At 59.4% G+C, this 49,760-nt stretch carries 38 protein-coding genes, 1 rRNA gene, 1 pseudogene and 1 riboswitch (1 of these 41 only partly in view); of the genes and pseudogenes, 8 read left to right on the top strand and 32 right to left on the bottom strand.

The genetic code is table 11. From position 1 onward, the window contains the following. Together ACFSR7_RS20070 and ligA are read right to left on the bottom strand one after the other, a co-directional pair. A 16S ribosomal RNA gene (locus ACFSR7_RS20070) occupies positions 1 to 63 on the bottom strand; the annotation flags it as partial. Between the two features lie 567 nt (positions 64 to 630). After that, on the bottom strand, positions 631 to 2,667 hold the full coding sequence (gene ligA, locus ACFSR7_RS20065; protein ID WP_378164596.1) for an NAD-dependent DNA ligase LigA: 2,037 nt from the start codon (positions 2,665 to 2,667) through the stop codon (positions 631 to 633). A 120-nt stretch (positions 2,668 to 2,787) separates the two neighbouring features. Here ligA and ACFSR7_RS20060 point away from each other — a divergent pair, with 120 nt between their 5' ends. Then, complete coding sequence (locus tag ACFSR7_RS20060; RefSeq protein WP_378164594.1) at positions 2,788 to 3,183, top strand: hypothetical protein; 396 nt, start codon at positions 2,788 to 2,790, stop codon at positions 3,181 to 3,183. Positions 3,184 to 3,252: 69 nt separating this feature from the next. On the opposite strand, the gene pcrA is transcribed toward ACFSR7_RS20060, so the two are convergent. The 8 genes from pcrA to ACFSR7_RS20020 all read right to left on the bottom strand — a co-directional run bounded on the left by pcrA (position 3,253) and on the right by ACFSR7_RS20020 (position 15,390). Next, a complete protein-coding gene (gene pcrA, locus ACFSR7_RS20055; protein ID WP_378164593.1) occupies positions 3,253 to 5,733 on the bottom strand; it encodes a DNA helicase PcrA in 2,481 nt (826 codons plus the stop codon). A gap of 65 nt (positions 5,734 to 5,798) precedes the next feature. Next, positions 5,799 to 6,521 (bottom strand): heptaprenylglyceryl phosphate synthase, encoded by a 723-nt coding sequence (gene pcrB, locus ACFSR7_RS20050; protein WP_378164667.1) that lies wholly within the window; start codon positions 6,519 to 6,521, stop codon positions 5,799 to 5,801. Between the two features lie 273 nt (positions 6,522 to 6,794). Next, positions 6,795 to 7,670 carry a UTP--glucose-1-phosphate uridylyltransferase GalU gene (galU, locus tag ACFSR7_RS20045; RefSeq protein WP_378164591.1) on the bottom strand — a complete coding sequence of 292 codons (876 nt, stop codon included), beginning with the start codon at positions 7,668 to 7,670 and terminating at the stop codon, positions 6,795 to 6,797. A 20-nt stretch (positions 7,671 to 7,690) separates the two neighbouring features. Beyond that, a complete protein-coding gene (locus ACFSR7_RS20040; protein WP_378164589.1) occupies positions 7,691 to 9,040 on the bottom strand; it encodes a UDP-glucose dehydrogenase family protein in 1,350 nt (449 codons plus the stop codon). Between the two features lie 237 nt (positions 9,041 to 9,277). Further along, entirely contained in the window at positions 9,278 to 11,797 is a 2,520-nt protein-coding gene (locus ACFSR7_RS20035; RefSeq protein WP_378164587.1) for a U32 family peptidase, read from the bottom strand. A 133-nt stretch (positions 11,798 to 11,930) separates the two neighbouring features. Further along, the gene (locus tag ACFSR7_RS20030; protein WP_378164585.1) at positions 11,931 to 13,868 is read right to left on the bottom strand and encodes a stalk domain-containing protein; all 1,938 of its coding nucleotides are present in this window, start codon (positions 13,866 to 13,868) and stop codon (positions 11,931 to 11,933) included. A gap of 18 nt (positions 13,869 to 13,886) precedes the next feature. Then, on the bottom strand, positions 13,887 to 15,008 hold the full coding sequence (locus ACFSR7_RS20025; protein WP_378164583.1) for a S1C family serine protease: 1,122 nt from the start codon (positions 15,006 to 15,008) through the stop codon (positions 13,887 to 13,889). 175 nt (positions 15,009 to 15,183) lie between these two features. Beyond that, complete coding sequence (locus ACFSR7_RS20020) at positions 15,184 to 15,390, bottom strand: hypothetical protein (protein WP_282913265.1); 207 nt, start codon at positions 15,388 to 15,390, stop codon at positions 15,184 to 15,186. A 350-nt stretch (positions 15,391 to 15,740) separates the two neighbouring features. Here ACFSR7_RS20020 and ACFSR7_RS20015 point away from each other — a divergent pair, with 350 nt between their 5' ends. Then, on the top strand, positions 15,741 to 16,262 hold the full coding sequence (locus tag ACFSR7_RS20015; RefSeq protein ID WP_378164581.1) for a DinB family protein: 522 nt from the start codon (positions 15,741 to 15,743) through the stop codon (positions 16,260 to 16,262). Positions 16,263 to 16,343: 81 nt separating this feature from the next. Here the strand turns inward: ACFSR7_RS20015 and ACFSR7_RS20010 are convergent, their stop codons facing one another. The 9 genes and pseudogenes from ACFSR7_RS20010 to uvrB form a co-directional block, all read right to left on the bottom strand. Continuing rightward, positions 16,344 to 16,598 (bottom strand): hypothetical protein, encoded by a 255-nt coding sequence (locus tag ACFSR7_RS20010; RefSeq protein ID WP_378164579.1) that lies wholly within the window; start codon positions 16,596 to 16,598, stop codon positions 16,344 to 16,346. Positions 16,599 to 16,628: 30 nt separating this feature from the next. Continuing rightward, positions 16,629 to 18,929, bottom strand: a complete 2,301-nt coding sequence (locus ACFSR7_RS20005) for a TMEM164-related integral membrane acyltransferase (protein WP_378164577.1) — start codon at positions 18,927 to 18,929, stop codon at positions 16,629 to 16,631. A 103-nt stretch (positions 18,930 to 19,032) separates the two neighbouring features. After that, complete coding sequence (locus ACFSR7_RS20000; protein WP_378164575.1) at positions 19,033 to 19,743, bottom strand: response regulator transcription factor; 711 nt, start codon at positions 19,741 to 19,743, stop codon at positions 19,033 to 19,035. After that, a complete protein-coding gene (locus ACFSR7_RS19995) occupies positions 19,730 to 21,157 on the bottom strand; it encodes an ATP-binding protein (RefSeq protein ID WP_378164573.1) in 1,428 nt (475 codons plus the stop codon). The genes ACFSR7_RS20000 and ACFSR7_RS19995 overlap by 14 nt, the downstream gene beginning before the upstream one ends. A gap of 32 nt (positions 21,158 to 21,189) precedes the next feature. After that, positions 21,190 to 21,876, bottom strand: coding sequence for a ribose-5-phosphate isomerase RpiA (rpiA, locus tag ACFSR7_RS19990; RefSeq protein WP_378164665.1), 687 nt, complete (start codon positions 21,874 to 21,876; stop codon positions 21,190 to 21,192). Positions 21,877 to 22,066: 190 nt separating this feature from the next. Further along, complete coding sequence (uvrA, locus tag ACFSR7_RS19985; RefSeq protein WP_378164571.1) at positions 22,067 to 24,931, bottom strand: excinuclease ABC subunit UvrA; 2,865 nt, start codon at positions 24,929 to 24,931, stop codon at positions 22,067 to 22,069. A gap of 461 nt (positions 24,932 to 25,392) precedes the next feature. After that, the gene (locus ACFSR7_RS19980; protein WP_378164673.1) at positions 25,393 to 26,124 is read right to left on the bottom strand and encodes a hypothetical protein; all 732 of its coding nucleotides are present in this window, start codon (positions 26,122 to 26,124) and stop codon (positions 25,393 to 25,395) included. Between the two features lie 36 nt (positions 26,125 to 26,160). Beyond that, a pseudogene (locus ACFSR7_RS19975) lies at positions 26,161 to 26,301 on the bottom strand (transposase); the annotation flags it as partial. Positions 26,302 to 26,638: 337 nt separating this feature from the next. After that, positions 26,639 to 28,627, bottom strand: a complete 1,989-nt coding sequence (gene uvrB / locus ACFSR7_RS19970; RefSeq protein WP_378164569.1) for an excinuclease ABC subunit UvrB — start codon at positions 28,625 to 28,627, stop codon at positions 26,639 to 26,641. A gap of 166 nt (positions 28,628 to 28,793) precedes the next feature. Between uvrB and ACFSR7_RS19965 the strand changes: the two genes are divergently transcribed. Together ACFSR7_RS19965 and ACFSR7_RS19960 are read left to right on the top strand one after the other, a co-directional pair. Beyond that, on the top strand, positions 28,794 to 29,615 hold the full coding sequence (locus tag ACFSR7_RS19965; RefSeq protein WP_378164663.1) for a flagellar motor protein: 822 nt from the start codon (positions 28,794 to 28,796) through the stop codon (positions 29,613 to 29,615). Beyond that, entirely contained in the window at positions 29,575 to 30,369 is a 795-nt protein-coding gene (locus tag ACFSR7_RS19960; RefSeq protein WP_378164567.1) for a flagellar motor protein MotB, read from the top strand. The genes ACFSR7_RS19965 and ACFSR7_RS19960 overlap by 41 nt, the downstream gene beginning before the upstream one ends. Before the next feature lie 30 nt (positions 30,370 to 30,399). Here the strand turns inward: ACFSR7_RS19960 and ACFSR7_RS19955 are convergent, their stop codons facing one another. Beyond that, a complete protein-coding gene (locus ACFSR7_RS19955; RefSeq protein ID WP_378164565.1) occupies positions 30,400 to 30,996 on the bottom strand; it encodes a YcxB family protein in 597 nt (198 codons plus the stop codon). Between the two features lie 174 nt (positions 30,997 to 31,170). Here ACFSR7_RS19955 and ACFSR7_RS19950 point away from each other — a divergent pair, with 174 nt between their 5' ends. Further along, positions 31,171 to 32,253 (top strand): SPFH domain-containing protein, encoded by a 1,083-nt coding sequence (locus ACFSR7_RS19950; protein WP_378164563.1) that lies wholly within the window; start codon positions 31,171 to 31,173, stop codon positions 32,251 to 32,253. Positions 32,254 to 32,259: 6 nt separating this feature from the next. Next, positions 32,260 to 33,381, top strand: a complete 1,122-nt coding sequence (locus tag ACFSR7_RS19945) for a TFIIB-type zinc ribbon-containing protein (protein WP_378164561.1) — start codon at positions 32,260 to 32,262, stop codon at positions 33,379 to 33,381. A gap of 49 nt (positions 33,382 to 33,430) precedes the next feature. On the opposite strand, the gene ACFSR7_RS19940 is transcribed toward ACFSR7_RS19945, so the two are convergent. The 6 genes from ACFSR7_RS19940 to ftsE all read right to left on the bottom strand — a co-directional run bounded on the left by ACFSR7_RS19940 (position 33,431) and on the right by ftsE (position 39,230). Then, complete coding sequence (locus tag ACFSR7_RS19940; RefSeq protein WP_378164559.1) at positions 33,431 to 33,748, bottom strand: DMT family transporter; 318 nt, start codon at positions 33,746 to 33,748, stop codon at positions 33,431 to 33,433. Further along, entirely contained in the window at positions 33,748 to 34,101 is a 354-nt protein-coding gene (locus ACFSR7_RS19935; protein ID WP_378164558.1) for a DMT family transporter, read from the bottom strand. The genes ACFSR7_RS19940 and ACFSR7_RS19935 overlap by 1 nt, the downstream gene beginning before the upstream one ends. A 98-nt stretch (positions 34,102 to 34,199) precedes the next feature. Then, positions 34,200 to 34,309: riboswitch (guanidine-I (ykkC/yxkD leader) on the bottom strand. A gap of 77 nt (positions 34,310 to 34,386) precedes the next feature. Next, positions 34,387 to 35,901 (bottom strand): serine protease, encoded by a 1,515-nt coding sequence (locus tag ACFSR7_RS19930; RefSeq protein ID WP_378164556.1) that lies wholly within the window; start codon positions 35,899 to 35,901, stop codon positions 34,387 to 34,389. Positions 35,902 to 36,421: 520 nt separating this feature from the next. Further along, positions 36,422 to 37,600 (bottom strand): murein hydrolase activator EnvC family protein, encoded by a 1,179-nt coding sequence (locus tag ACFSR7_RS19925; RefSeq protein ID WP_378164554.1) that lies wholly within the window; start codon positions 37,598 to 37,600, stop codon positions 36,422 to 36,424. A 39-nt stretch (positions 37,601 to 37,639) separates the two neighbouring features. After that, on the bottom strand, positions 37,640 to 38,554 hold the full coding sequence (gene ftsX, locus ACFSR7_RS19920) for a permease-like cell division protein FtsX (RefSeq protein ID WP_378164552.1): 915 nt from the start codon (positions 38,552 to 38,554) through the stop codon (positions 37,640 to 37,642). Further along, complete coding sequence (gene ftsE / locus ACFSR7_RS19915) at positions 38,544 to 39,230, bottom strand: cell division ATP-binding protein FtsE (protein ID WP_378118760.1); 687 nt, start codon at positions 39,228 to 39,230, stop codon at positions 38,544 to 38,546. Before ftsE ends, ftsX begins: the two co-directional genes overlap by 11 nt. Before the next feature lie 272 nt (positions 39,231 to 39,502). Here ftsE and ACFSR7_RS19910 point away from each other — a divergent pair, with 272 nt between their 5' ends. Further along, positions 39,503 to 41,041: a VanW family protein gene (locus ACFSR7_RS19910; protein WP_378164550.1), complete on the top strand. Its 1,539-nt coding sequence runs from the start codon at positions 39,503 to 39,505 to the stop codon at positions 41,039 to 41,041. A 62-nt stretch (positions 41,042 to 41,103) separates the two neighbouring features. Here the strand turns inward: ACFSR7_RS19910 and ACFSR7_RS19905 are convergent, their stop codons facing one another. From ACFSR7_RS19905 to ACFSR7_RS19890, 4 genes are read right to left on the bottom strand one after another with little or no spacing between them, the layout of a single operon-like run. After that, positions 41,104 to 41,739 carry a metallophosphoesterase gene (locus tag ACFSR7_RS19905; protein WP_378164548.1) on the bottom strand — a complete coding sequence of 212 codons (636 nt, stop codon included), beginning with the start codon at positions 41,737 to 41,739 and terminating at the stop codon, positions 41,104 to 41,106. A gap of 12 nt (positions 41,740 to 41,751) precedes the next feature. After that, the gene (locus tag ACFSR7_RS19900; RefSeq protein ID WP_378164546.1) at positions 41,752 to 42,915 is read right to left on the bottom strand and encodes an ABC transporter ATP-binding protein; all 1,164 of its coding nucleotides are present in this window, start codon (positions 42,913 to 42,915) and stop codon (positions 41,752 to 41,754) included. After that, positions 42,912 to 44,606, bottom strand: a complete 1,695-nt coding sequence (locus ACFSR7_RS19895) for an ABC transporter permease (protein ID WP_378164544.1) — start codon at positions 44,604 to 44,606, stop codon at positions 42,912 to 42,914. The genes ACFSR7_RS19900 and ACFSR7_RS19895 overlap by 4 nt, the downstream gene beginning before the upstream one ends. Positions 44,607 to 44,608: 2 nt before the next feature. Further along, positions 44,609 to 45,754 (bottom strand): ABC transporter substrate-binding protein, encoded by a 1,146-nt coding sequence (locus tag ACFSR7_RS19890; protein WP_378164542.1) that lies wholly within the window; start codon positions 45,752 to 45,754, stop codon positions 44,609 to 44,611. Positions 45,755 to 45,932: 178 nt separating this feature from the next. Between ACFSR7_RS19890 and ACFSR7_RS19885 the strand changes: the two genes are divergently transcribed. Further along, on the top strand, positions 45,933 to 46,820 hold the full coding sequence (locus ACFSR7_RS19885) for a LysR substrate-binding domain-containing protein (protein WP_378164540.1): 888 nt from the start codon (positions 45,933 to 45,935) through the stop codon (positions 46,818 to 46,820). Between the two features lie 217 nt (positions 46,821 to 47,037). Here ACFSR7_RS19885 and argH read toward each other — a convergent pair whose 3' ends face one another. Next, entirely contained in the window at positions 47,038 to 48,453 is a 1,416-nt protein-coding gene (argH, locus tag ACFSR7_RS19880) for an argininosuccinate lyase (RefSeq protein WP_378164538.1), read from the bottom strand. Between the two features lie 300 nt (positions 48,454 to 48,753). Further along, on the bottom strand, positions 48,754 to 49,760 hold the 3' portion of the coding sequence (locus ACFSR7_RS19875; RefSeq protein ID WP_378164536.1) for an argininosuccinate synthase. It continues 232 nt past the right edge of the window; the window shows 1,007 of its 1,239 coding nt (coding positions 233–1,239); its start codon lies beyond the right edge, outside the window; it ends in the stop codon at positions 48,754 to 48,756.

The following is a 49,760-nucleotide window of genomic DNA, read 5'->3' as shown; positions in this document are numbered from 1 at the left end:
GACTTGCATGTATTAGGCACGCCGCCAGCGTTCGTCCTGAGCCAGGATCAAACTCTCCATAAAGGGTAGTTCGACTTGCTCATGATAAAGCTGGTATAACTTTTGCTTCCGCCCCGAAAGGCTTCAGCGTCCGTTTGTTTTAACGCTCGATGTTCAGTTTTCAAGGAGCAATCTCGTTACTGTTCGCCGGCCTTCCTACTCGCAAGTTCTCCGAGCCGACAGCAGTTAACTTTATCAGGTTCGTTCAGGCTTGTCAACCTCTTTTTTTCGAAGTTGTTTTTCTCAAGCTCGCTTCGGCCTGTCCCCTCGAAGGGGCGAGTACTAATATACCAAGCCGCACCGAGAAAAGCAACTGTCAATACTTGTATTTTAAATTTAGCATCAGCTTTTCGGTTTCCGTTGGTCTAATGTCGCTCGTTATATCTTCCCGGCCGTGACTTTTCTCAGCTTCTCGTTGAGCTGGACAGCAGTTGGATCCGCGTTCGCCCTCATGTTCCGTACCGCTGCCAGGGCCGCCTGCTCGCCTAATTAGACGGCGCTTCCCGAACCGGGAAACCGCGAAGGCCGACGCCCTCCGAGACAACGGAAGACGCCGGCCTTTTTTTCGCACAGAGGACTTCATATCGGAGTTTATTCGCTTGGCGCCTCCATACCCAACAGCGTGAGCAACTCCCGCTCATCCTCCAATACGGGTACGCCTAGATCGCGCGCCTTGGTCAGCTTGCTGCCGGCGCTCTCGCCCGCGATGACGAAATCGGTCTTCTTGGACACGCTGCCGGACACCTTGGCGCCTAGCGCCTCCAGCCTCCGGGAAGCCTCGTCGCGCGTGAGCAGGCTGAGCGTGCCGGTGAGGACGACCGTCTTGCCGAACAACGGATGGCTCGTATCCGCCGCCTGCGCTGCCGGGCGGTCGGCCTCCGCCTTCACGCCCGCTGCGCGCATGCGGGCGATGCTTTGCTGCATAAGCGGGTCGCGGAAGAAACCCGCGATGCTCTCCGCCACGATGCCGCCGATATCGGGCAGCGTGACGAGTTCTTCGGCCTCGGCCGCCATCAGCCGGTCAAGGTCGCCATAGTAGTCGGCGAGCGTACGGGCGGTCGCCTTGCCTGTGTTCGGGATGCCGAGCGCATTGAGGAAAGCGGCCAGCTCGCGGGACTTGGACTTTTCGACGGAGGCCAGCAGGTTGTTCGCTTTCTTTTCCCCGAAGCGCTCCAGCTTGACCAGATCGTCAAACTGCAGCTCGTACAGGTCCGCAGGATCGCGAACGCCGAGCGCCGCGAGCAGCTGCCCGGCGGTCTTGCCGCTGAAGGTCTCAATATCCATGCAGTCGCGGGAGGCGAAGTGCGTAATGCGTCCCACGATCTGCGGCCTGCAGCCTAGACGGTTCGGGCAGAACAGATGCGCCCCGCGCAGCTCCAGCGGCGTACCGCAGGCCGGGCAGACCTCCGGTACGGCGATCTCGAGCCCCGGCTCCTCGTCGGCCTTGCCGAGAATCTCGGGAATGACGTCGTTGGAACGGCGGATGAAGACCCGCGTCCCGAGCGCATGCGTCAGGTTCTTGCGCGCGATGTCGCCGACATTGTTAAGCGTGCAGTTCTGCACCGTCACGCCGGCAAGCTCGACCGCTTCGACGCGCGCGAGCGGCGTAACCTTGCCCGTGCGGCCAACCTCCCAGGAGACGGACTCCAGCACGGTCGTCGTCTCCTCCGCCTCGAACTTGAACGCCACCGCCCAGCGCGGAAACTTGTCCGTATAGCCAAGCGCCTCGCGCGTGCGAAGATCCGTCACCTTGACGACCGCTCCATCGATGAGGTAGTCGAGCTCGTGCCGGAACACGACGATGGCATTCAGCTCCTCGGCGACCTCTTCGATATTATCGTAATAGCGCTCGAAGTTATTGACCGGCAGTCCGTTGTCCCGGAGGAAGGCCAATATCTCGCGATGGTTCGCGAACGAGATACCCGCGGCGTCGGAGAAGCCGACATTATAAAAGAAAGCATCCAGCTTGCGCGAGGCGGTGACGGCCGGATTCAAGTTGCGGAGCGCGCCGGCGGCGCCGTTGCGGGCGTTCTTGAGCGGCTCGGCCGCGATGCGGTTGTAGGCTTCGAGCACGGACAGCCGCATGATGCCCTCGCCCTGAACCTCGATCGGGCCGCCTTTATAAGGAATCGACAGCGGGATCGAGCGAATCGTTTTAACTTGCGCTAAAATGCCCTCGCCAACCGTACCGTTGCCGCGGGTAGCGGCTTGTACAAGCTCGCCGTTCGAGTAAGTCAAATTCAGCGTCAGGCCGTCGAACTTCTGCTCGATGACGTATTCGGGCGCCGGCAGAGGCGTGTCCGGATTACGCGTGTTATAATCCGCGACCAGCTTGTTTACGCGCTGCGCCCATGCATGGAGGTCATCCAAGTTCTGCGCCTTGTCCAGGCTCCACAGCCGCGCCATATGGCGATGAGGCTCGAAGCCCTTCAAAATCTCTCCGCCCACGCGGTGGGTCGGCGAATCGGTAAGCGCGGTCCCCGTCTCCTTTTCCAAGGAAACAAGCTCGTCGTACAGCAGGTCGTACTCCCGATCGCTGATGGAAGGATTGTCTTCGGTGTAGTAACGCCGGACATGGACGTTCAGTTTGTCGACCAGCTGTCTCATCCGCTGCAGCGGCTCCGTCATGGCTATTCGGCCTCTCTCGCGACCCCGGCGCGCCGGGTTGATGGTGGTGCGAATTTGATTCAAGCGCCCCGAATATCGTGTAAAAAGGTACAATCGATGCAAAACGGGGAGGGTTTAAACATGGATAATCAAGCGGACAAATATTACGATAGCCAGGAGAGGCACTCTCCTGAGCGCGAGACGTATTACGTCTCGGTATCGGCCGGGACGATCACGAAGGAAGAAAATCACACGACCGACCAGCTGAGCGTGTTCGCGACGGACAGAGAAATCGACCAACTGATGGCTTTGCTCGCCAAGCGTTCGCAGACGGACGACCTGACGTCCCTCCGGGGCGTCATTCCGTACAAGTCCGCGGATCACGATCCCGCCACGGACAAGTACAACGAGCAGATGCTGGACGTTTACCGCGCGATCTTCAGGATCGGCACGGAGGAGACGCGCAAGCATCTCATCCATATGGACATTCTCAACGTTCTGAAGGATCCCGATACCCATCTGCCGGGTTATCACTGAGATTTTATGTAAAGCGAGGCCGCTGCGCCATCGAGGCGCGGCGGCTTTTTTTGCTGCTTTCTTGCGAAATTAAATCTTGGTAACGGGCGCGAAGGCCGCGAGCAAACGCTTGAGACCTACGGGCGCGGGAAAAGCGATGTTAAGCTCCGTATCGCTGCCGCTCCCCTTGACGGCGACGACCGTGCCCACGCCCCACTTGGCATGCTGCACCTTGTCGCCGGCCGAGACGGACAGGCCTTGACCGCCGCCTGCAGCCGGTTGCGGGCTCGCAGCCGGACGAGCGCCTACACCGTAACTCGCCGGCGGCTGCCCGGGAGCCCTCGCCGCTCCGGGAGCGCCTCCGGCCTGCGGCCGGCTGCCGAAACCGCCGGCCGCCGCCCCGCCGAAGCCGCCGGCCTGCGGCCGCGCGCCAAAGCCCGTCTGCGCGCCTCCGCCGCCGTAGCCGCCGCCAGAGCTGCCGCCTGCGCCAGGCCCCCGCCCGCCGCCGAGCCGCGAGCCGAACCCGCCGAACGAGCCGCCGATGCGCCCGCCTCTCATTTCCACCGATTCCTTGAGACTGTCCGGAATCTCATCCAAAAAGCGCGACGGCGCGTTGGCCGCCGTGCGTCCATAGAGCAAGCGGCTCTGCGCGCAGGTGAGGTACAGCTTCTTCTCCGCCCGCGTGATGCCGACATAAGCGAGCCGCCGCTCCTCCTCCATCTCGTCGTTGTCCATGAACGCACGGCTTCCGGGGAAGATTCCTTCCTCCATGCCGACGATGAACACAACGGGGAACTCCAGCCCCTTGGCGCTGTGCATCGTCATGAGCACGACGGCGTCGCCCTTCTCCTTGTCGTCCTCGTCGTCGCCCATCGAATCGATGTCCGCGATCAGCGCCAGATCGGTCAGGAAGGCGACGAGCGACTTGTCCTCGTTGCGGTTCTCGAACTCCTGGGTAACGGACAGAAATTCCTCGATGTTCTCCAGGCGCGCCTGCGACTCGATCGTATTCTCCCGCTGCAGCTCCATGCGGTAGCCTGACATCTCAAGCATTTTCTCCGTCAATTCGGTCACGGACAAATACTCGACCATGGCGGTCAGATTCGCGATCAGCCCGCTAAATTCGGAGAGCGCCGCTTTCGCGCGCGCCTGAATGTCCAAGTGATACAGGCCGTCGCCAAGCAAGCCCTCGCCCTGGCTGATCAGCTTGTAAATGGAGATGCCCTGGCGCTGCGCCTCCTCCTGCACCTTCCCCATCGTCGTATCGCCAAGCGCGCGCTTAGGGACGTTGATGATGCGGTTAAGGCTGATATCGTCGTCCGGATTGGAGATCAGGCGCAGATATGCCAAGATATCCTTGATTTCCTTGCGGTCGTAGAACTTGGTGCCGCCCACGATCTGATACGGAATCTCGGATTTAATCAGGATTTCTTCCATCACCCGGGACATGGCGTTCGTACGATACAAAATCGCATGATGATCGTAGCGACGGCCATTCTGCCTGTTCTTGCGGATTTCTCCCGCGACGAAGTATCCTTCTCCATGCTCCGAATCGCCCTGGTAAACGGTGATCTTGTCCCCGCCCGCGCTATCGGTCCACAGATTCTTGGGCTTGCGCCCCATGTTGTTCTTGATAACTTGGTTGGCCGCTTCCAGGATGTTGGACGTCGAGCGATAATTCTGCTCCAGCAAAATCGTGCGCGCCTCGGGATAGTCGGCCTCGAAGTTGAGAATGTTCGTGATGTCCGCGCCCCGCCAGCGGTAAATCGACTGGTCGCTGTCGCCGACGACGCAGATGTTGTGGTGCTTGGCGGCGAGCATTTTGCAGATCATGTACTGCGCCTTGTTCGTATCCTGATACTCGTCCACATGAATGTAGCGGAACTTGTTCTGGTAAAACTCGAGCACTTCGGGCACTTCACGGAACAGCTGGATCGTAAGCAAAATGAGGTCGTCGAAGTCGAGCGAATTGTTCGCTTTTAGACGGCGCTGATACTGCGTGTACACCTTGGCTGCGATCGTCTGGAAGTAATCGCCGGCACGCGCCTCGTATTGCTCCGGCGACAGCAGCTCGTTTTTTGCGCCGCTGATCATCGCCTGCACCGCTTTGGGCTCGAACTTCTTGGTGTCGACGTTCTGCTCCTTCATGACGCCCCGGATGACGGACAGCTGGTCCGCCGAGTCGAGAATGCTGAAGTTGGAGCCGAAGCCGATGCGCTCGATATCCCGTCGCAGAATCCGTACGCTCATCGAGTGGAACGTGCTTACCCAAACGTCGCGTCCGCTTGCGCCGATGAGCTTGGAGACGCGGTCCTGCATCTCGCGCGCCGCCTTGTTGGTAAAGGTAATCGCGAGAATGCTCCACGGCGCCGAGATGCGCTTGGCGATCAGGTAAGCGATGCGGTGCGTGAGCACGCGCGTCTTGCCGCTGCCCGCGCCGGCCATGATGAGCAGCGGTCCGTCGGTGGCGACGGCCGCCTCGCGCTGCTTGGGATTCAGCCGGTTCACGGCTTCGTCGATATTAAACGTCGTTCCGAAGGAGGACGACGGTTGTGCCGGTTCAAAAAACATGATGATAACGCTCCTTTGCTTGTAGCTTATGGGAGGCGTCTATTCGCCTCGCCGCGCGTCCCTTCTCAGGACGTGCCTCCTGCACCGATCGCGCGCTTCACGGCGTCGACCGTCGCAATCGCAGCATGCAGGTCGCTGTAGATGATATTACCCACGACAACCGTATGCGCAGACTCCGCGGCCTCTCTTGCCTGCTCCGGCGTGGCGATGCCTCCGCCGTAGAACAGCCTCGCCTGCGTCAGATGATCTCGAACCTTGCGAACCAGCCCCATATCTCCGAATGCGCCGCTATACTCCAGGTATAGCACGGGAACGCGCCAGAGCCGGTCGGCCAACTGACTGTAAGCCAGCACCTCGTCCGTAGTGAGACCCGTGCGGGCCTCGGTTACTTTTGCAGCGGTACATTCGCCGTTCAGAATCAGGTAAGCCTGAGCTGCCGTAAGTTCCCATGGCATGAACGCGCCATACTCCGCAAGCGCCTCGACCTGCCTGCCGACCAGCCAATCCGTGCGCTTCGCGTTCAGCACCATCGGCACGAAGTAGCCGTCGAAGCCCGGCACGGCGCTCTCGGCGCCGGTCAGCTCCAGCGCGCAAGGCACCTCGAAGCGGCGGATCCTGGCCATGAGCTCCACCGTGTTGTCGTAAGTAATGCCGCTCGAACCGCCGACCAGGATGCCGTCCGTGCCGGACAAGCAGACCCGCTCGAGCGCCTCGTCGGAAATCTCGCGGTCCGGGTCCAGCTTGAATACGTGCCGCCACGCGGCATACATATCCGAAAATACGATCATGCGTTCCTCCACGGCGTTTACCCCTAGTCTACAGGAAATCGGGGCACGGGGGAAGGCGAACGGCGGGGATTTCCATACGCAAAATAATGGAGTCGTGCCTACCGCAGCTTCTATCGCGATTCCGACGCCTCAGGCCGCTGAATGATGCGATGCCGTCGCGTATCGCCATACGAATCCCTCCCGTAAGGTTGAAACGAAAACAAATACAAAAAGCCGCCATTCCCGAAGGAACAGCGGCGCGTGCATCACGCAGTCTTAACCCTGTTAATTAAATTATCCGCGCAGCTTGCTTTCCAGATAAGCCTTGAACGCATCGCCCAGATCCGGACGCTGGAGCGCGAAGTCGACGATTGTCTTTAAATACCCCAGCTTCTCGCCGGTATCGTAGCGATCGCCTTCGAAGGCGTAGGCGTAAACCTCTTCCTGCTGCAGCAGACGGAAGATAGCGTCCGTCAGCTGAATCTCGCCGCCCGCGCCGGTGTCCTGCGTCTCGAGCAGGCCGAAGATGGCCGGCGTCAATATGTACCGGCCCATAATCGCAATATTGGAAGGCGCGCGATCCTTGCCCGGCTTTTCCACGACGCCCCGCACAGGAACGATATCCTGGCTCAGATCGGCCCCTTCCGCCGGATCCACGACCCCGTAACGGGAGATTTCTTCGTCAGGCACGCGTTTGACGGCCAGCACGCTGCTCTGCACCTTGTCGTAGACGTCCATCATCTGCTTCAAGCACGGCGTCTCGGAGCGGACGATATCGTCCCCGAGCAGCACGGCGAACGGCTCGTCGCCGATGAAGTTGCGGGCGCACCAGATCGCATGGCCGAGACCTTTGGCTTCTTTTTGCCGAATGTAGTGAATATCGATCAGATCGGAAGCGTGCTGCACCTCGGAGAGCAATTCAAGCTTGCCCTTCTGGCGCAGATTCTCTTCAAGCTCGTAGTAGCTGTCAAAGTGGTCCTCGATGGCCCGCTTGCCTTTGCCGGTCACAATGATAATATCCTCGATGCCTGAGGCCACGGCTTCTTCAACGATATATTGAATGCCGGGCTTGTCGATGATCGGCAGCATCTCTTTGGGCATCGCCTTCGTCGCGGGGAGAAAGCGTGTGCCGAGTCCCGCTGCGGGGATAATGGCCTTGCGGACTTTCATGAGACAGGCATCCTCTCTGTTTATGCGTGCCGTCCTTGATACGCCGGTATTCCCTGCGGCGCGGCCGGCAGACGCCCGACCCCGATGCACACGACGCCTTGCGCGTTCAGCGCGTGTGCGTCCAGGCAGTTGCGTCCATCTAATATTATAGGCCTGCTCATCCAGCTTTTGTAGTCTTCTGCCGATATTTTGCGGATCTCGGGCCATTCCGTCACGACGATCGCGGCATCCGCGCTGCGCAGCGCCTCTTCGGCCGAACCGTACAGCCCGACGCCGGCGGGCAGCTGCCGCTTCATCGCAACGTCGACCGCCGGATCATAGGCCGCCAGGGCGATCCCCGGATATCGCTTCTTGAGCTCTGCGATCAGGCGCAGCGACGGGGCTTCGCGCAGATCGGCCGTGCCCGGCTTGAAGGCCAGTCCGAGCAGCGCGACGCGACGACGCGACAAGCCGCTGAGCGCCGCTTCAAGCTTGCGCGCCATGCGCTGCGGCAGAACGGCATTGGCGCGGATGGCGGCGGAAGCGACGGTCTGCGGCGCACCGGCCTCGCTGGCAAGCCTTACGAGCGCCCGCGTATCCTTGGGCAGGCAGGAGCCGCCGAAGCCTAGGCCTGCGCCCAGGAAGTGCGGGCCGATGCGCGGATCGAGCCCCAGAATGTGGGCAATGTCCGGGTAGTCGGCGCCGGTCTGCTCCGAAAGCGCCGCCATCTCGTTGGCGTAAGAAATTTTAATCGCCAGCGCGGCATTCGCTGCGAGCTTCGCGAGCTCTGCGCTCCGACGGTCCGTGTGAACGACGGTCGTGGACAATCTTCTGTACAAGCGGTCCATCAACTCGGCAGCTTCATGCGTTGCCGACCCGATGACGATACGCGAAGGCTCGAAGAAATCCCGAACCGCGAAGCCTTCACGCAAAAATTCGGGCACGGACACGACGTCGACGCCACTCTCCGCCGGCAGCTTCGCCCGAAGCCGCGCCTCCAGCCGTTCGGCCGTTCCCACGGGCACCGTGCTCTTCACGGCGATCAGCCTGCGCATGCCGCCAGCCCGCGGCCAGAGCATGTCGGCAGCTTCCCATAGCTGGGCCAGCAGGATCTCCCCGTCGTCCGTCGCAGGCGTTCCGACCGCGAGGAATACGATCTCGGCATCGCCGATCGCGGGCGACACGCCCAAACCGAAAGAAAGACGTCCCGACGCCAGTCCCCGATCGACCAATTCCACAAGTCCCGGCTCCAAATAAGGCAGACTCCCGTTTGCAATTCGCTCTATTTTATCGCCGTCCGAATCGCTGCAATACACCTGGTGTCCCAAATCCGCAAATCCGGCCGCCGTCGTCAATCCGACAATACCCGCTCCCACAACCGCGATTTTCATAAACGTTCCCTCCTACGATTCCGTTGTCGTCCGTTCATTGTATCAACGGGACCTCAAGCCTGAATGCGCTTCAGGTTAACGGAATGTAAAATTCATCCTCCGCTAACAGTTCTGGCGTCCAAGCCGACATGCCTGGCGATTCGTATCAGACTCCCAACTGCGCCGCATCGCAAAAAAGCCGCTTCATCCCGAAGGATAAAGCGGCTTGCCCATTTTCTCCAGCCGACGCTCGACTGCTTACTTCACCAGTTGCCCGCGCGTCACGCCGAGCTGGTTGATTGCCTTCAGCTTCTTCCACACCTCGGTGCCGCCGATGCGGCCCTGCATGGCCGCGCGGTAAAGCGCCAGCACCTCGCGAACCTTGTCCGCGTCTTCTTCGAGAAATTCGACCCGGTAGGACGGCACGCCCAGTTCCTGGAACGTCGTCAGATACTCCGCGCCAGACTGCTCGATGGCATTGTACACCGTGTTGCGGCAGCCTTCGTCGACCCGTACCGGATGCGAGAATCCGATCCGGTCGCGCAGCGAAGCACGAGACTCCTCGCAGGGACGTCCGCAGTTCGTGAAGTTCGTCCCTTCGCTCATGAACGTGCAGTAGACGCAGTGCTCCGTGTGGAACATCGGCAGATGCTGGTGGATGACGAGCTCGAGCCGCGATGTATCCGACAGCCGCAGCATGTCCACCATCTGCTGGACGTTCAGGTCGTACGACGGCGTCACCCAGTCGAGACCCGCTTCGCGAAACAGCTCGACCGTCTTGTGGTTCGCCACGTTCAGGGAGAAGTCCCCGATGAGCGTCGGATGCTTGGCGCCCGGATTTTCCATGCGTTCCTTCAGGTAAAAATAGAGCGCCCCCGTGTTGCGCACAAGCACCGCGTCCGGCGCGAGCTTCAGAATGTTGCGGTGATAGCCGTTCTCGCCGGGCATGTGGATGCGAGGCGTCGCCAGGCCGATCGGCTTGCCCGCCGCGCGGCAGACTGCGATCGCGTCCGGAAACTGCTTGATGAACTCGAAGTCCGCGTAAATCATCGCAGCATCCGTCTCCACAGCGGCCTGCACCTGTTCGAGCGTCCGGCACAGGACGGTAAGCCGGCCGCCGCCGGTGTCGAGCACGGACGGCGCCGGATGCGGCGCGTCGCCGTAGGCATCGACGTCGCGCTTGACGTAGACCGGCGGCCGGTCGCGCAGCGGCTCGAGCTGCAGCACCGCTTCGCGGCGGATGCGGTTCAGCTCGCTCTTGGGCACGATGACGTCGCCCTCGAGCGACACGGTCAGCTCGCCGAGATGATATAGCGAGCCGCCGAGGCGGCCGAGCTGCTCTTCCAGCACTTCGCGGCCGAGCGGCCGGTTCATCGCGCGCTCGAGCGGCATGTCGGACTGAACGACGACGGTCGTGTTTTTCTGCGCGTCGGTCCAGATCGTGCGCAGCGGCTCGCCCTCGCGCCCAGATACGGTGACGGACACCGGGAACGTGCGATACGGCTTGTCCGTCTCGAACGTCGTCCGCAGGCGGCGATCGAGCGCCGGGTCGCTCGTCTTCCAGATGCGGTCGCCGACGTGGAGCTTGGTCAGGTCGACGTCGTTGCGGCCCATCACGATCTCGATCTCGCCGCCTTGCGCGACCTCGCCTTCGATCTTGACTTTGCCGCGGCGCAGATCATAGACACGGCCGCCCTCTTCCTTCTTGGTCGGGTCTCCGGCATCGAAGACCAGACCGTCGCCGCGCTTGAGCGGCGCCTCGATCAGGCAGACGACGCTGTCGCGGGTCAGCCGCTCCACGCGTCCAAGATACACGCCCCGGCTCTTCGGGAACGTGCCCTCGACGAGCTGCTTGTTGTTCGTTCCGTCGAGGAAGCCGTGCGTAAAGCCGCGCGAGAAGCTCTGCTGCAGCTCGCGGACCTCCTCCGCCGAAGGCCTCGCGTCCTGGCCGGCGAAGTATTTGTCGATGGCGCTGCGGTATTTGCTCACGACATTGGCCACATACTCCGGGCTCTTGAGCCGGCCCTCAATTTTGAACGACGTGACGCCCGCCTCGATCAGCTCCGGCATGATGTCGATCGCCGCCAAGTCCTTGGGCGACAGCAAATAGGCGATGTTGCCCATCGGCTTGTGCTCGCCGTCGACCATCAGATCGTAAGGCAAGCGGCAGGCCTGCGCACATTCGCCGCGGTTCGCGGAGCGGCCGCCCCACATCTCGCTCGTCAGGCATTGACCCGAATAAGACACGCACAATGCACCGTGCACGAACACCTCCATCGGCAGCTTGGCCTGCTCGCCGATCTTGGCGATCTGCTTCAGGTTGTTCTCCCGTCCGAGCACGACCCGCTCCATATCGAACGGCTTCGTGAACTCGACCGCCTCCGGCGAGGTAATCGTCATCTGCGTCGAGCCGTGAATCGGGAAGTCGGGCGAGATCTCGCGAATCAGCTTGACGAGGCCGAGATCCTGCACGATGACCGCATCGACGCCGGCATTGATGCATGCCTCGACGAGCTCCTGCGCATTGCGCAGCTCGTCCTCGAACACGAGGATGTTGAAGGTGAGAAAGCCTTTGACGCCGTACCTGTGGAGGAACGCCATGATCTCCGGCAGCTCGTCCATCTTGAAATTGTTCGCGCGCGCCCGTGCATTGAATTTTTCCACGCCAAAAAAGATCGCGTCCGCGCCGTTCGCGACGGCCGCCCGCATGCATTCCCAGTCTCCGGCGGGAGCCAACAGCTCTATATCTTCACGCCGCACCGCGGCTTGATTGCTCATGTATGCTTAACCTCCATGCCGCCTCAAGGCGACGTTCTCTCTATTAGTATAGCAAAGCGCGCAAGCCCCAGCCAAAGGCAATTCCCAACAAACAAAAAAGGACCGGATGTCAGCGCATCCGGCCCGCGATTTATTAGCTTTGCGTGTTCAGCTTAAAGGACTTGATCGCATCGTCAAGCTGTTTCTTGTTAAAGGCGCTTGCGAACGCAGTGGACAGCGTAGTGGCGACCAGATAGCCGCGATTGTTCGCGACCACGACGTACAAGGTCGTCCTGGAAGGGCCGCCGCCTTCACTGCCGTCGTCTTCCAGTACCAGCTTCTTGGCCGTGAGGCCTGCGAAGGTCGTCATGCTATTTTCCGTAACGCGAATTGCATTGGACTCGGCGTCTGCCTTGGAGAAACTGCTGTTCGCGCTCTCGTACAGCTGCTGAGCATCGGTGACGCCTTCCAGAATATTGATTAGCAAGCTGCCTCCGTTAAACACATAGGAAACTTCGTCGTTCTCGAAGTCGTTCTTCACGCCGCCCCACTGCTGCGGCAGCGCGATGCTATAGCCGTATTTACGGCTCGTCTTCGTGGTGACGGCCGTCCGGTCGACGATGTCCGAATCGTCCACGATCTCGCCGAAGTTGTCTTCGACTTCGCTGTAGTCGACGCGAAGCGACTTCAGCACTTGACCCAGAATCGGTTCAAATTCCGCCTTGCGGCTTTGAACATAGGCGAATTCGGTGTAGTAACGATAATCTCCCTCGATAGCAAAGATTTCGTACTCATCCCACCATTTTTTCGTGTCGTAGGAGTAAGAGAGCTTTTGCATGACGGCCGGCTTGCCGTTCCATTCTACGTTCGTCTTCTCCAGCACCTTGTAATAAGGCGTGTCGAACGTATCCTTAAAGCTGCTCAGCTTCCTGTCGATCCATGCATCCACCGTATCGCCCTTCACGAGCGACGTCACGTCAACATACACGTAGGCGCTCTCGTCCTTAGGCTGATAGTACGGATAATTGGAGTCCTTGGCAAGCTCCCATTCCTTCGGCAGCTGCAGCGACAAACCATAGTCCTCATACTTAAACGTCTTGTAGCCGGCGACAATTTGCGTGAGGTCCTTCAACTTGCTGTCCGTGCTGGCAAACGACGTCTTGAAGCTGTCCAAAATGGTTGTGGACTGCTTCAGTTCGGATGCGCTGGACGCTTTTTTTCCATAAGCGACGATGTACAAGAAATCGTTGGCCTGGAAGCCGCGATATTCGTAATACAAACCGTTTTTGTCCTTCGTAATGACGCTTTCGTAAGTTACTCCTGCACGGGTTACCGTCGTTTTCGTGACCGTCGTCTCGGTATTGTAGTAGAGCGAGTAGATCGTATCCCTTACCTCGGACGCGGTCAATTGGTCGATCTGCGGGTACACGTACACGCCGAGGAAATACTCCTTCTTCACGTCTCTGAACTCAAGTGCATCCCCATCCGTTGACTGGTAGTCCTGCACAAGGCCAGTCGGATAATTCATCGACCACTTGTAGTAGCTGTCGCCGATCTTGGACTTGCCTGCATCCGAGTCGATCGTGCTTGTCCCGCCCGTCGATCCCGATCCGGAAGCGACGTTCGCCAGCGTGACCCGGATCTCCTTGGTGGCTGCCGTGAAGCTCTTGGCGGCACCGAGGTACTGGACGACTTGCAGCGGCACCATCGTTACGCCCGATTGCAGCAGCGGCGCTGCCTGAAGCGCGGTCGCCTTGCCGTCGGCGGCAGCCGTCTTGCTGCCAAGCGTCAGAACGAGCTTGTGGCTGCCCAGCGTCAGGGTAAGAATTTTATTTTGCGTCAGGGCAAGTTTGGCGCCCAGCCCTTTCGTAAGCACGCTGAGCGGGATATACGTAGCTCCATTCTTCTGAAAAGGGGGCTGTACGGTCGATGCCGCCCCGTTGACGGTCATCTGCTTGCTGCCGAGCTTCAGGCGAATATCGATAGCGGGTGAAGACGAATCGGCAGCCCATGCGGGAATCGCGGCTACGAACAGCATGACGAACGCCAGCAGCAAGACGCTGAATCGTCCGGTCGATTTGCGATTAAACATGAGTAAAAGTGCTCCTCTCTAGTGTGACAAGCTGGTTGAAAGAACTACCTTTTTCTTAACTAGATCTCCGTCCGACAGTACGGTGATCTCGATTGGCTGCCCCGGCAAATAAGCCTTCAGCAACTCGCTCAGCTCGACGAGCGTGGCAATTTGCTTGCCGGCGACGGCATAGATCTGATCGCCTTCCTGCAGCCCGGCTTGCTTGGCTTCGGGCGACGAAACAGCAGTGACGGTCATCGGCTCCTCGGTCGGCAGGCCGACGACGGCGGACCAGCTCTCCTCGAGCTCCAAGCCCAGCGAAGGGCGCATGACCTTGCCGTACTTGGCGAACTGGTTCAACACGTACTGCACCGTATCCGCCGGAATGGCGAATCCCATGCTGTCGATATCGACGTCGACGAACTTCATGGAGTTGATTCCGACGACCTCGCCCTTCATATTCACGAGCGGACCGCCGCTGTTGCCCGGATTGATGGCCGCGTCCGTCTGCAGCAGGTTGTAGTCGTCGGAAATGGATCGGTTCAGCCCGCTGATGACGCCGACTGTAGCCGTATTGCGCAGCGAGAACGACACCGGGGTGCCGATCGCGATCGCCGGCTCGCCGACCGTAACCTTAAGCGGAGACGCTGCGAACTTCGCGGGCTTAAGACCGCTGGCCTTGATCTGGACGAGCGCCAGATCGCTGGTTACGTCTATCTGCTTGCGCGTGCCTTCATACTCCTTGCCGTCTGCCGTGACGACGACGATCCGCGTCATGTCCTGCACGACGTGAGCGTTGGTCACGATCAGCCCATCCGCCTTGATGATGACGCCTGTCCCATGCGCCAGCGCGAACCGGCCACCATTCGCGTCCGGCTTGCCGATGATGGCGACGACGCTCGGCGCGACCTGCTTGATGACCGAAGGTACGTCCGCAGGCGTGTACTTGTACGTCTGGCTCGCCTTATCGTAGGTCCCGGTGCCGCCTAGCGCGGCGGTTAAGGACGTTGCTTTGACATAAGCCTCGCCGTTGATGACCTTGACCGGGAGGCTGATCGCGCCCGATGTCGGCGCTGCCGCCGTCGCCGAACCCGCCATCAGCAACCCGAACGAAAAAAATGCGGCGCCGATCGCCGCTTTGCCGTTTATCTTTTTAAACAACCCGTTCCCCAACTGCCTCTCATTAGTAATTTAAGACCTTTTTACCATATCAGAATCCGAACCGATGCGATATCGGAGATTGTGTCGAATAATGTCGAATATGCAAAAAAAGAGAACCGGGCTCGCACGCCGGCTCTCTTGTCTCAGTTATGGGTTGAATAGCAGCCGGTATTCGTTACCAGCCGCTGACCATCTTCACGTCCGCGATCAGGAAAATGATCAAGGAAACCGCCGTGAACCCGATGGCAAAAATGTTCTTGTTGGGACGCTGCCTCACCAGGCGAACGAGTCCGGCCACGATCAGAACCGTGATAATAACCATGAAAATGTCGAATACCGCGAACGTGCTTGCGGATTCAGCCGCATTTTCCGCGAGAAACATGGGTTGTCCTCCCTTATCTCATAACTTTCCCAGTATCCTCTATGTTAGCCATAAGGCACCCGTGTTGCAAGTCCGAATTTGCCACCGTAACAACTTTGTCACAATAAGCGGGAAAGCGCTACCTCTCAAGTCGCGCTTCATGCGAGACCTATTGGTTCAGACGTAGATGGATGAATCGGTCCCGAGCCGTCGAAACTACGCCGTGCAGCCTTTGAAATATAAAATGTCCAGCTCCGCCAACATTTATAACACGCATGCCGAAAGTCAACTCCGCCCCATGCATCGGGTTGACACCGCAGCCTGCCGGTACTACGCTCAATTCAACCCCATATCGAGGAGGCAATGCGTCCATGCGCGAACGACCGAATTCAAACGAATACACGCCCTACCAAGGCCAGTATGTCTCGCTTGTTCCCGAAGGCGATCTGATCGAAATTCTCGAGGCTCAAAAAGCGCGCACGCTCGCCCTCTTTTCCGGACTGACGGAGGAGCAAGCCGACTATCGATATGCGCCGGGCAAGTGGTCCCTGAAGCAGGTTTTCGGCCACATCAGCGACAACGAGCGCATCCAGAGCTATCGTCTGCTCCGCATCGCCCGAGGCGATCGGACGAATCTGCCGGGTTATGAGCAGGACGAGCTCGTGCCGAACGGGCCTTTCGAGCGCTGGACGCTGTCGCAGCTGGCCGAGGATTACCGGACGGTCCGTGAGTCGACGCTAACGCTGCTGCGCGGGCTGCGGACCGAGGACTGGACGCGGATCGGCAACGCGAACGACAATCCCGTCAGCGTAAGGGCATTGGCCTGCATCAATAGCGGCCATGAACTGCATCACCTGCGGATTATCGAGGAGCAGTACTTGAAGCTAAATTAAAATACTAGAGTTCGCAGCAACGCATGAGAAAAAATCGGGCGGCTCTCCATTGGAGAGAACGCCCGATTTTTATAGGCTCATCTAGAGGGTACGATCGACCTGTTGCCCTCTTGCCTCGCTGCCTCGCAGGCCCGCGTCCCGCTTGCGCAGCTCCCGCCGGAGCATACGAACCTCTTGCGTCAGCTGTTCGAGCTTGCGCGAGGTCCCGGAGGAATCGACCGCATGGCGGACGGTAAGCATGAATGCGAGCCAGCCCGCGGCAGAGGCGAGCATCGCGACGACAATGACAAGTAGCGCGCTGACTTCGATGACGGGGTCCCCCTTCGTCGGATCCATACCCCAGCATTATAAAACGAAATACCGCGCTTATCTACCATTTACAGCCTTTTCTGCACGCGGCGCCCATTTCCCATTCACCCAGGTAATCAGGAACGAGATCCCTCCCAAGCCGAGCAGCACGAGCACCTTGAGCAAGGTCTCCTCTCCTTGAAGGTCGAGAACCATCGCTTTGAGCGCCACGAGAACGAGGACCGCGGAGCCGAACCAACGGAACAGCGGCTCGCGGCGATATGCCCCCCACAGAAACAGCAGCAGCGCGTAGATGCCCCATGCGAGCGACAAAGCAAGCCGTAGCAGCGTCGTTTCCCCGCTTCCCCAGTCGTATGCCTCGAACAGTCCGGAGATTTGCACGGTCAGCAGGCCGCCGATGACAAGATGAGCCCCCAAGGCGAAGGCGTTCGACACCAGCTTACGGTCGGAACCGTCCAATCCGACTGCCTGCCGGCTCGTCGCGAAGTAGAAGCCTAGCGCAGCCAGCAGCATCCAGGATATGGCCCCCCAGTTCAGAAAGGGGACGTAGACGCTAAACCAGTCGCCGCGCGGCGTTTCCCAAGTCGTGGAGAACCAGTAGATGCCTACGATAAACCAAATCGACATAGACAGCATCTCCGGCAGCCAATGCTTCCGCTTCCGCAAGCGGCCCACCGCCGCGAGAACGACCGCCACGCCCGCCCAGAGGAAGACATTCAGCAACGGCTTCACTTCAAGACCGCTGCCAAGCTGATGGAGCGCGACGAGCACCAGCAAGGCGCCGCCCAGGCCATGGCTCAGCGCATAGGCGAGCGTGCGGCCCGATTGCCGTATCACGAAGGCGGCGGCAGCGAGGAACAGCAGGCCAATGAAGATCAGCGTATAGCCGCTGTCCAGCTCGCCATTCAAGATGATAAGCGTCCAGACGCCGAACAGGATGCCGTTTCCCAGACTCAAGTACATATTTAACCCGTCGAAGCATCGGCCCAGACGCAGGCTGGCGATCAGGCATCCGAGATGGTAGAAAAGGAACGCGGCCAGGGCGTAACGGATCGGCATGTTCTGCCAGCCGTCCAGCGACGGGTCGAACCAAAAGAAGTAGATCGCATAGAGCGCCCAGGTTCCGGCAAAAGCAACCGGTCTCAGCTCGCTCCAGCCCTTCGCGATGCTGATCGAGAAAAACGCCGTATTCAGCACGAGCAAGTATAGAAACAGCGCGAAAACTTGGTCGGTCTCGGGCAGCATCAGCATGGGCGACAGCAATCCGCCGGCCAGCGCGATATGCATGAGCAAGCGGGAGCCGAAACGCCAGGCGTAAGCCACGGCCAATGCGGTGACGGTAATCATGCCGAGCAGCACGGTCATGGGCGCCCATAACGCATAGGCGATGCCGGCGAACGCAACGGTCGCGTAAAGGACGCAAGCGCCGAGGCCAATTCCGATCTCACCCGCCATAGCCCCTCTCGGCCTAGTCGACATACGCGCTCCCGCCAAGGCAAAACCGATGCCAGCCAGCAGCCCGACGCCGATTTTCATCGGATCGGTAATCCAGCCGCGGTCGACCGTATAACGGAACAGCGTGATAAATGCGGTTAATACGAGCGCAACGCCGAGCAGGGATGTCCAGTGCTTGCGCAAATGGTCGATCATGACGGTGAATCCTCCTTGGGGGGATTGAATATGACTTGGGAAAAAGAGATCGGCCAGCTTGACGAGGCCGAGCAGCAGCAGGCAAAGCGCAAGAGCGACGGCCTCCAGCTCAAGCAGGTACCACGGCCACGGACCGAGCAGGTCAAGCAGCGATGCCGACGGAGGTTTGCGGGCGAGGAACATGAAGTTGGTCCCGGCCAGCATATCTGCGATTGCGGCGGGCACCGCAAGTACCTGAAGCCAGCCAAATGCGCGCAGGGCGGACCGCAGCGTCGGGCGGTATCCCTCTACGATCGTCATGTACAGATTGGAGACGACGATGAGGATATGGCCGAGGAAGAAGTGCGCGAAGCCCAGCGTCGGAAACGGAGCCGTCAGGTCGGGCGTCGCCAGCGCCTGCGCCGCGCCGAGGATGCCGAGGAAAAACGTCGCCTCGTACAGCCGCCGGCTGCCGGTAATCACCATAAGCGCGGTCAGCCAGATCATGAGGCTGCACAGCTCGAACGGCAGCGCATAGATATCCCAGTCCCGCGTGACCGCTCGGTCGGCCAGCATCGCCAGCTCGACGGCGGCCGACGCTGCAGCCAGTGCGATACGAGCCTGCTTCGACCCTCTCAGCCTTCGCCGCTGTGCGCACACGAAGGCGACGATCAGCGCCAGCAGTCCAAGTGCCGCCCAATGCGAAGCTCCGTACGGTTCAAACGCCATGTTCGATCCCCCTCTCTTCACCCTTATTTTAGAAAATCGGGGCAAAAAAAATAGTACCAACTTTACGTGGTACCATCATGGCGTATCCGTGAACCGTTTATTCTCAGGGATCGAGACTTTGTCCGGGCTCTTCTTTCGGCTTGAACAATCCCATCTCCCTGGCCTGCCTTGCCGCCTCTTTGGAGCCGGGGACGCGGAGCTTGCGGAGAATGTGATTGATATGGTTTTTGACCGTGCGGATGGAGATAAACTGCCTGTCTGCGATCTGCGACTGCGAATAGCCGCGGTCGACCATCTCGAGCAGTTGCAGCTCTGCAGGGGTGATCATATCCTGCAGCTTCTTGACCTCGAACTCCCGCTCCAATGCCTTCAGACGCCTGAATTCCTCCCGCATCCGCTCTGCTGCGGCAGGACTGATCGAGGCCTCGCGGCGGGCGGCTGCACGGATCGCAGCGGGCAGACCCTCAAAGTCCGTTTTCAGTTGATAGTCGATGGCGCCAGCCTGGAAGGAGCGCAGGATGAGGTCTTTCTCCTCCATTGAAGTCAGCATGATGACGCGTGCGCCGGAGCCGACAGCCACTTCTTCGGCCAACACGACGCCTTCCGGAATGCCATGCAGCATGATGTCCATAAGGACGACGTCCGGGAGCGCCGGATCCTCCGGCTCCTCCTTCCGCCCCAGTATGCCGCGAACTTGGTCCGGGTCGCCGCTCGCTAGCGTCACCTGAAGATCCGGCTCCTCGTTCAGGTACGAGACGAGCCCTCTGCGCCAATCCTCGTCGTCTTCCACGATCCATATGTTAATGGCCTGCATCGAGCCCCGCCTCCTTTGCGTTAGGCGCCGCCGATGGCGTCGCATGATCCGGCTGCGCCTGCACGCTTCGAATCGGCAATGTCATGTAAACGCTCGTGCCCTGCCCGCTCTTGCTCCGGATGGCGAGCGAGCCTCCATGCTTTCGCATGACTTGGTAGGCGTAAGGAAGCCCCAGACCGAAGTTGGTCCCGCCGCCCTTCGTCGTATAGAATGGCTCCAACGCATGCGCGCGTTGGCTCCGGCTCATGCCGGGTCCGGCGTCCGCAACTTCGAGGACAAGCTCGCGTCGTCCCTCCGACAGCTTTACGGTGAGCGTCCCGCCGCTTTCCTTCATCGCCTCCGCCCCATTGGCGACGATATTGTTCAACGCCTCGCCAAGCTGCGCTGCATCGATATTCGCCAGCCATTCTCGCGCAGGCAGCACGAGGCGCGTCCGAATCCCCGCAAACTGCGGTTCAAGCGCGGCAAGCGTATCGCGGACGAGCGCGCCTAGACGGACATTCGTCCGCCGCAGCGCCAGATCGCCGGTGCGTTGGTGGACGCGGGCGATCATCTCCTGCATATGCAGCGACGCGGACAGCATCGTCTCGATATCGCGCAGCAGCTCGGGCTGCCCGGTCTTCTCCGCATATCGCTTGGTCTTTTCCCCAAACAGTCGCAGCTTTCCCGCGTCGTTTTTAATGGCGTGATTCAAAATGGCCGTACCGGCGTTGACGGCTCTCCAAGTCGTATCCAATCGCCTACGATCGACCAGCAGCCGGATGCCCATGAATCCGTAACTAAACAGGCCGATTAGAAAAACAGCGACAGCGAGCGACGCTATCCAAGCATTGTATACCCACATCCGCAACATGCCGAGGCTGGGCAGCACGTAGCTCATCGTCAGTAGAAACAGCATGGGCGGCACTACAGCGAGGCAAACGATCCAGTAGGTCGGGGAAAGCGGCGAGCGGCGGGGCCGCAGCAGCAAAATATGCGCCGCACCGTACAGCATGTACGGTGCCGCCCACCAGACGACGATGCCAAAGGATATCGGATAGCGCTCGGTATACCACGGCGTCAACAGCAGACAGAGCGCGATCGGCACAAGTAACGCGACCGGCAGCGCGCGCCGAAACGCGGGATGCATCCGCACGGGACGGAACGCCAGCGCGAACAACAGAAATGCGTAGGGCACGCCATAGTAGGAAGCGACGGAGGCTGTCGCCTGCACATGGTAGAGCGGCTGCTCCCAACGGTCGCGGACAGCGCCGTCCGCCAGCGCCGGTATAATATTCAGGTCGAGTACGGCAGCCAGCGCACCGGTGCCCGCAAAGAAGGACACCGCGGCCAGTCGCCGGGAAGCAGGGGAGCCTGAGCCCGCGGCCAGCAAAAAAAGAGCCACCGCCCACAGCACCGGCCATACGAAAAGCACTCGACGTCCTCCTTTCCATTCCGTCCCTGTTATTATAGGCTGGCGCGCTCTCGCACGCTTACTTTTCCATCCTCACGACCGATGACGATGCGCTCAGCCATGCCGACGAACAGGCCATTCTCCACGACGCCAGGAATGAGATTCAGCGTCATCTCCAGCGCCGCGGCGTCCTCAATCACACCAAAGCGGCAGTCCGCGATGAAATTGCCGTTGTCCGTCACGTACGGCTCGTCCCCTTGGGTCAGGCGAAGAGCCGGATGTCCGCCCAGCGCCTCTAAGCGTCCCATTGTCAGCTTGAAGCCGAACGGCACAATCTCGACAGGCAGCGGAAATTGTCCAAGCGTTGCGACCTCCTTGGAAGCGTCAGCGACAATAACGAGCCGCTTGCTGTTCGAGGCGATGATCTTCTCCCGAAGGAGCGCACCGCCGCCCCCTTTAATCAGGTCCAGGGCCTCGTCCGCTTCATCCGCGCCGTCAATCGTCAGATCGATGCCGCTAGGCAGGATATCGTCCAGCGGAACCAAAGGAATCCTTAGCGAGCGCGCCAACTCCTCGGATCGAACCGACGTCGGCACCGCGGTAATTTTCAGACCAGCCTTCACCCTGTTGCCGATCTCCATGATGGCCCAGTATGCGGTAGAGCCCGTTCCAAGCCCTACAAGCATACCGTCCTCAACAAGCTTGACCGCCTCTTCGCCCGCCCGGCGTTTCGGATCTATATTCATGCGCCTCACCTTTCCCGCATTCATTTTACTTATTGCTTCGGATATACGCATTATAGCAATTAACCTTGAACTTTTCTCAAAAAAAGAGCAGCGGCGCAACGAGTGTCTCGTAAGACACCGTAGCAACCGCTGCTCTCTGGCAACATAATTTTTGTCCTTCTCTTCCCGTTCGCAAGCTCTAAGGTTAAACTTCGACCGTAGCCATCGCCGCTTCGGTACGTGCCCGGTCTCGCTCCAACACGGGACCGAGGTACTTACCTGTGTAGGACTTCGCGTTAGCCGATAGCTGCTCCGGCGTGCCCACGCCGACGATCGTGCCGCCGCCGCTGCCGCCTTCGGGACCGAGGTCGACCAGGTAGTCCGCCGTCTTGATGACGTCCAGGTTGTGTTCGATGACAAGCACGCTCTCGCCTGAGTCGACCAATCGCTGCAGTACCTGCAGCAGCCTGTCGATATCGTGGGCGTGAAGACCCGTCGTCGGCTCGTCGAGAATATACAGGGTCTTGCCTGTGCTGCGGCGATGAAGCTCGGCAGCGAGCTTGACGCGCTGCGCTTCGCCGCCGGACATCGTCGTCGATGGCTGGCCGATCGTCATGTAGCCGAGGCCGACGTCGAGCAGCGTCTGAAGCTTGCGATGGATTCGAGGGATGTTCTGAAAGAACTCTGTTGCATACTCGATCGTCATCTCCAGCACTTCCGCGATGTTCTTGCCCTTGTACTTGACCTCGAGCGTCTCGCGGTTGTAGCGCTTGCCCTTGCACACTTCGCACGGTACGTATACGTCAGGCAGGAAGTGCATCTCGATCTTGATAATGCCGTCGCCTTTGCACGCCTCGCAGCGGCCTCCCTTGACGTTGAAGCTGAAGCGTCCCTTTTTATAGCCCCGTACTTTCGCCTCGTTCGTGATCGCGAACACGTCGCGGATATCGTCGAACACGCCGGTATACGTCGCCGGATTCGAACGAGGCGTACGTCCGATCGGCGATTGGTCGATGTCGATGACCTTCTCCAGGTGTTCCAGACCCAGGAACTCCTTGTACTGGCCGGGGCGCACCTTCGCCTTGTTGAGATCGCGGGCCAGCGTCTTGTACAGGATCTCGTTGACCAGCGTCGACTTGCCTGAGCCCGACACACCAGTTACAGCCGTGAAAACGCCAAGCGGAAACTTCGCGCTAAGATTCTTCAGGTTGTTTTCCGTCGCGCCCTTCACTTCGATCCAGCGGCCGTCGGGCTTGCGTCTTTTGAGCGGTACAGGGATGAACTGGCGGCCGCTCAGATAAGCCCCCGTCAGGGAATTATCGTCGCGCATGACCTCCTCAGGCGTGCCTTGTGCGACCACCGTCCCGCCGTGTATGCCGGCGCCAGGACCGATATCGATCAGATAGTCGGCAGCCATCATGGTGTCCTCGTCGTGCTCGACGACAATGAGCGTATTGCCGAGATCCCGCATATGCTCCAGCGTCTTGATCAGACGATCGTTGTCCCGCTGATGCAAGCCGATACTCGGCTCGTCCAGGATATATAAGACGCCCATCAGGCTCGAGCCGATCTGCGTTGCCAGCCGAATGCGCTGCGCCTCACCGCCCGACAACGTACCTGCCGCGCGGGAGAGCGTTAGATAATCCAGCCCGACGTTGATCAAGAAGCCCAGACGGCTGCTGATCTCCTTCAAGATCAGGTTAGAGATCTGCGTGTCCTTGGCGTTCAGCTCCAGCGCGTCAAAGAAGTTCATCGCGTCGCCAATCGATAGCGCCGTGACATGAGCCACGTTCTGGCTGCCGACCGTGACGGCTAGCGCTTCCTTCTTCAGCCGCTTTCCTTTGCAGCCTTCGCAAGGCTTGGCACCCATGTATTCCTCGATAAATTCGCGTATGCCGTCCGATGCCGTTTCCCGGTAGCGGCGCTCCAGGTTCGGAACGACGCCCTCGAACTGAACCATCGCGTCCCGCGTATAGCCGAACTCGTTCTGATATTTAAACCGAATCTTCTCCGGACCGGTGCCGTACATCAGCAGCTTCATCTGCTTGTCCGTAAGCTCGGACACCGGCACCTTTGTCGGGATCTTATAGTGGCTGCACACCGCGGCGAGGAACTGCGGATAATAGGTCGAAGTGCTGCCTGCCCAAGCGGAAAAAGCTCCCTGCTCGATGCTCTTGCTCTTGTCGTGCAGCAGCAGGTCGGGATCGACGACCATCTTCACGCCAAGCCCGTCGCAATCCGGACAGGCGCCGAACGGCGAGTTAAAAGAGAAAAGCCGCGGCTCCAGCTCCCCCATCGAAAACCCGCATACAGGACAAGCCAGATGAGAGTTGAACATCAGCTCTTCCTTGTCGATAATGTCCACGAGAATCTGACCGCCGGACAGCTTAAGCCCCGTCTCGAGCGAGTCTGCCAGACGCGTCGCAACGTCTTCCTTGACGACGATCCGGTCGATGACGACCTCAATCGAGTGCTTCTTGTTTTTCTCCAGCTCGATCGGTTCCGACAGATCCATGATCTCTCCGTTCACCCGAACGCGAACAAAGCCTTGCTTCTGGATGTCAGCCAGCAACTTCGTATGCTCGCCCTTGCGTCCGGAAACGACAGGTGCCAGAATTTGCAAGCGGGTACGCTCCGGATACTCCATTATCCGGTCGACCATCTGCTCCACGGTCTGCGACGTAATCTCGATCCCGTGCTCCGGACAGTGGGGCTTCCCGATACGCGCGTACAGAAGACGCAGATAGTCGTAAATCTCCGTCACGGTGCCGACGGTCGACCGCGGATTGCGGCTGGTCGTCTTCTGGTCGATCGAGATGGCCGGGGACAGCCCCTCGATCGAATCAACGTCCGGCTTGTCCATCTGCCCGAGGAACTGGCGGGCGTAAGCGGAGAGCGACTCCACATACCTGCGCTGCCCCTCGGCATATATCGTATCGAACGCGAGCGAGGACTTGCCCGAACCGCTAAGACCGGTCAGCACGACGAACTTGTCGCGCGGGATGGTCACGTCGATATTTTTCAAATTGTGGGCGCGAGCGCCCTTAATGACAATCTGATCGCTTCCCAAAAGTACAGCCTCCTGTCGTTAACGGCCTGGGCTCGCTCTCCGCGCCGCCTCCGTCCACGTCACATAAGAATATGTGTTCTCATCTCATTATACTTGCCGATGAACTGGTGCGCAAATGGAAATCCCACCAAAACGCGGCGTTCTTTGGAGAGCTCTGCTCATTTGGTCCTTACACAGATTCGGCCGTTCCCGACCCATCCTACCTGCTCTCCGCACCGTTTCAACGTTATCCCCTTCAATCAGGTGGGCCACCGCTTTAAATAAAAAAATCCGCAACCTAACAGCCTTCGCGCCTATGTATTAAATAATTTAGCCCTGTCTCGTCCTTTAAAAGAATATCCCCTTCGATCAGGCTAATGGCGGAATTTTACAAAAAATTAACAACGCAATTATTAACCATTCTTCCTTAGCCCGTTTCTCAAAAAAAGAGTTCCAAAGAAATTCTGCAAAACAAACAATCGTTAGGAAACCTGAAATGCATTCTTCTGCTGTCTGTGGTTAGCCATTCCCGTCCATCTTACTGAACGTACAGCTTTCTTTTTGTTGACCAGATCATGAAGCGTCACAGTCGGAGTAATGCCGCATAGAGATACAAGCTTTTCAAAAGAATCCGGACGTGCGTTAATTCGAAAACAATATTCGTCAAGGTAAGCCTGCAGATGCTTAGGACCAATTCCGCCGAACGTTCTGGCAAGCCAGCCGATAGCTCCCCGCCAAATTAATCCGAGCTCCGTCACTCCCTCGCTATCGCTTTGCTTGACAATCTCAATGCTTTGAACCTCGGATTTTGCATCTGTCACATGGCGCCACAGGAATGTGCCATAGGAATCAACGCCAAATAAACGCTGACTAAACTCATTTGGCGAAACTCGTTTAATTTTAACTTCGGCTACCTCGCCGGATTCCGGATCTATTGAGGCCCCTACGACTGCAGGCTGATCCCGCTGATCGGGCGGATCAAAAACGCCGCTCATGACTGGGCGCGCGTAAAAATCGCCGTATAATTGCAGGTCGCCTTTTAGAGGTCTAGATTCGTCGCATACTTGGATGGCATGCCGAAGCTTATGGTTGATCAGCCAAGCTGTCTTGTAGGTCACTTGAATAACCTCTGCCAGCAGCGTGGCGGAGATCCCCGTTTGCATCAAGTATAAGGCGCTGAACCACTTTACGAGCGGTGTGCGCGTCCCCTCCATTATGGTTCCCGCAGTCAGAGAGGTTTGGTGATGACAGGCTCGGCATTCATAGAGACTTTTGCGTCGGGAAGCGATTCGGTAACATGCAGCCCCGTCGCAGCGAGGACAGCGGTACCCGTTCGGCCACTTGGACTTGAACAAAGCTAGCTCGCAGGCTTCCTCCTGAAAAACTGGCATCTTCTTATGAAGCGAATGCAAGCAGATCAGCCTCCTCATTCAATTACAGGAACATTTGTTCCTATTTTATCACATTATCTCACCGATCTAAAGCGCCATTTTGTATCCTTATCGATGGGGATATTTGGATTAATAATTGATAATCAGCTCTAGTTCCTGACTGAAGGGGATACCGTTAAAACGTATGCTAACCAGCTCCTCTCCTGACTGAAGGGGATATCGTTGAAACGGATAAACGGAGCATTGCTGCTCCCTTAACCCAGCACTATTGCCCCAGATATTTATAACAAAAAACCTTGCCAGGAGTAGCTATCCCGGCAAGGCGTGCGCAGCATTTCTATAGGCTTGCCTTCAGTTCAAGCAATGCGTCGCGAAGCTCGGCGGCTCGTTCGAACTGGAGGTTCTTGGCGGCGTCCTTCATCTCGGCCTCGAGACGGTTGATGACGGACTGACGGTCTTTCTTGGACAGCTTGTCGACGTCCTCGAGACCCGTAAGATAAGAACTCTTCTGCTCGGCGACCTTTGTCGCCTCGATGACGTCGCGCACCTTCTTGCGGATGGTCTGTGGCGTGATGCCATGCTTCTCGTTGTACGCGGTCTGAATCGCGCGGCGGCGTTCGGTCTCGCCAATCGCCTTCGCCATGGAGTCGGTGATCTTGACGCCATACATGATGACGCGGCCCTCGGCATTCCGCGCCGCCCGGCCGATTGTCTGGATGAGCGAACGCTCGGCGCGCAGGAAGCCTTCCTTGTCGGCGTCCAAAATGGCGACCAAGGTTACCTCAGGTAAGTCGAGGCCTTCCCGAAGCAGGTTAATGCCGACCAAGACGTCGAACGTACCAATCCGCAGGTCGCGCAAAATCGCCATCCGTTCCAGCGTCTTAATGTCCGAATGCAGGTAGCGAACCTTGATGCCGACTTCCTTCATGTAGTCGGTGAGATCCTCCGACATCTTTTTGGTGAGGGTCGTCACGAGCACGCGCTCGTCGCGCTCGATGCGGGCGCGAATCTCGCCGAGCAGGTCGTCGATCTGCCCCTTTGTCGGACGCACCTCGATGATCGGATCGACGAGCCCCGTCGGACGGATGATCTGCTGCACCATGATCGGGCAGTTCTCGAGCTCGTAAGGGCCCGGTGTTGCCGATACATAGACGAGCTGCTTGGCTTTGCCCTCGAACTCCTCGAAGCGCAGCGGGCGGTTGTCCTTCGCGGAAGGCAGACGGAAGCCATGGTCGACGAGCACAGTTTTGCGCGCTTGGTCCCCATTGTACATCGCCCGCACTTGCGGGAGCGTGACGTGGGACTCGTCGATGACGATGAGGTAGTCGTCCGGGAAGAAGTCCATGAGCGTATATGGCGTGGCGCCGCGCTCGCGGAACGTCAGCGGACCGGAGTAGTTCTCGATGCCGGAGCAGAAGCCCATCTCAGCCATCATCTCGAGATCGTAGCGCGTTCGCTGCTCCAACCGCTGCGCTTCGAGCAGCTTGCCTTGCTCGCGCAGCTCGGCGAGGCGATCCTCCAGTTCGCGCTCGATGTGGACCAGCGCGACCTTCATCTTCTCCTCGGCGGTCACGAAGTGAGATGCCGGAAAGATCGCGACATGATCGCGAGAGCCGATGATCTCGCCCGTTAGGACGTCGATCTCGGTAATCCGCTCGATCTCGTCGCCGAACATCTCCACCCGAATCGCGCGGTCGCCGACCGATACCGGGAAGATCTCGACGACGTCGCCGCGCACGCGGAACGTCCCCCGCGTAAAGTTCATATCGTTGCGCTGGTATTGGATGTCGACCAGCTTGTGAAGGATCGCGTTGCGCGATTTCTCCATGCCCACGCGCAGGCTCAGTCGAAGGTCACGGTACTCTTCCGGAGAACCGAGACCGTAAATGCAGGAAACGCTGGCGACGATGATGACGTCCTTGCGTTCGAATAACGCAGAGGTCGCGGAGTGACGAAGCTTGTCGATCTCGTCGTTAATGCTGGAGTCCTTCTCGATATAAGTATCCGAGGACGGGATATACGCCTCCGGCTGATAGTAATCGTAATAGCTGACGAAGTACTCGACGGCGTTTTCCGGGAAAAATTCCTTGAACTCGCTGCACAACTGTGCCGCCAGCGTCTTGTTGTGCGCGATAACGAGCGTGGGCTTGTTCACCTTGGCGATCGTCTGGGCGATCGTGAACGTCTTGCCCGTACCGGTCGCGCCCAGAAGCGTCTGATGCCGCTTGCCCTCATGAATGCCGGCGACCAACTCCCGGATCGCTCCCGGCTGGTCTCCTTGCGGCTCGTATTCCGAAATCAGCTTGAATCCGGAAGGCACTGCCATATCTAAGCCCACCTCCGTGTCTTGTAGACCAAAGTCCTATATCGTACCCTGCTTCATCTAACCGATAAACAGGATATCCCTTCCAGCAAGTCCGAATATGTGTTCTCATTCATTATATCGGCTTCCCGGAAACCAGTCAAAGGAGTGAAGCTGCATGAAGCAGCGCATGGACCAGACCACGTCGTGGGGTATTTTGGCGGCCCTTGCCGCGTTAATAGGCGGATTTTTATGGGAAGGCGGTCATTGGGAAGGGCTCGTGGAGAAAACGGCGCTACTGATCGTATTCGGAGGGACGTTCGCGGCCGTGGCGATCAGCTTCCCGGCATCCCGGCTGCGCCAGATCCCGGAATCGTTGAAGACCGCCTTTCGGCCTGGCACTTTGGAGGCTACCGCCCGGATCGACGAGCTTGTCGATCTGGCCACGGTCGCCCGACGCGAAGGTGTACTCTCCCTCGAAGACAAGCTTGTAGACCACCCGGACCCTTTTATCCAAAGCGGTCTTCAAATCGTCGTCGACGGCACCGATCCCGAGCTCAGCAGGCAAATCCTCGAATTCGAAATTGACGCCATCGAACAGCGGATGGAAAATCAAGCGAAAATCTTCGAGTCTGCCGGCGGGTATGCGCCGACGATGGGCATTATCGGCACCGTCATGGGCTTGATACACGTGCTAAGCAATCTTGCGGATCCCGGCTCGCTTGGGCCTGCGATCGCAGTTGCGTTTACTGCCACGCTGTACGGGGTCGCCTCCGCGAACATCCTTTACTTGCCAATCGCGTCCAAAATACGCATCCGCGCGGCCGAGACCGTACAGTTTACGGAAATGATGCTGGAAGGCATCCTTGCGATCCAAGCCGGAGAAAATCCCGCGCTGATCCGCAAGAAGCTGACCGCCTTCATGCACACGGAGAAGCTGACGTTCGTCCTGAAAAAGGAGGAGAGCGAAGATGGCGCGGAGACGCAGCCGGCGCAGCCGAAGCGCGCATGAGAACCAAGAGCGCTGGCTGATTACATACGCGGATTTAATTACCCTTCTACTGATTTTCTTTATTATTATGTACGCGATGAGCCAGATCGATATCAAAAAATACGACACGCTGGCCAAGTCGCTCCAATTGGAATTCTCTAGGGCTGACAGCATCATCGAGATGGGCAGCGGGCTCGAGGGCGGCACCGACGTCGCTAAATATGCGAGCCCGCCGCCTACCGCCAATCCCCCTCCCGGCGCCAGCGCCTCGGCCGACTTGGATGCGGAGATTGCCAGACGCCGCGAGCAAGCGCTCCAGGATTTGCTCAAGGTCATCGAGTCGTATGTCAAAGAAAACAAATTGCAGCAAGACGTGTTCGTAGGCGACACGCCTCAGGGGATCGCTATTCGACTGTCGGACAGATTCCTGTTCGACCTCGGCAAGGCGGATCTTAAACCGGACGCCAGACCGGCGCTGGACAAGCTGTCCAGTTTGTTTACGAAGCTGGACACGACCATCTCGATTCAGGGTCACACCGACAACCTGCCGATACAGCCGGGATCTGCATTCCAGGACAACTGGGGCTTGTCTTCCGGCCGTGCATTGTCCGTGCTCCGTTATTTCGTCGATACGCGCAAGCTGCCGGAAAAAATATTTGAAATCGCGGGTTACGCGGACACGCGCCCCGTTGCGGCGAACGACACGGAAGCCAATCGCCAGAAAAACCGCCGTGTGGAAATTCTGGTCGTGCGGCAGGCAGAATCCGCCGCGTGAAGGCGCAGCCTTCCAAGCCTCGGCCGTCGTTTATGACGTCCCGCTCCATGCAAGCACGACGGCGACGACCGCGGCGGCCGCGATGCTTGCATACAGCAGTATCCGGTTTCTCGCCGCGCGCCGTACAGCTTGAGGATTGGCCGTTTGCCGAATCCAAAGCTTGAGCTGCGCCAATTCGCGAGGGTTAGACAAGCTTCGCACGGGAATGAGGCTGACGCCCTTCTGGCCGACGTATAAAACGATCATCCGACGCGTGATCGCGAATCGCCTTACGTCCGGCCAGTCGACCCGTCCCTTCGCAGTAGGCGTGAGGAAGCTAAAGCCCCGCTCGTCGAATGCATACGCCCGTTTTTCAACTGAAAAGCGCCTCTTCACGGCCTGGACCGCTCGCAGATAGCTCGATCCGGGAATGAACAATCCGAACGCCAGCAGCAGCCATTGGACGAAGTGGAAGTGATCCGCCGCCCCGCTACCCTCCTTTAGCACCGCAAGCAGCATATACAGCAAATTAGAGCCGCAGACTAGCATAAAGAAAACAAAGCCCGGGGTCGCATAGAAATGTCTCATGTTCAACGCGACGATCTCTTTTTCCGTCGTATCGAATTCAGCCTTCACGATCGTTGCCATGGTAACCCCCTGTGGCGCCTTGCGCCTTGCGCACTGCGTCTCTTGTTGCTCTTCATTATAAGTCATTATCCGCTGCCGGCGACGCCGCATATTTTGCGTTTTAACAACATTTTATCGAACATACGCGGGTTAAAGCTTATAATGAATGCAAACAAGATCGAACGGAGGCTGAATATGGGATTGTTTGACTTCATCAAGGGCCAGTTCATCGAAGTTATCGAATGGCTGGACGACACCGGCTCGATGGTATACCGCTTTCCTGTCTACGACAATGCGATTAAGATGGGTGCGAAGCTCGTCGTGCGCGAGTCCCAAGCTGCTATATTCGTCAACGAAGGCCAGATCGCCGACGTCTTTGGTCCGGGCACATACACGCTCAGCACGCAGAATATGCCGGTTCTTACGGCACTTAAATCTTGGAAATACGGCTTCAACTCTCCTTTTAAAGCCGATGTTTTCTTCGTGAGCACGCGCAACTTCACCCAATTGAAGTGGGGCACAACGAACCCGGTTATCATGCGCGACGCGGAATTCGGGATGGTACGCATGCGGGGCTTCGGCAACTATGCACTGAAGGTGAACGATCCTGCCGTTTTCCTGAAGGAGATCTTCGGTACACAGCAGGACTTTTCGGCGGAAAATGTGGCCGGTTACCTTAAATCGGTTATCGTCTCCGGCGTGAGCGACCTGCTGGGCGAGTCGAAAATTCCGGTCATCGATCTGGCGGCTTCGTACGATGAACTTAGCCGTGCCGCGACCGACAAGCTTCAGGCGCACTTTATGTCCATGGGCCTTTGGCTGACGGCGCTCACGATCGAGAACATCTCGCTGCCCGAGGAAGTCGAGAAGACGATCGACCGCAGGTCGTCCATGAACATCGCAGGCAACCTTGATCAGTATATGAAGTATCAGACGGCCGAAGCGCTGCGCGAGGCGGCGAACAACCCGGCGGACGGCTCGGCGGGTACGGGTATCGGTCTGGGCGCAGGCATGGCGATGGGGCAGGCGATGAGCCAAACGATGCGCCAAAACGAACAGCAGAATTCGGCGAATGCCGGAGGAAGCCAGAGCGCAGGTTCGGGAGCAGGCGCTGCCGCCGCTGGCAGTGGTGCAGCCGCAAGCGAGCGAGCCGCGCAAGTCGGCGGGGTCGCCCCGGATGGCGGCAGCGCGGCGCCGTCGAAAAAGTTCTGCTCCGAGTGCGGGCAGCCGCTCGCGCCGAACGCGAAGTTTTGCTCCAACTGCGGAACGAAGGTGTAAGACTGGATGGCGAAAGACGCAAACGCTGCGAATGAAGCTATTCAATTTCCGTGTGCGAGCTGCGGCGGCGCGATGCTGTTCGACGCGGACAGCCAGCAGCTGAAGTGCCAGTATTGCGGTCGGCTGCAGGCGATCGACTCGGATACCTCGCTCCCGCAGGAGCATGCGCTGGACGACGGTATGCTAGAAGAGTCGGACACGGATTGGGGCGTGGCGCAGCAGACGATCAAATGCGAGTCCTGCGGCGGCGAGAGTTTGATACCGGCCTTGCAGACGGCTACGTTATGTCCGTTCTGCGGCTCGCCGAAGGTACTGCCCCAGCCCGATACGGCAACGATAAAGCCCGAATCGCTTATTCCGTTTAAAGTCGACAGCGCTGACGCGAAAAATGCCTTCCGGGCATGGAAAAAGAAACGCTGGTTTCTTCCCGGCGCCTTCAAGCGGGAAAACACGAGCGCGCGACTAGCCGGCATCTATATTCCTTATTGGACGTACGATGCGGACACCTCTTCCGCGTACACCGCCGAGCGCGGCGACTATCACTATCGGACCGTAACGAAGACCCGCGTCGTTAACGGCAAAACCGAGACCTATACCGAGCAGGAACGCTATACGGTCTGGCATTGGGTGAGCGGCGATTACGACCGCTTCTTCAACGACGTATTGATCCCCGCCTCCGGTCAATACGACGCCAAGCTGCTGGATCGCCTGGGCAACTTCGAGCTGGGCGGACTGCTCGGCTACAAGCCCGAATATTTGAGCGGCTACATCGCCGAGCGCTATTCCGTCAACCGAACGCGAGGCTGGGAGGAAGCACAGGAGCGAATCGACGGCGCGCTGCGCGGCGACATCCGCTCTAAGATTGGCGGCGACGAGGTTCGCTCGATGAACATCGATACCGATTATTACAACCGCACGTTCAAGCATCTTTTGCTGCCCGTCTGGAACGCCAGCTACAACTACAAATCCAAGCCCTACCGCTTCATGGTCAACGGCCAGACCGGTCTCGTCTCCGGCACTGCGCCGCGCAGCGCCTGGAAGATTACGTTTTTTGTGCTGGCTTGTCTGGCAGTCGTCGGCGCACTCGTGCTGTGGTATGCGAGCAGCCAACAACCGCCGCCTCAGTAGTAAAAGAAGTCAGAAAAAGCAATCGCCCTGCTCAGGAGCAGGGCGATCTTTATTCTCCGATTAACTTCAAGCCTACCGCGGCGGCGATAACAAGCGCGAGGAAAAAGAGTCTTGATGCCTGGCGCGATTCGCCGTAAAAAATCATACCCAGCACGGTCGCGCCAACCGAGCCGATGCCCGTCCATACCGCATAAGCCGTCCCCATCGAGATGTCTTGCATCGCAGCGGTCAGCAGGCTGAAGCTGAACAAGAAACTCACGCATATGATGATCAACCCCCACGCGTCCCTGCGGCTGCTCCAGCGGTTCAACCCCACTGTCCCTACTACTTCGAACAGGCCTGCGCAAACCAGATAAATCCATGCCATCAGTGAGTCCCGCCTTTCTCAGTGCCCGAGCTTAGCTTGGGACCGGAGGTCGCTTTTAAGCCAACGATGCCTATGATCATGAGAGCGACAAGCGCTAACTTAGCCGCATTTAGTTCGCCTTCGTAAAATACAGCTTCTCCGATTACCGTCCCTGCCGCACCGATGCCCGTGAACGCGGCATAGGCTGTTCCAATCGGCAACACGCGCGTCACTTCCATCAGGCTCCAAAAAGAAAAAGCTAATGCGACGGCCGTCAGCAGCCATTCCCACCAAGTCGAAGCATGCTTCAACCCCGATACCCAACCTACTTCCGTCACGCCGGCTGCGATGAGCAGTGTCCAATATTTTGTCATCGGCAATTCTCCTCTCCTTGCGTAAAAGATGCAAAAAAGCCCGAAAGCATCGGCATGCATGGTAACGGAGCGAGTGTGCTCATTACCTTGCATTCTGATACTCCCGGGCTTTTGTCCCTCCGTGACGCCTGCCGCAATCGGCAGCGCGCGCCCTCCCTTGGACCAGACAGCCGGCCGAAGCCGCCTCGGAACCCTAGAGGACGAATCCAATACATATTAACGAACAGTAGAAGAACTGTCAATGCGGTTTCAAAAAAGAGGCCGAACGAACACTTCGCCGTTTCTTTACTTACGCTTTCCGCTTCGCGGAGGAAGACCTTCGGGCACAGGCTTCGGAGCGGCGATCGGAGTTACACTGACATTACGCTCCGATACTGCGTCGACTCGCCCTATCGCGTCCGGAGTCGACGTGCCCGCCGTCAGAGAAAGTACGCCATTTGCGGGCTTCCCGGCTTTCTCGGGCAGTGGTCCGCTCTCCAAAGCCGCAGCCTCCTCCGATCCGCCGAATCTCCTCCGGGCGCCTCTTCCGCGCAGTCTCGCACCCGCCAGTCGAATTCCGTGACGCAACGAGGACGATCCCGGCGCCGCCACATACTCGGCATCTTCGTCCGGCGCAAGAATCAACCCGAGCTGATGATGCTCTCCGGCATACCTGGCCCGCTGCGCAAATTTCACGTTGCCGTCGCGATTCAGCACCTCAAGCTTCGCGAAAGCCGGCTGAAGCTGCAGAGCCGCATGCAGCTCCTCCTTGCTGCGCACCCGTACCCCGTTCGCTTTGCTCACAGTCTCGCCCGCGGTCAAGCCCATCTCGAACGCCGGCGTGCCGGGAAGCACGGCGAGGATGACGACGCCTCTGCCGTCCTGCACATAAACAGGGTGATGCCCCCGCTCGCGCATTCTTCCCCAGAACAACAGAGCCTCGTGCAAAATGAAAGCCGCCAATCCCGCCACGATTGTAAGCGGCCCCCAAAATGCCGCGCCCGCCGCAAGCGCCGCAATCACCAGCCCGTAAACGAGCAGGCCGCCTCCCATTTCCTTCGCTTTGACTTCGGGCCAACGCGTCGCCGTGCGATCCGTAAATCCGATCAACACCGGGAAAGCTGCCAGTGTCCATCCGGCGACGGTAATCGCCGGTCCCCCATCCATGCCGAACAGCGGCGTCCATGGCAGCGTTAGCCCATTATGGCCTGTCGCAGGCACGAGCCACAGCAGCGGCACCGGCCAGAGGCCGGACAGCGAATAGGCGCCGATCGGCTTGCCACGCTTGCCCTCCAGAAACAGCGGCGTCGCATAACGCGAGCCCTGCAGCCGGACGAGAAGCGCTTCCGCAATATGCAGCAGACCGGCCAGGAACAACAAGGACGGACCGTCGATATCATTTAACGCCTGCCAGACCCGGTTCACTGTGTCGTTTCCATCTGGCACGCCCGTCCAGGACAGAATCGTCTGAACAACAGTAAGCGCGCCTGCCGCGTAAGCGAGACAAACATATCGCAGCTTGAACAATGCGAGCACGAACGTCGCCACCCAGACGCATACGAGCGTCGAGGCGGTCAATTGCGCACCTGCGGCAAACCCGAGCGCGGACAAAGCGATGCCTGCGACGAAACCCGCAACGATGCGAGCGACAGTCATCGGCAGGGTGCCCCGCAGCCTCACATGGAACAGTCTTCGCTGCAGCACATTGCTCTGGCGCGAATGCCACCAGACCATAGCGAGCGCGATATATAAAAAGGGCGATAGGAACAGGACGCCGATGCTCTCGCCCGCCAACCGCAACCAATCGATCGTTAGATCCAAGACGAATCCCGCCTTTCGTTTCCGTAATCCGATATGTACGCCGACGATACGTATTCGACAGACGGAAGTTTAAATCCTGCCGGCCGGTCTACTCCGGACTTACAAATAGTGGAATACCATCATCTTAGTACAACGTTTTATCCCGTTTCAAAGGTATCCCCTTCGCGCAGGAATAAGTTGACTCGGAGAGCCGCAAACGCCTGCCTGCAGCGGCTTTGATCCGCCACTTTAACTGTGAAAATTGTAGACGGACCTGACCCAAGGGGATACCGAGTAAAGATGGTCGCTTTGCGCATGATAAACTTTTAATCTGATCGAAGGGGATATCGCTTAAACGCTTAAACGCTTAAAGCAATACACCGCTTCGCACCGCGAAGCCTCGCTTCATTCTCTCGCTAATCTTCCCCTCCCTGATCGAAAGGGATACCGTTCAAACGTCCGAAAATGCGGCAGCCGCCCCAGGCCGCCCACCGGAACGAGTGGACGCTGCCTTGAGACGGCTGTGCGCGAGGCTGCGAATCTATTTGAGATACGGCGCCGGATTGACCGGCGTGCCGTCTTTGCGAACTTCGAAGTGCAGATGGTAACCGGTGGCGGTGCCCGTCATGCCGACAAGACCGATTTTTTCGCCGCGCTTGACGGTCTCGCCCTTCTCGACCAGGATGCCGCCCGGCTTCAAGTGACCGTACAGCGTCCAGAGGCCGCCGCCATGGTTGATGATAATACAGTTGCCGTAACCGCTCCAAGATTGGGCGACGATAACGGTGCCCGATTCGGCCGCGTAAACCGCAGTGCCCTCCGGGACGGCCATGTCCATCCCCGTATGCAGCTTGTTTTTCTGTCCGGTCACGGGATGCGTCCGGTAGCCGAACGGCGAAGACAAGCGGTATTCCCGCTTCAGCGGAAGGCCCAATTTACCGCCGGTATAGTACGTTTTCAGCTGTTTTTTCTGCTCCAGCAGCTTTGAATACTTTTTGCCGAACTCCATCAGCGCAGCCTCGGCTTCTTCGCTGATATCCTCGGTTTCTTCGATTTTCTGGTTAATGCTCGCTACGAGCACTTCTTTTTCTTTTTCCTGATCCTGCAGCTCTGCCCTTTTGTCCGCCATGTCGCTGTACAGCTTCTTGACGGAAGCCAGGTCGACTTCGACCTGCGCTTTTTTGTCGGCGACAAGCGCCTTGTAGTTCTCGGTCTGCGACAGCACATCTTTATCCTGCTCCATAATCGACTGCAGCGACTGGAACCGGCCGACAAAGTCCGAGAAGCTCTTGGCGCTCAGAAGCACGTCCAGATAAGAGACCGAGCCGTTCATGTAAATGAGCCGGATCCGCTCCTTAAGCTGCTCGTCCCGGCTTTGCCTGGAGGCCTCGGCGGACTGAAGCTCCGATGTCGTTTTCAGCAGCTTGGTTTCGGCGGAGTCGATCTTCGCCTGGGTCGCGTCGAGCTGATCCGACGTCTGCTGAATTTGCGCAAGCAGCGTGTACATGTCCGTCTTGGCGAGCGCCTTTTTGTTGGTCAGATCCTCGCTCCGCCGCTCGGCCGCCTTCTTGCTTTCCGCAGCCGCGTTCATTTGGGATTGGATCTCCTTAAGCTGACGCTCGATCTTCTGCATCTGCGTCTCGGCGTGGCTCTCATACGGACGAACGAGAAATACGACGCCCAGCAGCATGACCAATACCGCAATCAATCTTTTATTCACCCATGCTCTCCTCCATCATCTGATCATGAACGGCAGGAACTACACCCTCAAATGCTTGCGAACCGAAACGACGCTGCCCCAAATACCGATCAACGTGCCGAGCGCGACGAGCGTGCCGCCGACCAGCCAGCCTACTTTACTTAAATCGACGACCTCGATCATCATCAGGCCCATGTTGTAATGGGTCGATGCGATTAACTCGGAATACCCGTACAGCAACAGCGCTGTCGTAATGCCGGAGCCTGCCAGGCCAATGACGACCCCTTCGATGAAAAATGGCCAGCGGATAAAATTGTTGGTGGCGCCGACGAGCTTCATGATGCCGATCTCTCTGCGACGGGCCAGTATCGTCATCTTGATCGTTGTGGAGATGAGGAACATCGCCATGACCGCAAGCCCCGCGACGACGACCAGGCCGACGTTTCGCACGGCGTTCGTGATGCGGAACAGTTTTTCGACATAGCCTTGTCCGTACTTGACGCTCAGGACCGGCTTGTCCGCATCCGTCTCGTTAAAGGCCAGAATCTGCTTGGCGACGTAAGAAACCTGCTGAGCGTCGAACAGTTCGACCTCGAATGCATCCGGAAGGGGATTGGCGTCCTTATAGCCGTCGAGCGCGCCTTTCACGTCCTCGTCCAGGTCCTGACGCAGCTTTTCAAGCCCTTCTTCCTTGGAGACGAAGGTGACCTGTTTGACCTCGGCTATATTGCCGATTCGCGTCTTCAGCTCGTCGATCTTGGACTGGCCGATCTCCGACTGGAGGTAGACGTTGACTTGAACCTGGCTGTCAAACTGGTCGGCCCACTGGTTCACGTTGAGCGCAAGGAGCATGAACACGCCCAGCACGAACAGCGACACGACGATCGAGCCGATCGAAGCGAATGACATCCAGCCGTTGCGGAAGACGTTCTTGACACCTTCGCGGATATGGCGCACGAGGGTGCTAAACTTCATAACCGTAATCCCCTCTCTGCTGGTCCCGCACGATGGTGCCCCGCTCGATCGCGATGACCCGTTTGCGAAGGGTGTTGACGATTTCTTTGTTGTGGGTGGCCATGACGATGGTGGTACCGCGGAAATTGATCTCTTCGAGCAGTTTCATAATCCCCCATGAGGTCTCGGGATCGAGGTTGCCGGTAGGCTCGTCCGCCACGATGACGGAGGGACTGTTGACGATCGCTCTGGCGATGGCGACGCGCTGCTGCTCGCCGCCGGACAGTTGGGCGGGCAGGCTGCTCGCCTTGTGCTTAAGGCCGACAAGCTCGAGCACCTCCATCGTTCGCCTGCGGATATGCCGCTTGGGCGATTCGACGACTTCCATCGCGAAGGCGACGTTATCGTACACGGATATTTTGGGGAGCAGGCGAAAGTCCTGGAACACGACGCCGATATTGCGGCGAACGTAAGGAATCTTGCGTTGCTTGAGCTTGCCTATATTGAACCCGTTGACGGAGAGCTGGCCCTTGGTCGGCACTTCCTCGCGATAGATCAGCTTCATGAACGTCGACTTGCCTGCGCCGGAAGGGCCCACGACATAGACGAACTCGTTGCGGTCGATCACGATGTTTATGCCTTGCAGGGCGGGCGTGCCGTCCGGATAGGTCTTCCATATATCGTGCATTTCGATCACGCGATCACATCCTGTTTGCGTTGTTGGATAGCCGGTGCATATATACGTTCAGGGAGACGCTTCCCGTCGAAAGGCTAAAGTTCCGCAGAATAAAGGTACTTCGACATCTTGCCGGTAAATCCTTTATTTGTCGAGCTTTATCTGGCTGCCGGACGCGGATTAGCGCCTTTTTCGGCACGCATTTTTGTCGAATTCCGTTATTTTGAGAATTTTTTAATCTGGAGGGAATCCTAAGGGACATATGCGTTTGCCGGAAGGAGGAAATCCGAGATATGGACAATCGAATCGTCCGGATCGCGGCCTTGGTCTTCGCGCTGATCGTCGGCATGAGCCACGGGACGGTGAGCGCAAGTCAAGCGCTGGCGGCAGGAAATACCGCAGGATATGCGGCGACGGCAGGCGAGACGGCGTTGCATTTGAAAAACGGGACGCAGCGATCTCGCTTGCTGCCGGACGGCGTCACAGTCGGCGGATTGACGCTGGGCGGCATGAGCGCGGATGCCGCGATCGCCAAGGTGCGGGCGCGGATCGAAGCCGCGCTTGACGGGCGTGTGACGCTGGTTGACAGACGGCATAGGGACACCTCTGCCGGGCCGGGGGCGGCTGAGCTTGCGCCGACCTGGCGCGAGCTTGGGCTCGATCTGAACGCAGAAGAAGCGATACGGTTAATCTCGCGCTATCGCGACGCCGGTTGGTTGAATCGCCGGTCAGCCGAGCGTGCGGTGGCGAAGCGCTTCGTTATCGAGGCCGTTTGGGACGAAGAGCTATTTGCGGAAAAAGCGGAAGCGCTGTGGGGGCGGCTCGCCGAAAAGCCGCCGGTCGACGCTGTCCGGTCGATCGACGAACGCGACCGGGTCGTCTATTCGCCCGAAACGCCCGGCGAAACGCTCGACATCGCTTCGCTGCTGTTGGAATTTAAGAAGCATGCACCGGCGGCATTAATCGAGGCGGCGCAATCGAAAAGCGGCCTGATGCAGATCAAGCTGCGAGTGCCCGTCGTCTCCGTGAAGCCCGAGACTACGACGGCATCGCTTCAGGTCCAAGGCATCGCGCGCAAGATCGCCGAGTTCACCACCTCCTTTACTGCAAGCGGGGAAGGACGTATCCATAACGTCAAAGCTACTGCCGATGCCTTGGACGGCACGATGCTCATGCCGGGCGAAACGTTCGACTACGGCGCCGTCGTCGCCGAAGCACGAAGGGTATACGGTTACCGGGAAGCGCCGGTCATCCTGAAGGGCAAGCTCGTGCCGGGCATCGGCGGCGGCATCTGCCAGGTGTCCAGCACGCTGTACAATGCCGTTTTGCGTGCCTCTAATATCGAAATCGTGGAGCGGCGCAACCACTCGCTCGCGGTGAACTATCTGCCGCAGGGCATGGACGCGACCTTCGCGGAAGGCTCGATCAACTTTCGCTTCCGCAACGATACGGGCAAGCGGCTGTTGATCAAAGCTTCGGTTCGCGGCAAAAGACTCACGGTGAAGCTGTTCGGCACGATGGCGGACAATGTCAGGTACGAGCTGGAAACGGTTCACGTGAAGGATCTCCCGCCCTTGACCGTATACATGAAAGACGCGGATATACCGGTCGGCATGTCTCGACTTCTGCAGACAGGAAAATCAGGCGCGGTCGTGGACACGTACCGCTTGAAATACGTGGACGGGCAGCTCGCTGCGCGTCGCAAGCTGAACCGCTCAGCCTATCGCGCGCAGGACGCGATCGTCGCCGTGCATCCCGCGGATCCGCGCGCGGGGCATTCCGAGCGACCGCAGCCTTCGCCGCAGGGACGGACGCCGGCGGAGCCGCTGTAAGGAACGCGCTCTAGCCTAAGGGAATGCGAAAAAGCCGCCGGACCCCCGGCAGCTTTTTACGTTCAAGACGTCGCCCAAGAAGACAGACGACAATCGCTTGGCTGGCACTCCGGCTCTACGCCGCAGGAATAAGCCAGCCGATTGGTCAGATCGACGAGCGTGAGGCGGCAGCCGTGCTTCGCGCCCGTGTCGATCCCGATGCGGTCTGGGCCCAGCCACAGCTCGCCTGCCGGCGCGCCGAGCTTGAAGGTCGGCGTGTGGCCGAAAACGACCGTATACGGGAGCGGGCCGGCGTCCGCCCAGAACTCGCTGCGGATCTCGGTCAGATCCGCTTCGCTCTGCTTGGCCGGCGGCAGACCCGGACGGATGCCCGCATGAGCGAACAGGAACCCTTCCTCCTGCCAATACAGCGGCGTCTCGTTCAGAAAACGCAGTTCCTCCGCATCCGCCGGCAGGCCTTCCCCCCGCGCGGAGACTTCGAGCAGCCACCGCTCCATATTGCCGAGCACGGCGCGCGCGCCTTCCTTGACCAGCGCCATCGCTTCCCTGAGCGCGGACCAGCTCTCCCGTTCCCGGTTGATGAAATCGCCGAGCAGGTACAGGCGATCCTTGCCTGGCGCGTATTTGGCCATCTGCAGCAGGGAACGCATCTTCGCCGCGTGGCCGTGTATATCCGAGATGACGAGTATGCGGGTCATGTCAAACCTTCTCTACCTTTCGCTGCCGGCATCAGCCGGGTACAAGTAGGTCTCTTCGACGGGGAAACGCAGCCAGCCGCGCGTGCCCGCCTTCAGAGGCTCATGATGAAATAAAGAGAGCATCTCCCCGGTTCCGGTCTCCGCCAGCACGCGCCAGCGATTGCCTTCGAAGGCGCTGTGCGCGATGCGGGCGGCCAGCCGGTTAAAGGCTGAGGCCTCTCGGAAGCCGTCCACACCCGTTACGACGCTGGCAGCGACCTCCTCGCGCGGATCGGAAGCCCGAGCAGCCTCGGTCTCCCAGGCGGCCGCATCCGGGCGGAACAGCGCGATCGCCGATCCGGACGGACGACGGGCGCTCCAATCGGACGCCGTCCGTCCGGCGACGAGGTCGCCTTCCAGACGAATGGCGGGCACCGCTTCGCCTTCGGCGATCGGTCCTGCGAGGCGGTTGCCCGCGCCGAGCAGCGAGGCGACGGACGCCGTCGCTGGCCGGCGATAGCAAGCCTCGGGGCTGTCGATCTGGTCAATGCCGCCGCTGCGCATGATGACGAGCCGGTCCGCCATCGCGAACGCCTCTTCGGGATCGTGCGTCACATGGAACACGGTCGTCCCCAGCTTGCGCAGCAGATAGGAAAGCTCCGTCCGCATCTCGATGCGAAGCCGCATGTCGAGATTGGACATGGGCTCGTCAAGCAGCAGCAGGTCCGGCTGCGTCGCCAAGGCGCGCGCGATGGCCACGCGCTGCTGCTGGCCGCCGGACAGCTGCGCGGGCAGGCGGTCTGCGAACGGCTCCAAATGCAGCAGACGCAGTAGCTCCCCGACCTTGGCTCGAATGTCCGCGGACGCTGCCTTCTTTCTTTTCAACCCGTACGAAATGTTGTTGAAAACGTTCATATGCGGCCAAAGCGCGTAGTCCTGGAAAACCATGTTGATGCCCCGCTTCTCCGGCGGCACGAGCTTCGAAGCCGTGGAAACGGCTTCGCCGCGCAGCCGCACCTCGCCGCCGTCGGGCTGCTGCAGGCCTGCAATGAGCTGCAACAGCGTGGACTTGCCGCAACCTGACGGTCCAAGTACGCTGATGATCTGCCCGCGGGAGACGCTGAAGTCGATGCCCCGAAGCGCAGGCTGGCCCGCGTAGGACTTGTGAAGCTGACGGATCTCTAAGATTGGATTCAACGGCTTGGCCTCCTTGCTTCCTTCGGTTTGAACAATCGCTCCATGAGGAGAATTAATGCGACGACAGCGGTCCCGCCGGTCAATGTCGCGGCGGCGGCGTAGCCGAAGTTCAGGTCCTCGAACGCCTTGTTGATGACGACGGGCAATGTCATGAAGTTAGGCGGGAACAGGATCGACGTCATCGCTAGATCAAAGACGCTCGCTCCGAACGACGCCAGCGCGGCGGAGAGCAGCGCGCCGCGCAGCAGCGGCAGCAGAATCGTCCGCACTCTGCGCGGGAACGAAGCGCCCTGCATTTGCGCCGCCGACAGCAGCCCCTGCGGCACCTTGGCCATCGCCCCCGTTACGATCCGGGTGATGACGGGAATGGCGCCCGCCACCCCGGCCAGCACGAGGATGGCCGGCTTGCCGTAGAGCAGCAGCCCGATACGCTCGAGCCAGGCCTGGTTCCAGATGAAGATGTAGCCAATGCCGAGCACGACGCCCGGAACCGCCAGCGAGATGAGCGAGATGACGTCGATCGCCCGCTTCAGCTTGAACTTCGAATAAGTTAGCACGTAGGCGACGAGTAGGCCGACGAACAGGCCGACGATCGCGGCGAACGCCGCGATTGAGAGTGAATGAAGAAGCGCGTCCGTCAGCTGCCCGCCGTCCACGAACAGCTCCCGGTAGTGGTCCAGCGTGAACGCCGAGCTGCCGGATTTGCCGGGACGGGTCACCGAAGTCAGCAGATTGGCGCCTAAAGGAATGCCCACCGCGATGGCCAGCAGGAGGAAATTGCCTCCCGCCAGCAGCCAGGCGCCCTTGGCCGGCCGCTCCGCCTTGGCGCGCGTCGCCCGGCCGCCGAGGAAGTCGAAGCGCGCCCGGCGCAGCGCCCAGAATTGCACGCTCATCGCCAGTGCGATCAACACCACGAGATAGAAAGACAGCACGCCGGCCATATCGAACCGGATCGGTGAGGTGTAGAGCGCCGAGTAGATCGAATAAGGCAGCGTCGGAAAGCGGAAAACGGCCGCGATGGAAGCCGGCAGGCCAAAATCGCCGACGGTGTCCATAAAGACGAGCAGCGCCCCCGAGCAGTAGGCGGGCAGCAGCAGCGGCGCCTCGATCGTCCGCCACACGGTCCAGGCGCTGCCGCCGTTCAAACGGCCGGCTTCGCCCAGGCGGTCCATCTTCCACTCCAGCGCGGAATAGACGGCCAGATAGGCGAACGGAAATTTACTTAACGACATGACCGCAATCAAGCCCGCTGGCGTAAAGACGGCGTCATGAACCCAGCGCCAGCCGAACCAGGACGCGGCGAGTCCATCCGACGAAGCGAACATGACCCAGCCTTGCGCGAGGATGAAGGACGGCGTCACGATCAGCAGCCATACCGCGCCGTCGAGCAGCCGCGCGCCCGGGAACGACCAGCGGGATCGCGCGGTAGCGAGCGCCGCGCCGAGCACCGTGCCGAGCGCCGTCGTGCCGAGGCCGAGGACCAGCGTGTTTTTGAGCGACAAATACCAGAGCGGACGGCGAAACATCTCGCCTAGCAGAGAGAGGTCGCCGATCTGGCGGCTCCCGAAGAAAAAGCCGGGCAGCAGCACCTGAAGGACGACCGCGGCAAGCGGCAGCATGATCAACAAAACAAGAAGGGCCAGCACCAGCCAGCCCGTCCTGCTTCCGTGAGCGAAAATCGTAAAGCGCATTATTATTTCACCGAGCGATCGGCGAACCACTGCTTGATCTCCGCTTCATGCTCCGACGCCCACGATGCGTCCGCCGCGACAAGCTTGGCGTTTTGCGCGCGGTCTGCCTTCATCGTCACGCCCGTGACGCTAGGCTGAAAGTAGCTCTCGTCGCCTTCGTCGATCAGCGCCTGCTGCGTCTTGGGATCGAGCAGGAACTCGACGAACGCCTTGGCCGCATCCTGGTGCTCGCTGTTCTTCTGGATCGCCGCTACGCGAACCGAAGCCGGCGCGCCTTCTTCCGGCCAGACGATCTCGATCGGCTCTCCGTCGTTCTTGAGCGTATATGCGTTGCTCTCCTGCAGCGCCGCGACCTTGATCTCGCCGCCCGTAAGCGCCTTGGCGACGTTCGGGTTTTTCGGATAGACGTGCGCGCCGTTTTTCAACACGCCGTCGAAGTACGCTTGGCCGCCTTCGATCCCTTTGTCCTGGAAGAACCACGACACGAACGGATAAGCAGGCGCCGCTACCGCTGGATCAGCCATCCCCACAGTTCCCTTGAACTTCGCGTCGGCGAGGTCCGCCCAGCTCTTCGGCGCGTCGGCCGCGCTGAACGCCTTCGTGTTGTATACGATCACGCCTGCGGCATGAGCGCCGGTCGGATAGTACGCTTTATTCGCAGGCACGAATGCCTTGGCAAAGTCCGTCAAGCCCGCTGCGGTCGTCGGCTCCCAGCCTTCCAGCAGCTGTCCTGCCTTGCCCAGTCCTTCGATCGAAGGCATCGCGTCCATCCAGACGACGTCCCAGTGCGGATTGCCCTTCTCGGCTTCGATGCGGGACATGATCTCGGCGCCGTTGCCGCTGACGATGTTGAGCTTGTAGCCGGTTTGCGCTTCGAACATCGGCTTAACGATGGTGTCGAAGTCATTGAGGTAAACCGTCAGCGTCTCGCCGTTGCCGGCCGGCGTCGATGCGCTCGCGCTCTCCGATGGCGATGTCGATGCGCTCTCCGAGGGCGATGCCGCTGCGGACGATGGCGCGGCAGAATCCGAAGCCGTGGCAGCCGCTGCGCCCGAGTTGTTGTTATTTGCGTTGCCGCAGCCTGCTGCGGTCAAGGACAAGCCGATAAGCGCCAGTGCTGCAAGCTTGCGGTGCTGCATGAGATTCATTTTTCGATATCCCCCTCGTAATCGTTCGTGATACCTTCACTTTAAGGGGGGTTTGTCAGCATGACGTAAAGCGGATAACAAATCGAAGTTAAATATACTCTATGTATATTGATAAAATTATAGATAAAATCTATATTTGCAGTAGCAGTCATCCGACGAAAAAGAGGGCGAACGTTCGATGAATCCGCAACAGCTCCGAATTTTCATGCAAGCGGCGGACGGACGCAGCCTGACGGAGGTCGCCTCCGCGCTCGGCTTGAAGCAGCCGACCGTCACCTTTCACATGCAGAAGCTTGAGCAGTCTGCCGGCCTATCGCTGTTTCGCAAGCAAGCCGGTCGCGTACGCCTGACCGATGCGGGCGAGGCGCTGCTCCCGTATGCCGCCAAGATCTCGGCGCTGCTGGACGAGGCCTCCCAGCTAATGACCGACTACCGCGAGCAAGGCCGCGGCAGACTGAAAATCGGGGCCAGCTATACGCCGGCCACCTACTTCCTCCCCGCTTATCTGGCGGAATTCCAGATGCAGTACCCGCTGGCGCTGCCGACGCTGACCGTCAAGCAGGCCGGAGACGCGCTCGCCCTGCTCGAGAGCTTCGAGGTCGACGTCGCCGTCGTCTCGCTGTCCGAGGAGCCTTATCCCGGGCTCAACGTCATCCCGCTCGGCGAGGATCCGCTGACGCTGGCGTTTGCGCCCTTTCACCCACTGGCCGCGGGCGAGATCAAGCTGGAAGACTTGCAGGGACAGCCTTTTCTCGTACACGAAGGCGGCTCGACCTCGCGCAGGCTGTCCGAGCGATGGGCGGCGGAAAACGGCTTGAATTGGCAAATCCGGATGGAGCTCGGCGCGATCGAGACGATCAAGGAAGCGGTCAAGCACGGCATGGGGATCGGCATCCTCCCGCGGCGCAGCGCGCGCCGGGAGGAGCTGTCGGGCGAGCTCGTGCTGCGGGAGCTGCCCGGCAAGGTCAGCGTCCGCCGGATCTGCCTCGTCTATCGCAAAGAGGATGAACCGGTCCGCCAGGCGGCGGCTTTTATCGCGTTTATGCGGGCGAAGCTGGGGGTTTAAGGCGTGCATAAAGCCGGGGTATAGGCGTGCATCATGCTGGCGTGTAGAACGTGCATCATGCTGGCGTGTAGGACGTGCATCATGCTGGCGTGTAGAACGTGCATCATGCTGGCGTGTAGGACATAATATATGCGATTTATAAAAGCGCATTAAAAAACCGGCCCCGATGGGGCCGGTCGTTTCGACAGTAGACTGCGCGCTAATCCGTAATGCCGGTTTAGCGGCTTTTCGCGTCGTATTCTTCGGTCCAACCCTGCGTCTGAGCTAGCGCAGCTTCTGCGCGACCGATCGCGTCGCTCACCTGGTTCGCGGCGGTGCCGCCGTAGACGTTGCGCGCGGCGACGACCGTCTCCGGCTTCAGCGTCTCGTAGATTCGCTCGTCGAACAGCTCAGAGAATTGCTTGAACTCGCCCATCGTCAGGTCGAGCAGGAACTTGTTCTGCTGGATGCAATACAGCACCGTCTTGCCGATGACCTCGTGCGCCTGGCGGAACGGCAGCCCCTTGTTCACGAGGAAGTCGGCGATGTCGGTCGCGTTGGAGAAATCCTGGTCGACGGCGCGGCGCATTTTGTCCTTGCGCACCTTCATTGTCGCGATCATCGGCGCGAACAGCTGGAGCGCGCCCTGCAGCGTCTTCACGGTGTCGAACATACCTTCCTTGTCTTCCTGCATGTCCTTGTTGTACGCGAGCGGCAGCGACTTCAGCACGGTCAGCAGGCCGACGAGGTTGCCGTATACGCGGCCCGTCTTGCCGCGCACGAGCTCGGGCACGTCGGGGTTTTTCTTCTGCGGCATGATGCTCGAGCCGGTGCAGAAAGCATCGTCGAGCTCGACGAACTGGAACTCCGTGCTCGACCAAAGGATCAGCTCCTCGCTCAGACGCGACAGATGCGTCATGATGAGCGACGCGCCGGCCAGAAACTCGACGATGAAATCGCGGTCGCTGACGGCGTCGAGGCTGTTCTCATAGACGCGGCCGAAGTTCAGCAGCTCCGCCGTGTACAAGCGGTCGATCGCGAACGTCGTGCCTGCGAGCGCACCCGCGCCGAGCGGCAGCGCGTCGATGCGCTTATAGCTGTCCTGCAGGCGCTCGATATCGCGGCCGAACATAGACACGTACGCCATCAGATGATGGGCGAACAAGATCGGCTGCGCGCGTTGCAAATGCGTGTAGCCCGGCACGATCGTGTCGAGATTGGCCTTGGCCTGGCCGATCAGCGCCTCCTGCAGCTTGGACAGCAGGCCGACGAATTCGACGACGCGCTTGCGCAGGTACAGGTGCATATCGGTTGCCACCTGGTCGTTGCGGCTGCGGCCGGTGTGCAGCTTGCCGCCGACCGGACCGATCTCCTCGATCAGCGCCTTCTCGATGTTCATGTGAATGTCTTCGTCCGCAATCAGGAACGCCTGCTCCCCGCTGCGAATGCGCTGTTGCACCTTCAGCAGGCCCGCCTTGATCGTCTCGACGTCCTCCTGCGGCAGGATGCCGCAGCGTCCCAGCATCGTGACGTGCGCAAGGCTGCCCTGGATATCCTCCTCGGCCAGCTCCTTGTCAAACGTAATCGACGCCGTATATTCTTCAACCAGCTGGTCGGTCTTCTTCGTAAACCGGCCGCCCCACAGCTTGCTCATGACGCTAGTTAGCCCCTCTCTAAAACGCATGGAATGACTCTAAATTTCGGCAAATAAGGATGCGCGGCATCGCCATTGCTCCCCACGCCGGAGCTTGGGGGCGAATAACGATGTGCGGCATCCTTAACTACTCAACGTACCGGGTTTTCGCGCAAATAACGATGTGCGACATCCTTATTTACTCACTACGCCGGAGTTTCGCGGAAATAACGATGCGGGACATCGCTATTTACCGGCAGCCACGACATTCCATGCAAATAGCGATGTGCGACATCCTTATTGGCGCTCCCTACCAACTACTTAAACGCCGGAAGCGCCGTTCACGCCGGACGATACTTTCAGGCGCAGCGCGTTCAGACGGATGAAGCCGGTCGCGTCGCCCTGATCGTACGCCTGGGTTGGGTCGGCTTCCATCGTCGCGATGTGCGGGTTGTACAGGCTGACCGGGCTCTTGAGGCCGGCGGCCAGGATGTTGCCCTTGTACAGCTTGATGCGCACGGTGCCGGTGACGTTCTTTTGGCTCTCGTTCACGAGCGCCTGGATCGCCAGACGCTCCGGCGCGAACCAAAAGCCGTTGTATACGAGCGTGCTGTACTTCGCGATGAGCGAGTCGCGCAGGTGCATGACGTCGCGGTCCATCGTGAGCGACTCCATCTTGCGGTGCGCGGTGAACAGGATGCTGCCGCCCGGGGTCTCGTACACGCCGCGGGACTTCATGCCGACGAAGCGGTTCTCGACCATGTCGACGCGCCCGATGCCGTGCTTGCCGCCGAGCTCGTTCAGCTTGTTCATCACTTCGAGCGGGGACAGCTGCTCGCCGTTGACGGCGACGACGTTGCCCGCTTCGAAGTCGAGCTCGACGTACTCGGCCTGGTCCGGCGCCTTCTCCGGCGACACGCTCAGCACGTACATGTCCTGCACGTCGTCCGCGCTGGAGTCGAACCACGGATCCTCGAGCATGCCGCTCTCGAAGGAGATGTGCAGCAGATTGCGGTCCATCGAGTATGGCTTGGCGGCGGACGCCTGCACGTTGATGCCGTGCTTCTCGGCGTAAGCGATCATCTCGGCGCGGCCCGGAAACGCTTCGCGGAACGCCTCGTCGCGCCATGGCGCGATGACTTTGATGTCAGGCGCTAGCGCAGCGGCGGTCAGCTCGAAGCGGACCTGATCGTTGCCCTTGCCGGTTGCGCCGTGCGCGATGGCGGTGGCGCCTTCGGCGCGGGCGATCTCGACCATGCGCTTCGCGATCAAAGGACGCGCGATCGAGGTACCGAGCAGGTATTGGCCTTCATAGAGCGCGCCGGCCT

The organism is Cohnella sp. GCM10020058, from assembly GCF_042683485.1.
In the GTDB taxonomy this organism is placed as follows: domain Bacteria; phylum Bacillota; class Bacilli; order Paenibacillales; family Paenibacillaceae; genus Cohnella.
Note: the sequence above shows the minus strand (reverse complement) of the source record. Positions and strands in the feature narration are given on the sequence as shown.

Excerpts from the sequence above, each read along its gene's own strand:
- ligA (WP_378164596.1), bottom strand. The coding sequence starts at position 2,667 with ATGACGGAGCCGCTGCAGCGGATGAGACAGCTGGTCGACAAACTGAAC.
- ACFSR7_RS20020 (WP_282913265.1), bottom strand. The coding sequence starts at position 15,390 with ATGTTTCTCGCGGAAAATGCGGCTGAATCCGCAAGCACGTTCGCGGTA.
- ftsX (WP_378164552.1), bottom strand. The coding sequence starts at position 38,554 with ATGAAGTTTAGCACCCTCGTGCGCCATATCCGCGAAGGTGTCAAGAAC.
- ACFSR7_RS19940 (WP_378164559.1), bottom strand. The coding sequence starts at position 33,748 with ATGGCATGGATTTATCTGGTTTGCGCAGGCCTGTTCGAAGTAGTAGGG.
- argH (WP_378164538.1), bottom strand. The coding sequence starts at position 48,453 with ATGAGCAAGCTGTGGGGCGGCCGGTTTACGAAGAAGACCGACCAGCTG.
- ACFSR7_RS20030 (WP_378164585.1), bottom strand. The coding sequence starts at position 13,868 with ATGTTTAATCGCAAATCGACCGGACGATTCAGCGTCTTGCTGCTGGCG.
- ACFSR7_RS19960 (WP_378164567.1), top strand. The coding sequence starts at position 29,575 with ATGGCGCGGAGACGCAGCCGGCGCAGCCGAAGCGCGCATGAGAACCAA.
- pcrA (WP_378164593.1), bottom strand. The coding sequence starts at position 5,733 with ATGTTTTTTGAACCGGCACAACCGTCGTCCTCCTTCGGAACGACGTTT.
- ACFSR7_RS19885 (WP_378164540.1), top strand. The coding sequence starts at position 45,933 with ATGAATCCGCAACAGCTCCGAATTTTCATGCAAGCGGCGGACGGACGC.
- ACFSR7_RS20000 (WP_378164575.1), bottom strand. The coding sequence starts at position 19,743 with ATGCAGGCCATTAACATATGGATCGTGGAAGACGACGAGGATTGGCGC.
- ACFSR7_RS20035 (WP_378164587.1), bottom strand. The coding sequence starts at position 11,797 with ATGAGCAATCAAGCCGCGGTGCGGCGTGAAGATATAGAGCTGTTGGCT.
- ACFSR7_RS19950 (WP_378164563.1), top strand. The coding sequence starts at position 31,171 with ATGGGATTGTTTGACTTCATCAAGGGCCAGTTCATCGAAGTTATCGAA.
- uvrB (WP_378164569.1), bottom strand. The coding sequence starts at position 28,627 with ATGGCAGTGCCTTCCGGATTCAAGCTGATTTCGGAATACGAGCCGCAA.
- ACFSR7_RS19965 (WP_378164663.1), top strand. The coding sequence starts at position 28,794 with ATGGACCAGACCACGTCGTGGGGTATTTTGGCGGCCCTTGCCGCGTTA.
- ACFSR7_RS19895 (WP_378164544.1), bottom strand. The coding sequence starts at position 44,606 with ATGCGCTTTACGATTTTCGCTCACGGAAGCAGGACGGGCTGGCTGGTG.
- ACFSR7_RS20040 (WP_378164589.1), bottom strand. The coding sequence starts at position 9,040 with ATGAAAATCGCGGTTGTGGGAGCGGGTATTGTCGGATTGACGACGGCG.
- ACFSR7_RS19945 (WP_378164561.1), top strand. The coding sequence starts at position 32,260 with ATGGCGAAAGACGCAAACGCTGCGAATGAAGCTATTCAATTTCCGTGT.
- ACFSR7_RS19905 (WP_378164548.1), bottom strand. The coding sequence starts at position 41,739 with ATGACCCGCATACTCGTCATCTCGGATATACACGGCCACGCGGCGAAG.
- ACFSR7_RS19955 (WP_378164565.1), bottom strand. The coding sequence starts at position 30,996 with ATGGCAACGATCGTGAAGGCTGAATTCGATACGACGGAAAAAGAGATC.
- ACFSR7_RS19910 (WP_378164550.1), top strand. The coding sequence starts at position 39,503 with ATGGACAATCGAATCGTCCGGATCGCGGCCTTGGTCTTCGCGCTGATC.
- ACFSR7_RS20015 (WP_378164581.1), top strand. The coding sequence starts at position 15,741 with ATGCGCGAACGACCGAATTCAAACGAATACACGCCCTACCAAGGCCAG.
- ACFSR7_RS20005 (WP_378164577.1), bottom strand. The coding sequence starts at position 18,929 with ATGGCGTTTGAACCGTACGGAGCTTCGCATTGGGCGGCACTTGGACTG.
- ACFSR7_RS20060 (WP_378164594.1), top strand. The coding sequence starts at position 2,788 with ATGGATAATCAAGCGGACAAATATTACGATAGCCAGGAGAGGCACTCT.
- galU (WP_378164591.1), bottom strand. The coding sequence starts at position 7,670 with ATGAAAGTCCGCAAGGCCATTATCCCCGCAGCGGGACTCGGCACACGC.
- ACFSR7_RS20010 (WP_378164579.1), bottom strand. The coding sequence starts at position 16,598 with ATGGATCCGACGAAGGGGGACCCCGTCATCGAAGTCAGCGCGCTACTT.
- ACFSR7_RS19980 (WP_378164673.1), bottom strand. The coding sequence starts at position 26,124 with ATGGAGGGGACGCGCACACCGCTCGTAAAGTGGTTCAGCGCCTTATAC.
- pcrB (WP_378164667.1), bottom strand. The coding sequence starts at position 6,521 with ATGATCGTATTTTCGGATATGTATGCCGCGTGGCGGCACGTATTCAAG.
- ACFSR7_RS19935 (WP_378164558.1), bottom strand. The coding sequence starts at position 34,101 with ATGACAAAATATTGGACACTGCTCATCGCAGCCGGCGTGACGGAAGTA.
- ACFSR7_RS19890 (WP_378164542.1), bottom strand. The coding sequence starts at position 45,754 with ATGAATCTCATGCAGCACCGCAAGCTTGCAGCACTGGCGCTTATCGGC.